General features: G+C 69.7%; 57 protein-coding genes and 2 pseudogenes (2 of these 59 cut by a window edge). 29 read left to right on the top strand and 30 right to left on the bottom strand.

Features of this window, described 5'->3' with window-relative positions:
• The 4 genes in view from G6N60_RS01125 to G6N60_RS01110 are tightly spaced (at most 51 nt apart) and all read right to left on the bottom strand, a layout consistent with a single transcriptional unit that may run on beyond the window.
• Window positions 1-55 carry the 5' end (the start) of an SDR family oxidoreductase gene (locus G6N60_RS01125; RefSeq protein ID WP_163731321.1) on the bottom strand. The gene continues 797 nt to the left of window position 1, outside the view, so 55 of the gene's 852 nt are visible here — the first part of the coding sequence; its start codon is at window positions 53-55; the stop codon falls past the left edge of the window.
• 51 nt (window positions 56-106) lie between these two features.
• Window positions 107-685 (bottom strand): TetR/AcrR family transcriptional regulator, encoded by a 579-nt coding sequence (locus tag G6N60_RS01120; protein WP_163743253.1) that lies wholly within the window; start codon window positions 683-685, stop codon window positions 107-109.
• 35 nt (window positions 686-720) lie between these two features.
• The gene (locus G6N60_RS01115) at window positions 721-1026 is read right to left on the bottom strand and encodes a MarR family winged helix-turn-helix transcriptional regulator (RefSeq protein WP_163731319.1); all 306 of its coding nucleotides are present in this window, start codon (window positions 1024-1026) and stop codon (window positions 721-723) included.
• Window positions 1023-1214, bottom strand: coding sequence for a hypothetical protein (locus tag G6N60_RS01110; RefSeq protein ID WP_163731316.1), 192 nt, complete (start codon window positions 1212-1214; stop codon window positions 1023-1025). The genes G6N60_RS01115 and G6N60_RS01110 overlap by 4 nt, the downstream gene beginning before the upstream one ends.
• A 199-nt stretch (window positions 1215-1413) precedes the next feature.
• On the opposite strand from G6N60_RS01110, the gene G6N60_RS01105 reads away from it, so the two are divergent.
• Entirely contained in the window at window positions 1414-2673 is a 1260-nt protein-coding gene (locus tag G6N60_RS01105) for a sensor domain-containing phosphodiesterase (RefSeq protein WP_163731313.1), read from the top strand.
• 49 nt (window positions 2674-2722) lie between these two features.
• On the opposite strand, the gene G6N60_RS01100 is transcribed toward G6N60_RS01105, so the two are convergent.
• The gene (locus G6N60_RS01100; RefSeq protein WP_163731310.1) at window positions 2723-5524 is read right to left on the bottom strand and encodes an aminotransferase class I/II-fold pyridoxal phosphate-dependent enzyme; all 2802 of its coding nucleotides are present in this window, start codon (window positions 5522-5524) and stop codon (window positions 2723-2725) included.
• A gap of 162 nt (window positions 5525-5686) precedes the next feature.
• On the bottom strand, window positions 5687-6658 hold the full coding sequence (locus tag G6N60_RS01095; RefSeq protein ID WP_163731308.1) for an aldo/keto reductase: 972 nt from the start codon (window positions 6656-6658) through the stop codon (window positions 5687-5689).
• 52 nt (window positions 6659-6710) lie between these two features.
• Between G6N60_RS01095 and G6N60_RS01090 the strand changes: the two genes are divergently transcribed.
• Entirely contained in the window at window positions 6711-7316 is a 606-nt protein-coding gene (locus G6N60_RS01090; protein WP_163731304.1) for a hypothetical protein, read from the top strand.
• A 10-nt stretch (window positions 7317-7326) separates the two neighbouring features.
• Here the strand turns inward: G6N60_RS01090 and G6N60_RS01085 are convergent, their stop codons facing one another.
• Entirely contained in the window at window positions 7327-7527 is a 201-nt protein-coding gene (locus G6N60_RS01085) for a three-helix bundle dimerization domain-containing protein (protein WP_163731301.1), read from the bottom strand.
• Between the two features lie 137 nt (window positions 7528-7664).
• On the opposite strand from G6N60_RS01085, the gene G6N60_RS01080 reads away from it, so the two are divergent.
• Window positions 7665-7946, top strand: a complete 282-nt coding sequence (locus G6N60_RS01080; RefSeq protein WP_163731298.1) for a hypothetical protein — start codon at window positions 7665-7667, stop codon at window positions 7944-7946.
• Window positions 7947-8027: 81 nt separating this feature from the next.
• A complete protein-coding gene (locus tag G6N60_RS01075; protein ID WP_163731295.1) occupies window positions 8028-8432 on the top strand; it encodes a tautomerase family protein in 405 nt (134 codons plus the stop codon).
• 4 nt (window positions 8433-8436) lie between these two features.
• Here the strand turns inward: G6N60_RS01075 and G6N60_RS01070 are convergent, their stop codons facing one another.
• Window positions 8437-8706: a hypothetical protein gene (locus tag G6N60_RS01070; RefSeq protein WP_163731293.1), complete on the bottom strand. Its 270-nt coding sequence runs from the start codon at window positions 8704-8706 to the stop codon at window positions 8437-8439.
• 74 nt (window positions 8707-8780) lie between these two features.
• Here G6N60_RS01070 and G6N60_RS28995 point away from each other — a divergent pair, with 74 nt between their 5' ends.
• Complete coding sequence (locus tag G6N60_RS28995) at window positions 8781-8897, top strand: Rv1535 domain-containing protein (RefSeq protein WP_263992746.1); 117 nt, start codon at window positions 8781-8783, stop codon at window positions 8895-8897.
• Window positions 8898-9037: 140 nt separating this feature from the next.
• On the opposite strand, the pseudogene G6N60_RS28990 reads toward G6N60_RS28995, so the two are convergent.
• Both G6N60_RS28990 and G6N60_RS28445 read right to left on the bottom strand, forming a co-directional pair.
• A pseudogene (locus G6N60_RS28990) lies at window positions 9038-11272 on the bottom strand (cation-translocating P-type ATPase); the annotation flags it as partial.
• Between the two features lie 2055 nt (window positions 11273-13327).
• Window positions 13328-13843: a hypothetical protein gene (locus G6N60_RS28445; RefSeq protein ID WP_246240155.1), complete on the bottom strand. Its 516-nt coding sequence runs from the start codon at window positions 13841-13843 to the stop codon at window positions 13328-13330.
• 341 nt (window positions 13844-14184) lie between these two features.
• Between G6N60_RS28445 and G6N60_RS01055 the strand changes: the two genes are divergently transcribed.
• Together G6N60_RS01055 and G6N60_RS01050 are read left to right on the top strand one after the other, a co-directional pair.
• A complete protein-coding gene (locus G6N60_RS01055) occupies window positions 14185-14538 on the top strand; it encodes an ANTAR domain-containing protein (RefSeq protein ID WP_163731288.1) in 354 nt (117 codons plus the stop codon).
• A 57-nt stretch (window positions 14539-14595) separates the two neighbouring features.
• Window positions 14596-14880, top strand: a complete 285-nt coding sequence (locus G6N60_RS01050; protein ID WP_163731286.1) for a hypothetical protein — start codon at window positions 14596-14598, stop codon at window positions 14878-14880.
• A gap of 21 nt (window positions 14881-14901) precedes the next feature.
• Here G6N60_RS01050 and G6N60_RS01045 read toward each other — a convergent pair whose 3' ends face one another.
• Together G6N60_RS01045 and G6N60_RS01040 are read right to left on the bottom strand one after the other, a co-directional pair.
• Window positions 14902-16167: an MFS transporter gene (locus tag G6N60_RS01045; protein WP_179969621.1), complete on the bottom strand. Its 1266-nt coding sequence runs from the start codon at window positions 16165-16167 to the stop codon at window positions 14902-14904.
• Complete coding sequence (locus G6N60_RS01040) at window positions 16164-16361, bottom strand: hypothetical protein (RefSeq protein WP_163731283.1); 198 nt, start codon at window positions 16359-16361, stop codon at window positions 16164-16166. The genes G6N60_RS01045 and G6N60_RS01040 overlap by 4 nt, the downstream gene beginning before the upstream one ends.
• Before the next feature lie 786 nt (window positions 16362-17147).
• On the opposite strand from G6N60_RS01040, the gene G6N60_RS01035 reads away from it, so the two are divergent.
• Both G6N60_RS01035 and G6N60_RS28350 read left to right on the top strand, forming a co-directional pair.
• Window positions 17148-17318: a CsbD family protein gene (locus G6N60_RS01035; protein ID WP_163731279.1), complete on the top strand. Its 171-nt coding sequence runs from the start codon at window positions 17148-17150 to the stop codon at window positions 17316-17318.
• Window positions 17319-17570: 252 nt separating this feature from the next.
• Window positions 17571-17837: pseudogene (locus G6N60_RS28350) on the top strand (hypothetical protein); the annotation flags it as partial.
• Between the two features lie 222 nt (window positions 17838-18059).
• Here the strand turns inward: G6N60_RS28350 and G6N60_RS01025 are convergent.
• The 3 genes from G6N60_RS01025 to G6N60_RS01015 all read right to left on the bottom strand — a co-directional run bounded on the left by G6N60_RS01025 (window position 18060) and on the right by G6N60_RS01015 (window position 20831).
• A complete protein-coding gene (locus G6N60_RS01025) occupies window positions 18060-19604 on the bottom strand; it encodes a sensor histidine kinase (RefSeq protein ID WP_246240153.1) in 1545 nt (514 codons plus the stop codon).
• The gene (locus G6N60_RS01020; protein ID WP_372511000.1) at window positions 19601-20380 is read right to left on the bottom strand and encodes a response regulator transcription factor; all 780 of its coding nucleotides are present in this window, start codon (window positions 20378-20380) and stop codon (window positions 19601-19603) included. Before G6N60_RS01020 ends, G6N60_RS01025 begins: the two co-directional genes overlap by 4 nt.
• Window positions 20381-20594: 214 nt before the next feature.
• Window positions 20595-20831 carry a hypothetical protein gene (locus G6N60_RS01015; protein WP_163731276.1) on the bottom strand — a complete coding sequence of 79 codons (237 nt, stop codon included), beginning with the start codon at window positions 20829-20831 and terminating at the stop codon, window positions 20595-20597.
• Between the two features lie 319 nt (window positions 20832-21150).
• Here G6N60_RS01015 and G6N60_RS01010 point away from each other — a divergent pair, with 319 nt between their 5' ends.
• Window positions 21151-21441, top strand: coding sequence for a hypothetical protein (locus G6N60_RS01010; protein ID WP_246240151.1), 291 nt, complete (start codon window positions 21151-21153; stop codon window positions 21439-21441).
• A 138-nt stretch (window positions 21442-21579) separates the two neighbouring features.
• On the opposite strand, the gene G6N60_RS01005 is transcribed toward G6N60_RS01010, so the two are convergent.
• The gene (locus tag G6N60_RS01005; RefSeq protein WP_163731273.1) at window positions 21580-22317 is read right to left on the bottom strand and encodes a YoaK family protein; all 738 of its coding nucleotides are present in this window, start codon (window positions 22315-22317) and stop codon (window positions 21580-21582) included.
• 357 nt (window positions 22318-22674) lie between these two features.
• Here G6N60_RS01005 and G6N60_RS01000 point away from each other — a divergent pair, with 357 nt between their 5' ends.
• On the top strand, window positions 22675-22908 hold the full coding sequence (locus tag G6N60_RS01000; RefSeq protein WP_163731269.1) for a hypothetical protein: 234 nt from the start codon (window positions 22675-22677) through the stop codon (window positions 22906-22908).
• 26 nt (window positions 22909-22934) lie between these two features.
• Here G6N60_RS01000 and G6N60_RS00995 read toward each other — a convergent pair whose 3' ends face one another.
• Both G6N60_RS00995 and G6N60_RS00990 read right to left on the bottom strand, forming a co-directional pair.
• On the bottom strand, window positions 22935-24113 hold the full coding sequence (locus G6N60_RS00995; RefSeq protein WP_163731266.1) for a M20 family metallopeptidase: 1179 nt from the start codon (window positions 24111-24113) through the stop codon (window positions 22935-22937).
• Between the two features lie 117 nt (window positions 24114-24230).
• Complete coding sequence (locus tag G6N60_RS00990; RefSeq protein ID WP_163730754.1) at window positions 24231-24530, bottom strand: hypothetical protein; 300 nt, start codon at window positions 24528-24530, stop codon at window positions 24231-24233.
• Window positions 24531-24782: 252 nt separating this feature from the next.
• On the opposite strand from G6N60_RS00990, the gene G6N60_RS00985 reads away from it, so the two are divergent.
• Complete coding sequence (locus G6N60_RS00985; protein WP_407665213.1) at window positions 24783-26909, top strand: DUF222 domain-containing protein; 2127 nt, start codon at window positions 24783-24785, stop codon at window positions 26907-26909.
• Between the two features lie 81 nt (window positions 26910-26990).
• Here G6N60_RS00985 and G6N60_RS00980 read toward each other — a convergent pair whose 3' ends face one another.
• Both G6N60_RS00980 and G6N60_RS00975 read right to left on the bottom strand, forming a co-directional pair.
• Entirely contained in the window at window positions 26991-28667 is a 1677-nt protein-coding gene (locus G6N60_RS00980; RefSeq protein ID WP_163731262.1) for a tetratricopeptide repeat protein, read from the bottom strand.
• A gap of 51 nt (window positions 28668-28718) precedes the next feature.
• Complete coding sequence (locus G6N60_RS00975) at window positions 28719-29204, bottom strand: ATP-binding protein (protein ID WP_163731259.1); 486 nt, start codon at window positions 29202-29204, stop codon at window positions 28719-28721.
• Window positions 29205-29386: 182 nt separating this feature from the next.
• On the opposite strand from G6N60_RS00975, the gene G6N60_RS00970 reads away from it, so the two are divergent.
• A complete protein-coding gene (locus tag G6N60_RS00970) occupies window positions 29387-29527 on the top strand; it encodes a DUF2256 domain-containing protein (RefSeq protein ID WP_163731256.1) in 141 nt (46 codons plus the stop codon).
• 28 nt (window positions 29528-29555) lie between these two features.
• Here the strand turns inward: G6N60_RS00970 and G6N60_RS00965 are convergent, their stop codons facing one another.
• Window positions 29556-30242, bottom strand: coding sequence for a sensor domain-containing protein (locus G6N60_RS00965; protein WP_163731253.1), 687 nt, complete (start codon window positions 30240-30242; stop codon window positions 29556-29558).
• A gap of 331 nt (window positions 30243-30573) precedes the next feature.
• On the opposite strand from G6N60_RS00965, the gene G6N60_RS00960 reads away from it, so the two are divergent.
• The 8 genes from G6N60_RS00960 (at window position 30574) to G6N60_RS00925 (ending at window position 37668) form a co-directional block, all read left to right on the top strand.
• Window positions 30574-32040, top strand: coding sequence for an APC family permease (locus G6N60_RS00960; protein WP_163731250.1), 1467 nt, complete (start codon window positions 30574-30576; stop codon window positions 32038-32040).
• Window positions 32037-33071 carry a carbohydrate kinase family protein gene (locus tag G6N60_RS00955; protein WP_197746907.1) on the top strand — a complete coding sequence of 345 codons (1035 nt, stop codon included), beginning with the start codon at window positions 32037-32039 and terminating at the stop codon, window positions 33069-33071. The genes G6N60_RS00960 and G6N60_RS00955 overlap by 4 nt, the downstream gene beginning before the upstream one ends.
• Window positions 33072-33103: 32 nt before the next feature.
• A complete protein-coding gene (locus G6N60_RS00950; RefSeq protein WP_246240149.1) occupies window positions 33104-34369 on the top strand; it encodes an aminotransferase class III-fold pyridoxal phosphate-dependent enzyme in 1266 nt (421 codons plus the stop codon).
• A gap of 33 nt (window positions 34370-34402) precedes the next feature.
• Window positions 34403-35065, top strand: a complete 663-nt coding sequence (locus tag G6N60_RS00945; RefSeq protein WP_163731247.1) for a class II aldolase/adducin family protein — start codon at window positions 34403-34405, stop codon at window positions 35063-35065.
• Window positions 35066-35139: 74 nt separating this feature from the next.
• Window positions 35140-35763 carry a TetR/AcrR family transcriptional regulator gene (locus G6N60_RS00940; RefSeq protein WP_163731244.1) on the top strand — a complete coding sequence of 208 codons (624 nt, stop codon included), beginning with the start codon at window positions 35140-35142 and terminating at the stop codon, window positions 35761-35763.
• 65 nt (window positions 35764-35828) lie between these two features.
• A complete protein-coding gene (locus G6N60_RS00935) occupies window positions 35829-36353 on the top strand; it encodes a nucleoside/nucleotide kinase family protein (protein ID WP_163731240.1) in 525 nt (174 codons plus the stop codon).
• Between the two features lie 122 nt (window positions 36354-36475).
• Window positions 36476-37144, top strand: coding sequence for an NADPH-dependent F420 reductase (locus G6N60_RS00930; protein WP_163731237.1), 669 nt, complete (start codon window positions 36476-36478; stop codon window positions 37142-37144).
• A gap of 173 nt (window positions 37145-37317) precedes the next feature.
• Window positions 37318-37668, top strand: coding sequence for a hypothetical protein (locus G6N60_RS00925; protein ID WP_163731234.1), 351 nt, complete (start codon window positions 37318-37320; stop codon window positions 37666-37668).
• Window positions 37669-37697: 29 nt separating this feature from the next.
• On the opposite strand, the gene G6N60_RS00920 is transcribed toward G6N60_RS00925, so the two are convergent.
• Window positions 37698-38330 carry a TetR/AcrR family transcriptional regulator gene (locus G6N60_RS00920; protein WP_163731231.1) on the bottom strand — a complete coding sequence of 211 codons (633 nt, stop codon included), beginning with the start codon at window positions 38328-38330 and terminating at the stop codon, window positions 37698-37700.
• Window positions 38331-38399: 69 nt separating this feature from the next.
• Window positions 38400-39212, bottom strand: coding sequence for a DUF1206 domain-containing protein (locus tag G6N60_RS00915; RefSeq protein WP_163731227.1), 813 nt, complete (start codon window positions 39210-39212; stop codon window positions 38400-38402).
• Between the two features lie 137 nt (window positions 39213-39349).
• Here G6N60_RS00915 and G6N60_RS00910 point away from each other — a divergent pair, with 137 nt between their 5' ends.
• Window positions 39350-40261, top strand: coding sequence for a serine hydrolase (locus G6N60_RS00910; protein WP_163731198.1), 912 nt, complete (start codon window positions 39350-39352; stop codon window positions 40259-40261).
• Between the two features lie 40 nt (window positions 40262-40301).
• Window positions 40302-42008: a GMC oxidoreductase gene (locus G6N60_RS00905; RefSeq protein WP_163731193.1), complete on the top strand. Its 1707-nt coding sequence runs from the start codon at window positions 40302-40304 to the stop codon at window positions 42006-42008.
• Window positions 42009-42014: 6 nt separating this feature from the next.
• Here the strand turns inward: G6N60_RS00905 and G6N60_RS00900 are convergent, their stop codons facing one another.
• Window positions 42015-42605 (bottom strand): class I SAM-dependent methyltransferase, encoded by a 591-nt coding sequence (locus tag G6N60_RS00900; protein ID WP_163731191.1) that lies wholly within the window; start codon window positions 42603-42605, stop codon window positions 42015-42017.
• Window positions 42606-42816: 211 nt separating this feature from the next.
• Here G6N60_RS00900 and G6N60_RS00895 point away from each other — a divergent pair, with 211 nt between their 5' ends.
• Genes G6N60_RS00895 through G6N60_RS00885 form a run of 3 tightly spaced genes read left to right on the top strand, consistent with a single transcriptional unit; the run spans window position 42817 to window position 49018 of the window.
• A complete protein-coding gene (locus tag G6N60_RS00895) occupies window positions 42817-44850 on the top strand; it encodes a toprim domain-containing protein (protein ID WP_163731188.1) in 2034 nt (677 codons plus the stop codon).
• A gap of 9 nt (window positions 44851-44859) precedes the next feature.
• Window positions 44860-47004, top strand: a complete 2145-nt coding sequence (locus G6N60_RS00890; RefSeq protein WP_163731184.1) for a DNA gyrase subunit A — start codon at window positions 44860-44862, stop codon at window positions 47002-47004.
• Between the two features lie 22 nt (window positions 47005-47026).
• A complete protein-coding gene (locus tag G6N60_RS00885) occupies window positions 47027-49018 on the top strand; it encodes an alpha/beta hydrolase family protein (protein ID WP_163731181.1) in 1992 nt (663 codons plus the stop codon).
• 15 nt (window positions 49019-49033) lie between these two features.
• On the opposite strand, the gene G6N60_RS00880 is transcribed toward G6N60_RS00885, so the two are convergent.
• From G6N60_RS00880 to G6N60_RS00860, 5 genes are read right to left on the bottom strand one after another with little or no spacing between them, the layout of a single operon-like run.
• Window positions 49034-49633, bottom strand: a complete 600-nt coding sequence (locus G6N60_RS00880; RefSeq protein ID WP_163731177.1) for a CGNR zinc finger domain-containing protein — start codon at window positions 49631-49633, stop codon at window positions 49034-49036.
• Entirely contained in the window at window positions 49630-51027 is a 1398-nt protein-coding gene (locus G6N60_RS00875; RefSeq protein WP_163731174.1) for a pyridoxal phosphate-dependent decarboxylase family protein, read from the bottom strand. Before G6N60_RS00875 ends, G6N60_RS00880 begins: the two co-directional genes overlap by 4 nt.
• Window positions 51024-52079 carry an aldo/keto reductase gene (locus tag G6N60_RS00870; protein WP_163731170.1) on the bottom strand — a complete coding sequence of 352 codons (1056 nt, stop codon included), beginning with the start codon at window positions 52077-52079 and terminating at the stop codon, window positions 51024-51026. The genes G6N60_RS00875 and G6N60_RS00870 overlap by 4 nt, the downstream gene beginning before the upstream one ends.
• Before the next feature lie 48 nt (window positions 52080-52127).
• Window positions 52128-52349: a zinc-binding dehydrogenase gene (locus G6N60_RS00865; protein ID WP_163731167.1), complete on the bottom strand. Its 222-nt coding sequence runs from the start codon at window positions 52347-52349 to the stop codon at window positions 52128-52130.
• Window positions 52346-53347: a zinc-dependent alcohol dehydrogenase family protein gene (locus G6N60_RS00860; RefSeq protein ID WP_163731165.1), complete on the bottom strand. Its 1002-nt coding sequence runs from the start codon at window positions 53345-53347 to the stop codon at window positions 52346-52348. Before G6N60_RS00860 ends, G6N60_RS00865 begins: the two co-directional genes overlap by 4 nt.
• A 191-nt stretch (window positions 53348-53538) precedes the next feature.
• Between G6N60_RS00860 and G6N60_RS00855 the strand changes: the two genes are divergently transcribed.
• Genes G6N60_RS00855 through G6N60_RS00845 form a run of 3 tightly spaced genes read left to right on the top strand, consistent with a single transcriptional unit; the run spans window position 53539 to window position 55855 of the window.
• Entirely contained in the window at window positions 53539-54414 is an 876-nt protein-coding gene (locus G6N60_RS00855; protein ID WP_163731162.1) for an NAD(P)H-binding protein, read from the top strand.
• Window positions 54411-55166: an organomercurial lyase gene (merB, locus tag G6N60_RS00850; RefSeq protein ID WP_197746906.1), complete on the top strand. Its 756-nt coding sequence runs from the start codon at window positions 54411-54413 to the stop codon at window positions 55164-55166. The genes G6N60_RS00855 and merB overlap by 4 nt, the downstream gene beginning before the upstream one ends.
• The gene (locus G6N60_RS00845) at window positions 55163-55855 is read left to right on the top strand and encodes an HAD-IA family hydrolase (RefSeq protein ID WP_163731159.1); all 693 of its coding nucleotides are present in this window, start codon (window positions 55163-55165) and stop codon (window positions 55853-55855) included. The genes merB and G6N60_RS00845 overlap by 4 nt, the downstream gene beginning before the upstream one ends.
• Window positions 55856-55886: 31 nt before the next feature.
• On the opposite strand, the gene G6N60_RS00840 is transcribed toward G6N60_RS00845, so the two are convergent.
• Window positions 55887-55917: the 3' portion of an MMPL/RND family transporter gene (locus G6N60_RS00840; protein WP_163731156.1), read on the bottom strand. Its footprint extends 2969 nt past the window's final position; 31 of the gene's 3000 nt are visible here — the last part of the coding sequence; its start codon lies off the right edge, out of view; the stop codon is at window positions 55887-55889.

The following is a 55917-nucleotide window of genomic DNA, read 5'->3' as shown; positions in this document are numbered from 1 at the left end:
TGCTGCCGCCCGTAACGAGCCAGCGTCGACTGTCCTTCTCGGTGATGCCGGGCATTGTCGTCTCCTCCTCGATGGTCGGTGCCGCGCGAAGCCTCGGCCCGCGCGTTCAGGTGGCCGCGGCGAACCGGGCGGCCAGCAAGTCGACCCGGTCGGAGTCGTACCCCGGTCGCAACCTGCCGTCGCGGGCGAGCGTCGTCACGCCGTGCAGCGCGGCCCAGAACACCTCGGTGAGCGTGTCGACGTCCGCACCCCCGGCGACCGCCGAAACCCCTTCGCGCACTTCGATGAACGCCTCGGTGAGCGGGGAAGAATCGTCCTCGGCGGCGAACCGGAGCTTGGTGGCCCTGGTGAACATCGCAACGTAGAGGGCCGGGTTGGCGCGGGCGAAGTCCACGTAGGCGTGCGCAATCCGGGTCAACGCATCGACCGCCGAGCCCGCTTCGCGCCGGGCCGCGCGCAGTGCCACGGCCAGTTCGCCGAATCCGTCGTAGGCGAGCGCCTCGACGATGTGGTCCATGCTGGCGAAGTGCTTGTAGAGCACCGGCTGGCTGTACTCGATCTCGGTCGACAGACGACGGGTCGTCACCGCCTCCCACCCCTCGGCTTCGGCGAGGCGGCGGGCGGTGCTGATGATCAGGCGTCGGCGCTCGGCGCGTTCCCGTTCTCGTCGATCCTCGATGGCCACACCGCAGGATAGCACCGCTACCCACGGTAGCGACGCTACTTCGACGGTAGCGTGGCGCGGTAGTCCCTCATGGATTGGACCAGCACCTGGAACGTGCGATGGGCGCGCTCCAACGCGTCGTCGGGCACGTCCGCCAAGGTCTCGTGCAGATGGGAAGAGATGCCCGCGGAGAAGTCCCTGACGACCTGCCCGCCGCGCTCGGTCAGGCGCAGGATGACCTTGCGGCGGTCCCGCGGGTCGGAACCGCGCCTCACGAAACCGGCCTCGGACAGGCGCTGCACGACGTAGGTGACCGCGGCGCCGGACAGGCCGATCTGGGTGCTCAGCGCGCTGGGCGTCACGTGTGGCACCCCGCCTCGGCAACGGCCATCACGACGAGGGCATGGAATTCGTTCATCGACAGCTGCTCGCTGTCGGAGAACGTGCGGGCGATCCAGTCCGCCGTCGACGTCAGCTCGGGCAGGTTCATCCCGACGCGGTGAAGAAGGTCGCGCCGGGGGCCGCCGACCGTCTCGACGTCGAGGTTCACCGATTCCTCCTGACCTGGCTGGCGTGACCGGACCGTAGCCTAGCCCGGTCCCCCGATCCGGTAGGTCGCCATCCGAGGGCGCCGCCGCTCCGAATGAAGAACAAGGCACGGCAAACACGGCGACGGATTACGTCGGACCATCCCACCGTGCCGCGGGGGCGCATCTCGCGACCCCACCGCCGGCGAGGGAAGGCTCCCGATGGTCGCACGGCAGTCAGCACGGCCCCCCGGCGCCGATCCGGGTCTCGATGCCGCGGCCACCGGCGTCGGCCTGGTGCCGGCCTTCCAGCCGATCGTGTCGCTTCCCGACGAGGTCACGGTCGGGTACGAGGCGCTCGCCCGGTGGCCGGGCACGACGGACTCGCCACCGGACCAGGTGCTCGCCCACGCCGAGGTCATCGGCACCTCCGACGTCCTGGACCGCCGCTGCGTCGAGACCGCGGTCGCGGCGGCACTGCGATCGGCGCTGCCGAAGGCCACCCTGCTCTGCGTCAACGCCGAACCGTCGACCGCGTACGTCGGCCGGGCCGACAACGAGGTGCTCGACCTCGGGCATCGGGAGCTGACGGTCGTCTTCGAGATCACCGAACGCACCCCGCTGGCCCACCCCCACCTGCTGCTGGACAAGGTGGCGGCGCTGCGGGCCGACGGCTTCGCCATCGCCCTGGACGACGTGGGTGGCCATCCCCAGTCGCTGGCACTCCTCGACGTCGTGCAACCCGAGGTGATCAAACTCGACCTCACCCTGATTCAGACCGAACCGACCTACGTGCAGGCCCGCACCCTGGCGGCCGTGCTCGCGCACCAGGAGCGCACCGGCGCCGTCATCCTCGCCGAGGGCATCGAAACCCACGAACACCTCGAACACGCGCTGGCAGTGGGGGCGACGCTGGGCCAGGGCTACCTCTTCGGTCGCCCGGGCCCCATTGATCGCGAGGTCTTCCCCACGTGGTCGCCGGTACCCCGGGCCGAGAGCGCCCGCCCGGCGACCCGATCGCCGTTCGACCTGGTGGCCGGAACCTCACCCATCCGCACGGCCCGCAAGCAGACGCTGGCGGGGTTCTCCCGGCACATCGAGAACCAGGCGAACCGCGCCGTCGACGCCCCGATGGTGTTCACCGCGATGCAGCGCCGCGACTACTTCGCCGGAGCCACCAGGGACCGCTACCGCAGACTCGGCAGTTCGTGCCCGCTGGTGGCCGTATTCGGCCGGGACATGCCCGCCGATCTGGGCTCCGACGTCCGCGGGGTCATGCTCCACCCGGCCGACCCGCTGTGCACCGAATGGACGGTGGTGGCGATCGGGCCCCATTACGCGGCCGCGCTCATCGCACGCGAGCACGACGACAACGCCGAGCTCCGGCGCAGCGATGACGACCGCCGTTTCGACTTCGTCATCACCCATGACCGCGGCCTCGTCGCCGAGGCGGCTCGCAACCTGCTGGAGCGGATGCCGTGACGGGCGCGGCCGAGTCGCTAGGCGCCGCGGCGTCGAAGCGGTGGGGTGATCACGCCAACCCCGACAGCACGTCCTCTCCGGACAGTTCCGCCCGGCCGTTCGACGTGACGTGGGTCAGCCGGGTCGTCGACGCCTGCTCGATGGCCTTGTCGGTGTAGACGCGGAAGCCGGCATCCGGTGTGTAGCCGTGGATTTCGGGTGTGTCGAGGTCGCGCAGGAACTGCAGGATGCCGCGACTGAAGACCTGGCCCGGCACCAGCACCGGGAACCCCGGCGGGTACGGCGTGACGAACGTCGCCGAGACCACGTCGGTGCCGGCGTCGAGCTTCTCCAAGACCTCGTCGCCCGTGAGGTATTCGCAGTTGGTGTCGTCGTAGGACAGGTAGAAGGCCCGCCGCACGTCGCCCTCCGGCGTCGGCTCGGCGCCCGAGCCGTCGCGGAACACGGCGTGGAAACCGCTGAAGTCGGGCAGGGGGACGGCGCGTTCGGTCAACCGGTACACGGCCTTCTCGAACCGACCGAGTTCACCAATGCTCATGTCCGCCACCGTGTCTCGTAGATTCTGCGCGATCGAGACGAGCACCTCCACCAGGAAGGCGACCGAGCTGCGCGTGGTGCCGATGTTGGTCATGAACAGCACCGTGTTGCGTGAGGTCTTGTTGATCTGCACGCCGTAGCGATCCATCAGCTGCTCGCGCTTGAACGTGTCGCCGTCGTATCCGGTTCGCCCGATCGACAACGTGATTCGCGACGGATCGAGCACGAACTCGTCGTCCTGCCACACCTTCGTCATGTCGCGCAACCCGGACCGCAGCGGCTGGTCGATGCGCGACGGGCGGAACTGCTCGGGAATGAGGTCCGCGGTCGACAGGCAGCGCATGTACGTCCGCAGGAGCGGATGGTTGTCGATCGCGTCGCGCAGCTGCATGGCGTTCTCGATCTGGCGCTGAACCAGTTCCACGCCTTCGAGCGCGACCTGACGACGGCCGAGGTCCAGTGACGCGAGGATCTGGTAGTTCGGCGAGGTGGAGGTGTGCCCCATGTACGCCTCGTGGAAGGCCTCCGAGACCTTCTGATCGAAGTCCTGGTCGTGGACGTGGATCATCGAGCCCTGCCGCAGCGCGGTGAGCGTCTTGTGGGTGGACTGGGTGGCGTAGACCCGCACCCGGGCGCGTGCCGGATCGGGGCGCAGCCGCCGGTTCAGCAGGTCCTCGTCGGTGGCGTCCTCCGGCACCGTCTGCAGCTCGGCTTCGTAGGCCGCCCGGTAGGCCGGGTCCTCGAGCCGATCGCGCAGTGCGCGCGCCGAGGCCATCGCCGTGCGATTGCGGTACACCGGATGGAAGCGCGCGAAGGCGAACCACGCCTCGTCCCAGAGGAACACCAGGTCGGGCTTGATCGCCAGGCATTCCTCCATCACGCGCTCGACGTCGTACACGATGCCGTCGAACGTGCAGTTGGTCAGCGACATCATCTTGACCCGGTCGAGCTTGCCAGCGTGCTTGAGCGCCAACAACTTCGACTTGATCTCGCGCAGCGGCACCGCACCGTACATGGTGTAGTCGGTGAGCGGATAGGCCTCCAGGTACACCACGTTGGCGCCCGCCATCATCATTCCGTAGTGGTGACTCTGGTGGCAGTTGCGGTCGAGCAGCACGATGTCACCGGGTGCCACCAGCGACTGGGTGACGATCTTGTTGGCCGTCGACGTGCCGTTGGTGACGAAGTACGTGTGCCGGGAGCCGTACGCCTTGGCGGCCAGCTGCTGGGCCTCGCGCAGCGGCCCGGTCGGCTCCAGCAGGGAGTCCAGCCCTCCGCAGGTGGCCGACGTCTCGGCCATGAACACGTCGAGCCCGTAGAAGCCGATCATGTCCTTGATCCAGTGCGAGTTGACGATCGACTTGCCCTGGCTGATCGGCAGCGCGTGGAACACCCCGGTCGGCCGATGGCTGTACTGCTTGAGCGCGCTGAAGAACGGCGTCCGGTACCGCTCGGCCACCCCGTAGAGGATCGACAGGTGCAACTCCAGGACGCCCTCCCTGGCATGGAACACCCGCCGGAAGTACTGGCCCAGTTGGCCCGCCACGCTCTCCACGTTGATCTCGGTCATCAGGTAGAGGTCCAATTCCGGTCGCAGCCTGGTCAACCAGGTGGCGAGGATCTGGGCGCGCTCGTCCGGTGAGACGTGGCCGCCCAGCTCGTCCGACAGCGCGGGGTCGACGAACTCCGACAGTGCCGAGAGGTCCCGCACCGACTGGTGCGAGAAGCGCCGACGGACCACCACCGCCTGCAGATTCGGGTTGAGCCGGGCCGCGACCAGGGCTTCGTCACCGCTGCCGACGACGACGAGCTCGTAGACGAACTCGTCGTCGGGGCGGCGCCAGCCGCGTACCTCGTTGCGCAGCGCCGCCTCCTGCGCCTCGGTCATCTGCGCGACGACGAGCACCTCGAAGTAGGGCCGCTCGCGCTCGTTCGCCGTGAGGTCCTCGAGTTGTCGCGGATCGGCGGGGAACATGTCGAGCTCGTCGCGTCCCGCCGCGTCGACGTCACCCGAGCGGTAGGACTCGGTGGTGAGCGCGCGGTTGATCCTCGAGACGGTACGCCCGAAGCGGTCGTAGTTCCCCGCCGCGAAAGCCCTTTGCACTCTGGCGAATTGGGCCGGCCCCGGGTAGGCCCAGTAGGGCTCGAAGGCGTTGATGGTCTCGAGCAGCTCACCGCAGATGCCGACGTAGCGGTCCTTCAGCTCACCGGTCGTGGTCTGGCGGATCAGCCGGTCGGCCGCCTCGTCGAGCTGGGACCAGGCGTCGCTGCGCGCCTGCCACACGCTGTTGTAGGCGTGGGATCCTTCAGCCATGGTCGGCCTCCTGGGAGTGTCGATGCGCCCGCCCCGCTGACGAGTACCGACAGCTCAATATTCCAGCTCGACCGCTCCCGCCGGGTGAGCGTCAGGCCAACCCTGCACGCCGAATGGGTTACTGATCAACGACATCCGCACGAGTGTCGACTGGGGGCGTCGTCAGCGCCTGCGCAGTCGCTCCCTGATCGCGTCGGCCGCGAACCTCGCGATGGACACCGGCCGGAACGCCCGGGCCGCAGCCGTCAGCGCGTTCTTGGCGTCCTCGTCGAGTTCGACGTCGGCCGCGGCGACGTTGAATTCGAGTTGCTCGACGCTGGACGCCCCGGGGATGGCCACCACTCCCGGCAGGCTGATCAACCACGCCAGCGCCACCTGGGCCGGCTTGGCGCCGACGCCTGCGGCGACCTCGCGCAGGGTGGTCAGCAGCGGTTCGATGCGACGCAGGTTCTCGGTGCCGAACAACGGGTTCGTCGCCCGTATGCCGGAGGGACGGTTGTCGAGGCCGTACTTGCCGCCCAGCAATCCCTGAGCGAGTGGGCTGTAGGCGATCACGATCCGGTTCTCGCGCTCGGCGAAGGGCACCAGGTCGGTGAGCGCATTCGGATGGGCCAGGGAGAAGTGAACCTGGTTGCTGATCACCGGCCTGCCCAGCGCGGCATCGGCCTTGCGCCAGCGCTGCAGTGAATAGTTCGACACGCCCGCGGCGCCGATGACGCCGTCGTCGAGCAGGCTGCGCATGCCCGGCATGATCACCGAATCGGGGACCAACGGATTCGCCTGGTGGATCTGGTAGAGCGGGATGCGATCGAGTTGCAATCGGCGGGCGCTCGCCCTGGCGCGCTGTCTGACCACGGGTGGGAACGGCGCGATGGGAAAGACCTTGCTCGCTACCACGACGTCGGCGCGCTCGGGGCCCAGCGCCTCACCGAGGATGCGTTCGCTCCTGCCCGTGCCGTACACCTCGGCGGTGTCGAAGAGCGTGACGCCCAGCGCCCGCGCCCGGGCAACGATGTCGCGGGCCGCGCCCGACGCGTACTCGTCGCCGTAACCCCACTCGCGGGCGCCGAACTGCCAGGTGCCGAGCCCGATTCGGCTCACCGGGCCCAGACCGTCGACCTCCACGAACTTCATGGCCCCACCGTAGGCGAAGGTGCGCGGCCGGTGTGCCGACTACGGTGCAGAGATGGACACCGCATCGCTGATCGCGAGTGCAGGCGCGACGCTGTCGGCCGTCGTTGGGGGCGTCGGCGGGCTCTTCGACGGCGAGGGCACCACGCACGCGGCAACACTGACCTTCGACGCCGACGCCACGCTGCCCCGCCGCACCCAGTTGCTGGTCCCGGGCCGCAGCCTGGCCGCCGTCGCACGGTTCTCCCAACCCGGCCCGCCGACCGGTTTCCGCACGATCTGCCTCAGGCTGCCCGACGCCTACGGTCCGGATCGTCCCCAGGACTTCCTGCTCGCGTCGTCGGCCGACGGGGTGCCGTTCCACCACGCCGTGCTTCCGTCGCCCGGCATCGACGACAGGTTGTACTCGTCGCTGTGGCTGTACCTGGCCGGGTGGGAACCCGTCGTGTTCGGGCTGCGCGCCGTCACCGTGGCCTCGCCCGCAGCGCCGACCCGCGGCGACGACTTCCACGTCCTCCTCAGCGGCGCGGTGGGACGCTTCCGGCGGATCGGCCTGCTCACCCTCGGCGACGAAACCGCTGCTGAGACAACGGCATTCGATGCCGGTAACACCGGAGGCGGGCTACGCGCCCTGCCGCCGGCCCGGCTGTACCGGGGCTGACGGGGACCGGCTAGCGGCTCAACTCCGCCAACCGCGTGCGGGCGCCGCGTTCGACGAACAACGGGACGAACTCCCGGATGGGCCGCCCCTCGAAGCGCGAGTAGCAGTCGTTGACGACGTGCGCCACCTGCTCACCGGGGACATCGGGGTACTTGGCGGAGAGTCTGTCGACCACCTGGTCGATGACCGTCCGTTCGCTCGACTCGATCACCCCCGATACGTTCCCCTGTGTTAAGACGCCCGTCAACTTCTGCGACGCGGCTCACCCCAACCCGGGCGGCGCGAGGACGGGCAATCGAATAATAACCATCCCCTGCGTAAATTAGAAAACGGTGAGACGATCCAAACGTGGCAGATGACGTGGGCACCGAGCAGGCAAGACGCCTGCTGAGCGAACTCTACGGTCACGTCGAGGACGTTTCTCGCAAGCTCGAGGCCGCCGACGAGCGCAACCAACGGTCGCGGGCCCGCGGGAACCCGCGCAAGGATCCGATCGCCAGCGTGCTGCGGCGCGACCTGTACGAAACGCACCGGCTGATCGACGGTCTCCACCGACGGTTCCCGGCCACCGCTCCGACACCGGCGAGGACCGGAACCCGAGACGGCCTGCGGCACCGTCGCGCCGGGTAATCGGAACCAGGCGACGGCCCGTGATGGCCAGGAGCTGAACCCCAACCGTCGCCCCAGCCCGTGGTGCTAACGTCCGACGACATGCCGCTCGTGAGAATCGACGTCCTGAACGGGTATTCGCCGGCGGAGCGCACGTCGATCGGTGACTGCGTGCAACGCGCGATGACCGAGACGCTCGCCGTACCCGAGCGCGATCGCTTCCAGCTCATCACGCAGCACGAACCGGGGAGCTTCGACTTCAACCGCTCCTATCTCGACATCGAGCGGTCCGATCGCTTCGTCCTCGTCCAGGTGACGCTGTCGGCGGGCCGCAGCGCCGACGCCAAGCAGGCCTTCTACGCCCGCCTCGCCGAGTTGCTCGGTGACGCCATTGGACTACGCGCCGAGGACCTCGCCGTCGTCCTGACCGAGAACGAACGGCATGACTGGTCGTTCGGACGCGGCGAGGCGAGTTACGTCGTCATCCCGCGCGAGCAGTGGCGCTGACCCATCAGGCCTCCTCGAGCGCCTCGCCGAGTTCCGCGACCAGCCGGTTGCGGTGCTGGCTGGCCAGCGCGTGCCCGGTCGCGATGATCAACGCAATGGGCCAATCGATGATCTCGACCGCGGCCAGCGCGGCCAATCCGCCGAAGTAGGCCAGCGATTCGGGCCGCGGGATGTTGACGCGGCCGACGACCGGCAACTGCACGGCGAACGACTCGGCGTCACGCACCCGGTCGACGGCACTGCGGTGCCCGGTGCGGGGTGATTCGTTGGCCATTGGTTGCCTCCTGGTCATGTCGTCTTCAGTTCCCGGGTGTGCGGGATCGTCATGCTCGCGGTGTGTCAAAGCCCATGAGCGGTGCCGGCGACGATCCGTTGACCGATGCACTGACCCGCATCTTGACGCTTCCGTTGCGCGAGCTGTACGCGGTGCTGTGGCGCGCAGGCGTCGTCGAGATCGTCGACTGATCGTCGGTCGCCTCCTCCTCGGCGCCGGCCGCCCGGTCCGTACCGAAGCGCTCGGCGAGCACGGGTACCACTGCGGCACCGGCGGTCGCGACCGCCGCCGCCGACAACGCCTGCGCCCAACCCACCGGACCCAGCGGAGTGCACCCCAGCAACTGGCTGAGCCCCGGCGTCATCACCGCACCCGCGAGCACCGTCATGGAGCCCGCGGCGGTCACCACCACCAACGGGCTGCGTGAGTCCAGCAGCGTCTGGCCCAGTTGCGCACCGACCAGCGCGACCAGCCCCACCGTCGAGGCCCGCCGCTGGCGTCCCGTCAGGCTGGCCGCCACCCATGCGCCGGTCGCCGCGGCCGCCGTCGCGCCACCGCGCACCGCGACGGTGCGCCACAGCGCAGCCTGATCGGGACCTCTTCCCGCCGAACGCATTCCGGCGTTGGGCGGGCTGACCGCCAACGCCGCCGCGGGCAGGGCGTCGGTCAGCATGTTGACCAGCAGTAGCTGCCGCGCATTCAGCGGCGACCGACCCGTCAACGCGCTGCCGACGATGGCGAACGCGACCTCACCGGCGTTGCCGCCCAGCAGCACCGCCACCGCGGCCTGCACCCGCCGCCACAGCTGACGACCTTCGTCCAACGCGTCGAGCAGGGCTTCGATGCGGCCGTCGAGCAACATGACGTCGGCGGCCAGTCGCGCCGGGTCACTGCCGCGCGACACCACGCCGACCCCGACGGTCGCGGCCCGCATCGCCGCCGCATCGTTGGCCCCGTCGCCAACCATGGCGCACACCAACCCGATGCGTTCCAGCGTCTGCACGACCTGCACCTTGTGTTGCGGTGACATCCGCGCGAAGACCACCCGCTCGGCGGCCGCACGCTCCTGCCCGCGGCGCGGCAGCGCGTCCCACTCCGCGCCCGTGATCACTTGGTGCGCAGCCACGTCGAGGCCCAGATCGGCGGCGATCGACACCGCGGTGATGGGGTGATCGCCGGTGATCAACCGCACTCCCAGCTGCTGCTCGGCCAGCGCGGTGAGCAGTCGCCGCGCTGCCGGGCGCGGCGTATCGGCCAACCCGAGCAGACCGACCAGCCGAAGACCGGTGCTACTTGCCGCGGCGAGGGCGTCGGGGTCGGACAGCGCGGCGGCCACCTGCTCGGCGGTCAGGGTGCGCTTGGCCACCGCGATCACGCGCAGGCCGTCGGCGGCCATCTCGGCCACCACCGGGCCCATCGAGCCGTCGCGTCCCGAGCACGCCGCCAACACGACTTCCGGGGCGCCCTTGACCGTCAGCTCCGCCCCGTGCAGCGATGCCGAGTAAGCGCGACCCGATCGGAAGGGCAAGTGCGCCAACCGCTCTCCGCGGTCCGGCGTCTCCGTCGAGTCCGCTGCGGCGGCGTCGATCACCGCTCGGTCGGTGGCGTGCAAGTGGCGCCCCCCGACCGGGTCGGCGGTGGCCCGCGAGGCGCATGCCAGGACCGCCGGCACCGACACCCCTGGCGCCGGACGCACCAGCGACACCCGCAGCCGGTTCTCGCTCAAGGTTCCCGTCTTGTCGAAGCAGACCACGTCGACGCGGCCGAGAGCCTCGACCGACCGGGGACTGCGCACCAGCGCACCCGCCCGGGTCAGCCGACGCGCCGACGCCTGCTGCGCCAGGGTGGCCACCAGTGGCAACCCCTCGGGGACCGCGGCCACGCTCACGGCGACGCCGCCCGCCACCGCCGAGCGCAACCCGGTGCGCCGCAGCAGCCCGAGTACGCCGACGACGGCACCGCCCGCCAGGCTGACCGGCCAGGCCCGGTTGGTCAGATCCGCCAGCTGCGCCTGCAGCCCGACCGCGGAGTCGTGACTCGCATCGGTGGGTAGCGCCCGCCTGGCCTGCGTCTGTTCTCCCACCGCGGTGACCACTGCCAGAGCGGTACCGGTGACGACGGTCGTCTGGGCGAACACCATGCAGGTCCGATCGCCCAGTGCCGCACCGGGAGTCGGCGCGAGCCCCTTGCCGACCGGCAGCGACTCGCCGGTCAGGACGGCCTCGTCGACCTCGAGATCGGTGACGGCGATCAATCGCGCGTCGGCGGGAACCACCTCGTTGGTGCGGATCTCGATGACGTCACCCGGCCGCAGGCCCGACGCCGGCACGTCCTCGTAACGCAGACCCGACCCATCCTCGAACGCTCGTCGGGCCGGGGGTACCTGCACCGCCAGCAGACGACGCAGCAGACGCTGGGCGTGCACCTGCTGGGTGGCCGCGAGCGCCGCGTTGCCTGCGAGGACCGATCCGACCAGCACCGCGTCGACGGGCGATCCCAGTGCCGCGCTGGCCGCCGCACCCGTCGCAAGCACGGGGGTCAACGGATCGGCCAACTCCGTGCGCATCGCCCCGACGAACTCCGACGCTAACCGCTGCGGTGGACCCGTCACCCGGCCGAGCAGCCGCCATGACGCGCCCGCGACGGCCACCGGGCGGGAGCGGCGCACGACGACACGGCCGCCACTGGCCGGCGGGGGCAGGATCTCGACGACGTCGGCGGCCGGCATCGCGTGCCAGTCCCTGACGTCGACCGGTGCGGGTACCTTCGCCCGTAACACGCTGTGCGCCAACCGATATCCGGTCCACACGCCGGCCGCCGCACCGGCGGTGACCGGTCCGGGACCGAGACCGCGCACGCCGGGCACCATCAGCAGCGTGCCCAGTGCTGACGCACCCACCGAGAGCTGCACCCCACTGCGGCTCGCGGCTCGCGCCGACGGCAGGCTGTGCAGCACCCGCCACACCCCGGCGAGGTCGGCCACCACCACGTGCGCGTGCCAGGTCGGCCGAATGCCCTCGTAGGTCAGCCCGATTCCCACGTCGGCGGCCGAGAGTGCTTGCGGCGCAGCAGCTGTCACCACCGCGACGGTGTAGCCCTCGTCCTGCAGTTCGTGCACCGCCACGGCGAGTGCGTCGTCCCACGGTCGGCCCGCCACGGGGCGCAGGTCGTCGAACGTCGAGCGCAGGTCTCCGAGGTCGTCCACGTCGAGCGACATCGCCTCGGCTCCGCCGTCGCGGGCGGCGTCGATGATGGCCGACGCCAACGGGTCTGGCGAGTGAGCGCACCGCACCTCGACGTGTTCCTCGCGATCCGGTGTGGCCCAGGGCGCGGGCAACCGGTGCCTGCCCGCGGCGAGACGGCCCTCGTCGAGTGCCGCCGCGGCGGCCCGCCAGGCTTCGGCGCGACGCGCGTCGGACACCCCGTCGACGGCTTGGACGCGCAGCGGTCCGGTGCACACCACCCGCGGATCGATCACGACGACGTCGACGCGATCCAAGCGGCGCAACGCTTCTGGCCGCAGCATCAGCACGTCGTGCCGATCGGCGAGCCCGCGGGCCAGCGTCCCCGCGAAGGACTCCCGAGCGCTGCGTGCCGCCTTGGGAGCGGCCACCGCCGCGGCCGTGGCGGCTGCGGGCAGGCTGCGCGTCACCGCGCCGATCGCGAGCGAGCCGACGACCTGCGCCAGCCCGCTGCGGTCGCCGTGGCGCTCGACCGGGCCCGGCGGGCGGGGCCGGGGTCGCGGTGCAGGCACGACGTCGTCGAGGCAGGCGGCCTGCGCCGCCAGGGTCGGTTCCCACCTCGCCCACGACCGCTGCCCGGAGCGGCCCTCCGCGGCGTGGACGAGCTGAATCAGGAGATCGACGGCCAACGAGGCTGGCGCCTGTGCTGCCGTGTGCGCGGCGGCCGCCGCCAGTCCCACGACGGTGTCCGCGGCCACCGTCCCCAGATGCTGCTCGACGAGCCGGCGCAGCCGCGGTTGGTAGTCGACGACCGTGACCGCCGCGGAGAACATCCCCGGCAGCCTCGGCACGCCCAGCGCACGGGTCGCGATCGCCACGCACAGCCCGGTCCCGTTGGCGGTGACCGCGGCGACGCGGCCCAGCAGCACGACGCCGTCACCGGGCAGGTCGGGCACGCGCTCCCGAGATGGCGCGCCCGCCGCTGCGGCCTCGGCGTCGGCGACCACGCCGCACAGCTGCGCCGCCGTCGGGCCGTCCGATCCGATCGACACCATCACGCGAGAGAGGGGCACGTTGACCTCGGCACCACGCACACCCGGGTGCGCGCGCACCGCGGCCAGGACGGCCTCGACCACGGCGCGGTCCGACGCCCCGCGCACCTCGATCCAGGCCCGGTCGTCACCCTGCCAGCAGCGCCGGCTCGGTGTGCCCCCGACCAGTTCGCGCACGACGCCGGTCACGGAGTCGACGGTGCCCGAACCCAGGATGAGGTCGGTGGTCGCGCGCATCGGCAGCGTCGCGATGTCGAAGCCCATCGATGCGGCGGCACCCGCCGCGCCCATCGACGCCGACGTGGCGTCCAGCCCCAACCGGGCGCAGCGTTTCGCTGCCTCCTTCAGGCCCATGAACGGGTCCCTGCCGTCGCTGCCGTCGCGGCGCTAGCCACGTGGTCGGGAGCGGGCGGTCTTGGCCGCCGCCTTGCGCGGGGCGGACTTCGTCGCGTTGGCCACCGAGGTCTTCGTCGTGGACGCGGACTTCGTCGGCGTACGCGCGGCCTTGGTCGGCTTCGGCGCCGTCTTCACCGGTGCGATCGAGTCGACCTTCGCCGGCGTGGACCGCGGCGGTGGCAGCGAGTCCCGCGGCGCCGACGCCGCCGGCGCCGAGGCGGACTCCTGCTGCGCCTGGGTGAGTCGGCGTACCGCCAGCGCCGTCCCGCCCACGACGAGCAGCACCGGCCACTCGACCAGTCCCACGGCGCCGAACGCGGCCAGGGTCAGCGCCGCGGCCGGCGTGGAATGACTGCCGCTGCTCAACCCGCTGCGCACGCCCTCGGCCGTGCCGCGCACTCCGCCGACCACACCGCTGACCGCCGCCCCCGACACGGCGCCTGCCGCAGCCGTGGTGGCGTTGAGGATTCCCGTGACGCCCCGCGTCACGCCGTGCACCACACCCATGACTGCTCCCTATCGATCGCCGAGCACCGCCGGTCCTTCGGCTGTCCACCTCGTCAATACCCGACATTTACCCGCCGGACACTCGAACCGCGACTTGACAGCAAGCCGACAGCCGACGACCGGCCCGCCCACCGGCACCTTGCGCTCACTCGTCAGCAAACTGGCGCGTGATCATCGTCACCCCGTCGACGCCATCCGAAAACCCTCCGGCGACGAATTTGACGTAGTTGACAAACATCGTCGACTTCACATACGTACATCGAGATGCCCCAGAAACCCGGCATGAGCCACACCCTTCCGTCTGAGGCAACACCGCACGCCCGCCTCAGGAGGACGCACCCATGACGAACAGCGGCTCGACGGGCGGTACCAGGCCGACCGAGCAAGAGCAGATCACCGAACGGGTCAACTTCATCACCGAGCAACGGTCGGTGATCGACCAGGCCAAGGGCATGATCATGTTCCTGTACGGAATTCGCTCCGACGACGCCTTCGAGATGCTGCGCCAGCAGTCCCAGCAGCACAACGTCAAGCTGGTGCTCCTCGCCGGGCAAATCGTCGAGGATCTCGTCGGACTGTCGCGGTCCAGCACGTCCCTCGACCGTCTCGACGCCCACGGTCTGCTCGTCACCGCCCACGAACGCATTGCCGGAGTGGCCGCGCGACAGCTCGACGGCGCGTCCTCGGCGGAGTGACCGCAGCGTCGATCGGTCGGGCGCCAGCCGCCCCCACCACGATGCGAGACTGACCTCATGTTTGCCGGTCTTCGCCGCTGGGCGCGGGATCGCGTAGGCCTGCGGTCCCGCCCCGGCGAGACGTCCACCGACCGAATACTGGCTCAGCTCGGCCCGACCGAGGAGTTCGACGTCACGATCGAGCATGACGGGCGTACCTGGGTGGTGGCCGTCCCGGATCTCGAGCTCGTCGCGCGGGTCGAGCGACGCGACGACGCCGAGCTCGCGGCCCGCACGGCGATCGCGTCGGAGCTCGGGTTGCGCCTCGACGAGGTGTCGGTGCACGTTCTCGACGGCGACTGAGGCCAGGGAATTGCTAGCCCGTCACGCCGAGGTCGCTTCGATCGCGTCGTCCGCACTCGGCGCCATCCTCGTCTCCGGCATGAACACGGTGTAGAGGATCAGCCCGAGCACGGCAATGGCCGCCAGCGTCCAGAACGCCACGTGATAGCCCGCGGCCACGATGATGGCGCCGGCCATGCCCGCGCTGAGCGCGGCCCCGAGCCCCTGTGCGGTCGCGACCGCCCCCTGCGAGACGTTGAACCGGCCCGTTCCCCTCGTCAGGTCGGCGATGACGACGGGGAAGAGCGCGCCGAAGATCCCGGCGCCGACGCCGTCGAGCGCCTGCACCGCCACCAGCCACACCGCGTCGTCGGACACCGTGTACAGGACGCCGCGCGCCGCCAGCACCGCGAACCCGGCCAGGAAGATGGGCTTGCGACCCCACGCGTCGGCCTTGCGGCCCACCACGATCGCCACCGGAATCATCACCAGCTGGGCCGCGAGCACGCACAGGGCGACCAGCGACGTCGCACTGTCCTTGCCGACGACGCGCGTCAGCAGCTGACTCACCGACGTCAGCATCGCGGCGTTGGACAGGTGGAACGTGAACGCGATCGCCGCGAAGACGAGCAGGCTCCGATTCTTGAGCAGCACCGTGAAGCCGCTGGCGCCGTCGCTCTGCCCGGTCGAGTCGGAGAGGCCGCGGGCCAACCGGTCGTCGATCTCGTCCGGCTTGATCCGTGCCGTCGCCACGACGCTGCACACCGCGAGGGCACCCATGAGCCAGAAGACGACGACGGGACCGAACAGCCAGGCCAGGCCCGCGGCCAACGCTGCCGACGCGGCGTTGCCGCCATGGTTGAAGGCCTCGTTGCGGCCGATCCGCCCGGCCAGCATCTTCGGGCCCACCAGACCGAGGGTGATGGCCGAGATCGCCGGTGCGAACACCGCTCCGGCGACCGACGCCACCGATTGCGTCGCCGTCACCAAGCCGTAGCCGTGCACGAACGGCAGGGCGATGCTGCTGACCGTGACCGCGATGGCCGCGCACGCAACAATGAGCCTGCGATGGCGGATGCGGTCGATGAGCCCGCCCATCGGGGTCTGCACGATCAGGCCCACGATGCCCGCGGTGGTGATGACCGCGCCGACGGTGGCCTCGTCCCAGCCGTGCGACGGTCCCCGCACGGCGAGCAGGTAGATCGCCAGGTACGGGCCGAGACCATCGCGCACGTCGGCGAGGAAGAAGTTGGCTGCGTCCAATCCCCGCAATGACTGCCGGGACGGCAGGCGCCCTGCGCCCGTCATGTGGCTCGGCCCTGCAGCGCCTCGAATGCCCGCCGACCGCGGTCGAACGTGACGGCGTCACCGCCCTGGTCGGGATGGTGTCGGGCGGCGAAACTGCGCCATGCGCGCCGCAACTGCGTCGTCGTGTACGGCGCCGTCAGGCCGAGGACTGCCAGCGGGTCACTCGCGGGGGCCGGCAGCGCGGGCCTGGCCATCGTGGGTCCGCTGGTACGCGTGGCGTTCCCGGATCGGGTCTGCCCGCTGGGCCGCTTGGGCGGGGACTGCTTCGTCGCCTTGGTGGCGGTTTTCTTCGCGGGGGCCTTCTTGGCGGGGGCCTTCTTGGCGGGGCCTTCTTGGCGGGGGCCTTCTTGGCGGGGGCCTTCTTCGCGGGGGCCTTGGCGGGGGCCTTCTTCGCGACCTTCTTCGTCGGGGCAGTCTTCGCGGGAGCCTTCTTGGCGACCTTCTTGGCGGGTGCTGCGCCGCCCGTCGTGACCAGATCGTTCATGCCAGGCCTCGGCGTCCTTTCTGGGGCATGGGGGCGAGCAGGGATGCGGCCCGCTCGGGGGGACGGCGGTCGTACCCCTGCTCGCCAGTAATTGAGTCGGCGCTCGCCGCGCAAAGCGCACGTCGGGCATGAGTGATGTGCGCCACATTCTGGAGGCGCCCCCCGCGACGGTGCTCCGGCGTCGAACGGTCGTCCACGGGCGTCCCCTCGAGTCGGGCCGGCGGCAGCGGCGGCGGGCGGGCGCACCACGTCGGCGGGTGCTCGGCCCGATCCTGGCGTATCAATCTGAAGCCAACGTGAAGAACGACGTCGCGGTCACCAAACTCGCTGCCCACCAATGACATTCGACGGTCTAGGCCTTGGCGCGTTGGTCGCGTTCGGGGTTGTGAGCGACGTCACGCGATTCGCGCATTCGGTTTTCCCGGCCTCCGCCGACTACCTCTACGTCTGCCTCGGAGCGGTTCCGAGGTGGTGTCCAACGAGAAGGGAGATTCACATGGGAATCGTCGACAAGGCCAAGAACGCCGCCGAGGACGCCATCGGCAAGGCCAAGGAGGTCGTTGGTGACGTCACCGGCAACGACGATCTGAAGGCCGAGGGCGAGAAGGATCAGGGTGTGTCCGGCGTGAAGAAGGTCGGGGAGAACATCAAGGACACCTTCAAGTAATCACCCCCGTTGACCGCTGCCGCGCCGTGCCGCAACGCACGGCGCGGCAGTGTCGTCGGTGGGTGCGGTCGGTCGGGGGTTTGCCGCCGCGGCGCAAGCACCGGGCCTCGCGGCGCAGCGGTGAACTGCTCGTGGCCGTCCTCGCAAACTGCTGTGGGGTTGCTGGTTCGCGTTTCAAAGAGGGTCGCACTGGCGAACCTCGGGGTGGCCCGGCCCCGGGTCACTCGACGACGAGACGAGGAGCGACTGTCGATGAGGACATCCCTTGCTGGACTGGGTGCCGCGGCGCTGCTGGCTGGCGCGGCAAGCTTTGGATTGATCACCGGCACTGCGCAGGCAGCCCCCGGCTTCATCCCCGAGTACCACTGGTGCCCCGGACAAGACTTCGATCCGGCCTGGGGCCCGAACTGGGATCCCGGCACCTGCCACGACGACTTCCACCGTGACCGTGATGGCGACTTCCACGGCGACGACTACCACGGTGGCCCGCCGGACTTCCGCGGTGGACCGCCGCCTCCGGACCACGCGGCGCCTGGCAACTACTACATTCCGCCGGGCTACACCGGTCCCCCGCCGCCTCCCGGTGGCTGGCAGGCGCCTCCGTTCTGCGTTCCGTTCGTGACCTGCCCGCCGACCTAGGCCAATCCCGCCGCCGACGCATCGGTGGCAACGCCGACCGCTGAGCCGCATGACGGCTTGGCGGTCGGCGTGTTTCTGCTAGCGGTGCGGTCGCGGTCGAGATCAACCCTGCTGAGCGTTCGACGCCAGCGGTTGCCTGGTCCGTGACGCATTGCCTACCGACGCGCCCGTCGGCAGCAGAACGCGAAATTCGGTCTTCCCCGCGCGCGACGTCACGCCGACCGTGCCGCCGTGCGCCTCGGTGATGGACGCCACGATGGCCAGCCCGAGACCATTGCTGGTGACCTCGCTGGACCGCGACCGATCCCCGCGGACGAAGCGGCCGAACAGCTCCGGCAGGAGTTTGGGATCGATGCCGGGCCCGTCGTCGGCGACGACGATCGACACATGCGGCCCCTCGTCGAGGTCCAGGACCCGCAGGGTGGTGGTGACGGTGACACCCGGCGGAGTGTGGTGGCGGGCATTGGCCAACAGGTTGCTGACCACCTGGTGCAGGCGCGCCTGGTCACCCATCACCCAGACGGCGTCGTCGGGCAGGTCGGTCAGCCACCGGTGATCGTCGTCGGACACCTCGGCATCGTTGACGGCGTCGAATACCAAGGCGCGCAAGTCGATTCGACGGACTTCGAGACCCTGTCCCTCGTCGAGACGGGATAGCAGCAGCATGTCGGTGACCAGATCGGTCATGCGTCGCGCCTCCGATTCGATACGGCCGAGCGCGTATTCGGTCATCGGCGGCAGGGAGTCACTCTCCTGGCGGGTCAGTTGCGCGTAGCCCTGAATCGCCGTCAGCGGCGTCCGCAGTTCGTGGCTGGCGTCGGTGAGGAACCGTCGCATCCGCCGATCGGATGCGGCGCGTGCGGCGAGCGCGGCATCGACGTTGGCCAAGAGTCGGTTGAGCGTCTCGCCGACGATGCCGACCTCGTTGTCCGGATCGGAATCCGCCCGCTTGACGCGCGCGGTGATCCGCTGATCGTCCTCGGCCAGGGGCATTCTCGCCGCCTTGGCCGCCGTCGCGGCGACGCGACGCAACGGGCGCAGAGCCCACCGCAGCAGGATGGCCGTGCCCAGCGCGGCCAACACCGCGGCGGCGATGGTGATCAGGATGACGAAGGCTGACTTCGTCGCCACCACCTTGTTCGCGCTCTCCATCGAGACCCCGGAGACGAGTCGCTGACCGTCACCGAGATCGTGGCTGGCCATTCGATAGTTCCCCAGGCCGTCGAGCTTGAGGGTGCGCGGCCCGCCGCTGCTCCAATCCTGATCGGCGATCGTTGCCACCGCGCTGGCCGGTGCCCGCGCGGAGCCGGCGTCGGAGAAGATCGCCGAATCCGCGACCGTGCTCCCCCGCAGCAGGGCGATGAGGGTCCCCGACGCCTGACCCGTGTAGTCGGTCAGCTTGTCGTCATCGGGAACCCCAAGTCCCGCAGCGTCTTTCGCCTTCGCCTTGTCGTAGAAGTGCTCGAAGGCCGCGAGGGAGTGCGTCAACTCGGCGTCGCTGTTGGCCGTGACGTAGGTGTGCAGGTTGTAGACCGAGAACACCCCGATGCCGAAGACCACCACCGTCACCAACGCGGACACCCCGTACATGAGCTGTCTGCTCAGGGTGCGCGGGCGCCACCATGGCGAGATGCGGACCGGCGTCATTCCGACTCTGGCGGCCGGAGCTGATATCCCTTGCCGCGAACGGTGTGGATGACGGGCTCCCGACCGTCGTGCAGCTTTCTCCGCAGATAGGAGATGTAGAGGTCGACGTTGCTGGTCCGCCCGCCGAAGCTGTAGTTCCAGACGGCTTCGAGGATCTGCTCGCGCGAGAGGACCCGGCGCGGATTGCGCATCAGGTACCGCAGCAGGTCGAACTCGGTGGTGGTCAGGTCGATCCGGTCGCCGTCCCTGGTGACCTCGTGGGTGCCGGCGTCGAGGACGAGGTCACCGACGCGCAGCACCTCGTCGCTCGGCGGCGGGGCGTCACCGTTGCGGCGGAGCAGTCCGCGCAGCCGCAACACCAACTCCTCCAGGTCGAACGGCTTCGTCAGGTAGTCGTCGGCGCCTGCGGTCAAACCGGTCACGCGGTCCCGCGGGGAGTCGCGGGCGGTCAGGAACAGCACCGGGGTGTGGGTTGCCGACGCCCGCACCCGCTGCAGGATCCGAAGCCCGTCGACGTCGGGCAGCATGATGTCCAGCACCAGGATGTCGGGATCGATGGCAGCGAACTTCGCCAGGGCCTCGCGCCCGTCGTGGGCGGTCTCGATTTCCCACCCCTCGTAGCGCAACGCCAGGGTGACGAGGTTCGTCAGGGCGCGTTCGTCGTCGACCAGCAACACCTTGATCGGCGAGCCGTCGGGGCGGCGAATGGGCGGCAGTTGGCCGAGCACGGCCGACTTGGACCGCTGTGCTGGCCGGTTCATCGGCGTCATGGTCATGCTTCGATTCTGCGGAAGAACGTCGCCGCTGTCATGGTGCTCAAATACTCCTCCTATGTTCGCCGGCTCGTCGCCGAGCAGCGAACCCAGTGCGCGCGGTCCTCTCCACTATCCCCGTCGACGGCCCAACGACGACCGTGGCGCCGATCGTTTCCGATCGGCGCCACGGTTCGTTGCTCACTGCCGGCGATGACGTGCGGCCCGCCACCGGCCGTCAGTCGAAGAGGGCCAACGGCCAGGGCGAGCTGAACGGCCCGTAGACGTTCGGGGCGGACACCGGCGCCGGGCGCACCACGATGGCCGTGTGACCGTTCTTGTCCGTGATCGTCGTCCTGCCGTTGTCGGTCACGGTGGTCGGATTGGCAGCCGCAGCGGCCACCGGGGCGGCCGCGATCGCCAGGCCGGCGAAGGCGGTGACGAACAGTGCTGCGACGTTGCGGGACTTCATCATTTCATTCTCCTTCTCGAGGGGTCTCATCGAAGAGCGTTGGTGAATGGCCTTTTTCGTTCTTCGCTTACGAGGACCAATCTACCGGGCCGTCGCCGATTGTCACGCGCCTCATAGACGACGCAAATGTTGAACGGTGTTGCACCGCAATGGTTTCTAGGTGTTCGCTATGAGCGTGTGGGCGGGTTCTATACGACTCTCGTTGAAATATACTGGTTAGCAACCTGTTTCCGTCTCGCAGACGAATTACGCTTCACATCAACCTTCTTCGACGCCGGTAGCGTCGATGGTGCAGTCACCACTCGAACGAAGGAGAACGATCATGCGCACGATGACCACCGCAGCCGCCTGTGCCGGCCTGCTCCTCACCATGGGGATCGGGACGGCCGCCACCGCGTCCGCCTCGTCCAGGCCGGCACCCGACACCATCGCCCAGCTCGAGGCGGAGGGCTACCACGTTCAGGTCAACGGCCCACGGGCCAGCCCGCTCTCGTACTGCAGCGTGACCGACGTGCACGGTCTCAGGAACTCCAACGTGGACGACGACGGCAAGATCATCGACCAGAACCTGCACACCACGGTCTACGTCGACATCGCCTGCCAGAACCACTGAGTCACGCACGCAAACCACCGGGTGGGCATCGCCTACCCGGTGGTTTCGTCTGTGGGGACCTGCGCCCCGCAGACCAAAGAGGCGCCGCCGGTATGCGATACCGGCGGCGCCTCTGATCGGACTAGCTCATCGACGACGTCACACCAGGGCGGTCGGCTTCGCCGAGGGGTGCGCGTCGGGCTGCGGTGCGTACACGCTGGTGATCTGGTCGCTGTAGGGCTGTCGAATGGCCTTGACCAAGGCCCACACGGCCAGCGCCGCCAGCATGGCCGCGGGCACCAGGAAGGCGATCTCGCCGAATTCGTGTTGCAGCACACCGCCGAATACGGCGCCCGCGGTCAGACCGGCCCACAGCGGGCCCTGGATCCAGAACGACGGCGCCGGCTTGTGCAGGAGGAGATTGGCCAGGCCGGTACCGAATCGGACGACGGTGCCCGTGACGTAGGTGAGCGCCATGCTTCGACCGGCGTCGTCCTGCAGCGTCGCGTTCTGCAGGCCCAGCGCCAGCACGACGGGATAGACGTGCCACGGAATGCCTTCGGAGCCCAGAGGGAGGAAGGGCGCCACCGCGATCAACGGAGCCTGAATGCTCAGCAGGGACACCATGCGCCAGCGGCCCGACCACGCCGCGATCAGCGTGCCGAGGAAGGCGCCGAAGCAGAACATGGCGATGACCCCGCCGAAGCGGGCCACCCCCACCCAGTTGCCGGCGCTGGTCGCCTCGCCGAACCGAGTCGTGTTGCCGCTCATGAAGGACATAAACAGCTGGGAGTACTCCATGAAGCCAATGGCGTCCGCGGTGCCCGCCACTGCCGCCAAGATCACGGCGAAGCGGTTACGCGTCTTGGGGTCTGCGGGAAATCCTCTGTCCGGCATGATTTTTCCTTCGGGCATGGGTGATGGGACGTCGATCGGATGCGCCCATGGCCGACGCTGGCCATGGCGGTGACGGGAGCGATCTCCACGATGAGAACAGCCCGCTGTGTGCTTCCACTTCTACCCAAGGGTCCAGGGCGGCGAAAGCCGGCGAAAGCTCCTCATAGACAACCCAAATCTTGTTTCACCGGTGTTTCCACGAGCGCGGAGGTCAACGACGTTGTGCCGCAGCACACGTGGCGAAGATTTGAGTCTTCCATGAAAGCCGGCCGCGGCGCGTTCCGCCCATGACGCGAGGGTAATCGAGGCGTGAACGCATGAAGCGTATCGAGAAGAACCCCATCGAAGGAGACAAGAATGTCGTTCACGACGATCGTCGTCACACCCGTTCTGGCCGCTGCCGGAATCGCCCTTGGACTGAGTGTTGCGCCTGCCGCCTTCGCCGACGACCCCTGTGACATGGCCGTGTCGACGTCGCGCTGCCTGGGCCCGCAGGGCGTCGAGGGCGGCACCGCACCGAACGTGAACCCGGGTTCGGGGGTCCAGAACGGCCCGTACGGACCGTGGGGCAACCTGCCGCCGCTCGGCTGATCACCGATGCCGCAATGCCTTTGGGGTCAGTGCGGTGATTCCATCAGGCGCGCGATGGCCGACGCGTACATCCGCATCGCGCGACCGACGTCCGCCACGGCGACCTTCTCCCGCGAGGTGTGAGCCAGGCCCGGGTCGCCCGGCCCCCACACGATGGTCGGGACTCCCGCCGCGCTGAGGAACGACGCGTCGTTGCAGGCCTCGTCGAAGCCAAATTCGGGATCGGCCGTGTCGGCGGCCGCCGCTGCTTGGGCGGCCAGGGCCAGCGGGCTGTCTGCCGGGAGCAGACACGGCGGCCACTGCTTGGTCTTCGAGACGGCGACCGAGAACTCGTCGTAGGAGCGGGCAGTGCGCCGCACCGCGCGGTCGATCTCGTCGAAGACCGCCTCTGCCGACTCGCCCGGAACGAGCCGACGGTCGATCGTGAACACGGCCTCGTCGGGAATGGAGTTGACCACGGTCCCCGAGTGCAACGTCGTCACCGTCAACGACGACGGTGGGCAGCCGTGAGGCCCCGGCTCCCCGACGTGAGTCGGTAGGTCGGCGATGATCTTGGCGGCCAACGGTATGGGGTTGTGTCCGGCCGAGGGTATGCCGGCGTGGGCGGCCTTGCCGGTCACCGTGACGGTGATCCAGAGCAGGCCGCGATTGCCGAGATAGGGCTGCAGCGCCGTCGGTTCGGCACAGATGGCCCAGTCGTACTCGGCGAGACCGCGCTCACCAATGTACGGGATGAGCCCCTGGTCGCTGCCGGTCTCCTCGTCCGCGTCGATGAGCAGGGTGACGCTGCCCCGGGCGAGTGACCCCGTCGACCGCAGCGCCGAGAGGACCCCCGCGAAACTCGCGATTCCGGCCTTCATGTCGCATGCGCCGCGGCCGTGGAGGTAACCGCCGTCAACCGTCGCGTCGAAGGGGTCGCGCTCCCAGTTGACGTCGACCGGCACGACGTCCATGTGTCCCTGCAGCAGGACGTTCGGCCCGGGCGACCCGGAGTCGATTTGGGCGAGCAGAGTTGCTACGCCCGTGGAAGATTCGTGCACGGTGACGTCGACGTCAGCGCTGCGCAGGTACTGGGCCAGCACGTCCATCGCCTCGCGCGTCGCAGCGGCGTGCGGGCCGAGCGAGGGCCGACGGACCAGCTGTCGCAGCAATTCCACCGCCGAGGGTTCCGCCTCGGTGAGCGCCCGTTCCACGAGGCTCATCATCACAGCGATTCCACGCGGGCGCAGTGGACGGCCGACCCGATCACGACAGAGCGGCGGCCCGCGTGGACCGCCGCTCGATCGCGTTCGTCGTCAGACCCGGGTCGCCGCTGCACGCGGTCAGACGCAGAAGGGGCCTAGGCAGAACCCGCCATTGGGCTCCCAACCACCGTTCCAACCTCCGGGGATCGGGCCGCCGCCGTAGTAGCCGCCGCCGTTGTAGTACCCGCCGCCGTTGTAGTAACCCGGTCCACCCCACCGATCGTGGTGCGGTGGGGGTGGAGGTCCCCAGCGCGTTGCCACCGGGCCGCCGTGGCCGGGGCCCGTGTCTGCGTTCGCAACGCCGGCGCCCAATCCGAACGCACCGGCGGCAAGCCCGCCGGCCACCGCGACGCTGGCGATGATGTTCTTGGCCTTCATGTTCGATGCCGTCCTTCCTCGTACCGAACGGCAGCCCACCTGCTCGTGAAAGCTCCTGGGCTCTCGGGTGGGTTGAACCGTGTCGGTCGAAAGCTGCAACACAGCGAACCGCCCAGATTATTTCTTAGCCTGGGTAAGGATTAACTGGCAGAGTCGAACACGTTGCACGCCAACGTCTTTCGGTGATGCTTCCTTGGAAGTTTCTCACGGTTGGTGACGTGAACCCTTAGTCTTCGAATGTATGTTCGAGTCATGTCGATGTCCGCTGCCCGTGACGCGCTCACCGCGCTGCGCGCCGCCCACGACGCGTTGGCCGCCATCGACGTCGAGGCCCTCACGGCCACCGACCTGCTCGAGGTCCTCGACGAGGTGCAGACCCTGAACTGCCAGTTGCCCACCCAGCGCCACCGCCTGCTGGCCCAGCTGCGCCGCATCGCCACCGCCGGCGAGGTCGGCGCCAAGTCCTGGCGCGAGGTGGTGATGACCCGCTGGCGACTATCGAGTCAGGCGGCCCACCAGTGGCTCACCGACGCCGACCTGCTGGGCCCGCGGCACTCCTTCACCGGGGCACCCATGGCCCCCGAGATGCCCGCCACCGCCGCCGCCACCGCTTTGGGACTGCTCACCAGCGAGCACGTCACCGTGATCCGCCTGGCCCTCACACGCCTACCCGCCTGGGTGGACACCCCCACCCGCACCCAGATCGAAGTGGACTGGGTCCGCCACGGCCTGGGCTGCGGACCCAAGGAACTGCGCGACCAGACCGAACGCACCCTGTTCCTGCTCGATCAGGACGGCCCCGCCCCCGACGACGCCGAACGCCGCCGCCGCCGCGAACTGAAGAAGGGCAAGCAGGACCCGGTCGGGATGACCGACCTCAAGGCCACCCTCACCCCCCAAGCGTGGGCGGTGTGGGAAGTCCTGTTCGCCCGCTACGCCGCCCCCGGCATGTGCAACCCCGCCGACGAGCACCCCTGCACCCGTGGCACCCCCAGCCAAGCCCAGATCGACGCCGATGACCGCCCCTACGCCCAACGCTGCCACGACGCGTTCGAATACATCGGTCGTCACGCCCTGGACAAGGGCGAACTCGGCACCCTCAACGGACTGCCCACCACCATCCTGGTCCGCACCACCCTGCAGGAACTGCACGCCCGCGCCGGGATCGGCGTCACCGGCGGCGGCAGCATCATCCCCCTCTCCGAGGTGCTGGCCATGGCCGCCCGCGCCGATGCCACCCACTACCTGGCCGTGTTCGACGGGGCCACCGGCTCGGCGTTGAATCTCTACCGTTCCCGGCGCACCGCCAGCCCCGCCCAACGCCTGGCCCTGATCGCCCGCGACGGCGGCTGCACCAAACCCGGCTGCACCGTCCCCGCCTACGGCGCCCAAGCCCACCACGCCCGCCACGACTGGACCCACGGCGGCAACACCAACGTCGATGACCTCGGCCTGGCCTGTGGACCCGACAATCGCTCGGTGGCCCCCGACGGCTGGAGCACCACCCTCAACGAGCACCACGACGTCGAATGGACACCCCCACCCGGTCTGGACACCGGCCAACACCGCATCAATCACTACCACCACCCCCAACGCCTCCACCCACCCACCACCACCTGGCACCCGCCCAACACGGACAGTGCGGTGTCCGAAAGTGTTGGGGCGCAAAGTGGGAGCGAGGGTACGGGTCCCGCCGAGGGTGCAGGTTCCGCCGAGGGTGCGGGTTCGGCCGAGAGCGAGGGTCCCGCCGAGAGCGAGGGTCCCGCCGAGAGCGAGGGTCCCGCCGAGGCCGTCACCGACGGAGACGCCACCACCCAGAACGGTGCACCCGAGACCGTCACGAATCGTGACGACCCCCAAGGCGACGACGCCCACGCTGTCACCGACGCCATGCCCCACACCGACCAGACCCGCGTCGAGGCCCGCGCCGACCAGACCCGCGCCGAGGCCCGCGCCACCAACAGCGAGACGTCCACCGTCACGAATCGTGACGACCCCCAGAGCGCCGACGCCCACGCTGACACCGACGCCGTGCCCCACACCGACCAGACCCGCGCCGAGGCCCGCGACACCAACAGCGAAACGTCCACCGTCACGAATCGTGACGACTCCCATGACGGACCGGCCGGAGCCGACACCGGACACGCAGACCCCGACGCCACCGAAACCGTCACGAATCGTGACGGCTCCGAGAGCGACGACTCCGAAGACCTCGACTACTGGTGGCCCGTCGACACCGCTCCCGACACCACGCCCGACGCCCCGGCCCCACAGGACGCCGACCCGCCGCCCACCACGCCGTACCGACCAGAACCCCACGGCGACAGCCACACTCGCGAACCTGGCGGGCCAGCACCACCACGTAGCACGGCGGCGTGACCGCTCGAAGGACGACATGCGGACCCCGCGGGCATCGGCCAGCTGGGTGACTCGGCGCGCGGCAAGGGGTTTCGCGACGACCTAGTCGCAGCAGGACCGGTCGGCTCCGGTGCGGCACGCGCACGATGCGCGCACGGTGACGTCGGCACGCGCGGAGGCGAACTCGAGCTGCTTGGCGACGAGGGCCGCCTCCGCGGATCGGCCCTGACGCTCGAGGCATTCCAGGTATCCGTGCAGGCTCCACACGTTGCCGGGATGCTGGTGCGACCTGCCCAGAGTCCCGTTCACACCGAGGTCGGCGGCGTAGACGTCACACGCTTCGTCGACGCGGCCCTGCTCGAGCAGCAGCGCCCCGAGGGCATGGCGCGTCGGCTGCATCCACCCCCACGGTTCGTCATAGGGCAGCGAGTCGTCCAGGTCGACGGCCCGCCGCAGGTGATCGAATGCCTGCTCGTAATCGGCTGCACGATAAGCGATCTCACCGTCCAGCATCGCGTCGGCGATCGCCATCGTGTGGTGGCAGGCCACCTTGAACAGCGCCCGCGACGACGGGATCCGCTTAACGGCCGCGCGGAACTCCTCGCGGGTGGATCGAGCCGTGTCGACGTGTCCGGTCGCGGCCAGCGCGACACCACGCCCGTAGAGCACCGTCGCCGCGGTCACGCAGTACAGGTCGGGGTCGGCGGGCAGCGGCTCGGCCACCAGTTCCGCCCACCGACCGAACCGGATCAGAACGTGCACCCGCAGTGGCACGAACGCCTCCAGCCAATCCGCCATCGGCAGACCCGGCGCGTCCAGCAGTTCGGGTGTCAACTCGGCGGCGAGTTCGTCGGCGGCGTCGATCGCCGTCTGAAACTGCCCGAGGAACATCGCGGCGTACACCACGAAGTGCAGGTTGTGAGCCCGGTATCGCGAATAGGCGTTGTCTCGGCCGCGAGCGGCGACGAACCTGCGGTCGGCGCGCACCGCGGCCTCGTTCGCGCGGACCGCACTGTAATAGTCCCCGCACAGCACGTCGATGTGCGACGGCATGTGCAGCAGGTGACCACAGTCGGGCACCAGCTGGCGGAGCAGATCCGCGGCGGGCAACGCCGCCTCGGGCTCGCCGGACATCTCCATCGCGTGCAGATACAGGTGCAGGACGCCGGGGTGCCGACGACCAGCCGGGGTGGCCATCGCCGCTTCCAGGAGCCGACGGGCCTCGAGCACCCTGGACCCGCGGGCCGGCTCGCCGGTCTCGACGTCCCACAGCGCCCACACCGTGAGGTTCATCAGGGCGTCGGCGGCCAGCATCTGCACCTCGACGTGGTCGGGATGCGCCTGCGCGAGGTGCGACATGGCGTCGGCGTACGCGGCGTGGCCGGTCTCCAGCGTGTCGATGTCGTTCGCGTCGCCGGTCGGGTAGCGCAGCCGCAACGCGGCGATCAGTTGCCTGGTCACGGGGTCGTCGCTGACCGCGGCGGCCAGTTCGGTGCGGGCTCGGGTCAGGGCCTCTGCTCTTCCGGCGTCGTCGTACGACGTCCAGTTCCGGTTGTAGTTGGGTCCGACGGCGTACGCGATCGCCCACCGCGCCAGGCCGAAATCCGGATCGGCATGCAGTGCGCGCTCGAAGCAGTGAACCGCCTCATCGTGGTTGAACCCGAAGGTCCACACCATGCCCCTGTCGAACCAGCGACGCGCGAGCAACGGTGCGGCGACGTCGTGCGGCCACGCATACCCGCCGAGGTCGAAGTAGGCGGAGTCGTCGTCGAGGTCCATTTACTGAACAACTTATCCGGTAGCGGACAGTGCGTCCAACATGGCCTCTGGTCAGGCGGTGTCCTGCAGCGCGTCGGTGCGACCGTGGCTGGCGCCCTGGGGTGGGCAATCACGGAAGACGAGACGGACCGTCGTCCCATTGTCATGCCCGTCGACGGAGCACTCGTCGGCCAAGGCCGTCATCAGCAGGACCCCACGCCCGCGAAAGTCGCTGACTCGCATGGACTTTGGCTCCTGCCAGCTGCCTTCGTCGGTGACCTGAATCTGGACCACGGCATGGTTCTCGTCGTAGCTCAGCTCGAGGACCATCGTGCCGGCCGAGCGATCGCGGTAGGCGTGGTCGACGCAATTCGACAACGCTTCGTCGACGGCCAGCGTGATGTCGGCGAACCGTTCCTCGCCCACGGCGACCGTGGCGTTCAGCCAGTCCTGAGCGAACCGGCGCCACTGGGCAACGGTGACCGGGCTGGCGTCACCCTCCAGCCGACGCCGCGCGTGCTCACGCGGGTCGGATGATGGCTGGCTGGCCGGGGTCATGCTGGCGAGTACCCGCTAAGCAGCTTGCCGATACCTCGTGCGCCCACCCGCTTCGCTGCACGCGCTGGGAACGACCTTCAGCCGCCCGTCAACGCGTAGGAATCCGTCGCGGCGCCGAGCTCGAATGGTGACGTCGTCAACCGGCATGGCTAACCGAACCGCGTCGCGGGTACGCCACTCGGGTGAACGCGAAAGCTCAGTCGAAGACGTGCCCGGCCTGCGGTCGACCGTTCACCAACCGGAAGAAGTGGAGTTCGCGGGGGCAGTGGGATCAGGTGATCTACTGCTCCAAGCGCTGCCAGAGCGCGGCGAAGTCGAAGTAGCCCACACGACGGCGCCCACCGCCGGGCGCTACCACCGCGCCGACACGTTGGCCGCGATCTGGCTGGCGATCTTCGGCGCGGAGTCTCCCGGGCTCGCGCTGCAGGTATTGACGTCGGCGATGACGTTGTTTCGCAAAGCCAGCGCGCGGCCACATCCCCAGCCGGGCGCGGCGGCATCGTGTTCGGTCGAGGTGGTGCTCAGCACCCCGTTGGCGTTGACCGGCGGAGCGGCCGACCATATGGTGCCGCTCTGCAGATGGGTGTACTGCTGACAGGCCGACCACTGCTGAGCCGAGGTGTCGAAGAAGGCCGCCGCCTTCTCGGGCGTGGGAAAGAGCACGACGGCCTGCTTGAGGTAATGGGCGAACTTGTCGCCGTCGTTGAGGCTCTGATCGCGCTCGGCCCACGACCCGCTGTCGGCGTACACCGTGGCCTCGGCCGCGCCGTCGATGGCCAGGCATTCGGGGGGCGCCATCGTCGTGCTGTTGTCCGACATCGCCGCTTGCTGGTGGATCACCGTCATGGCCGTGGCGCCCATCGCGGCGTTCACCTGGTCGGTGGTCAGGAGCAAACCGGTCAACTCACGCTCGACGAGCGGACGCGGGATCATGGTCTCGGTGCTCGCGGTCTGGGCGTTGACCTCCGCGCCGTCGCAGCCAGCAATGGTCAGCACGGAGGTGATCCCCAGTGCGAGTGTCGCGATGGCCTGACGCATTCCTACCTCCCGTTGCGGTGCCGGACCGGGACCAGCCACGAGTCACGTGAATGCCCATGATGCGATACCGCAACGGTCACCCGGCTGAGGCTGGGCGGTATCGGGTGGTCACGATGAACCCCCCTTTCCGATAACGGTTTTGGCTCGGGGATGGGCCGGGGTGACGAGCCGGGGGCGGGTTTCGTTTCTGTTAACGTCTCCCGCACGGGTTGTTTTATTTCGGGCGCCCGTCTAATTTCCCATGTGAGTGCGACCCGGCCACCATGGCGCGTGTCCCGGGCGCACCCGAACCACGCCGCCCGATCCTGCGAGATCCCCTGGAGACGCCTCGATGTCATCACATACGCCGGAAGCCCCCGCTGGGGAGGCTCTGCGAGGACCCGACGCGGACCAGCCGCGATTCAAGGCGAACCTCGGCACCGGCCGGGTCGCACTGCTCGTCATCGCATGCGCCGCCCCGCTCGGATCGGTCATCGGCAACACGCCCATCGGCTTCACGCTCGGCAATGGGGCCGGGTTGCCGATCGTCTTCCTGGTCGCGGGGGCGGTGCTCGGATGCTTCGCCGTCGGGTACGTGGCCATCAACCGGGCGGTTCCCGGCGGTGGCGGGTTCGCGCGGTACGTCCACGCCGGCTTCGGCCCGGGGGCCGGCCTCGGCGCCGCCTATGCGACGACGATGGCCTACGGCGCGGGCACCATCGGAATCACCGCCGCCTCAGGGTATTTCGCGGACGTCATCGCCAAGGCCCATGGGCTGCACCTGCCCTGGTGGATCTACTCCGTCATCGCGTTGATCATCGTCGGCATCCTCGGCCGCCACGCCGCCGACCTGAGTGCCACCGTGCTGCTCGTCATGATCGTGGCCGAATTCGCGATGCTGGTGGTCCTCGACGTCCTCATCCTCGCCCACAGCGGGCTGGCCGCACTGCCGCTGGACGTCTTCTCCCCCGACCGCGTGTTCTCGGGCAGCATCGGGCCCGCGCTGATGATCGCGTTCACGTCCTTCATCGGCATCGAGTCGGCGGTCATCTACGCCAACGAGGCGCGCAATCCCGGCAAGACGGTGCCGAGGGCGATCTACGTCTGCGTCGCCGCGATCTCGGTGTTCTACTTCCTCACGATCTGGCTCATCGTCGGGTCCGTCGGCGTCGACCAGATCGTGCCGCGGGCCAACGAGGCGCAGGGCGATCTGCTGTTCGTGCTGTCCGGTGAGCAGGGCGGCAGCGTGCTGACGGCGCTGATGCAGATCTTCTTCCTGACGAGCGTGCTGGCCTCACTGGTGGCCCTGCACAACGCGACGACGCGCTACCTGCAGACGATGGGCACGCAACGCACGATGCCCGCATTCCTCGGCGCCCTTCATCCTCGGTATCAGGGACCTGCTCGCGCCAGCGAGGCACTGACGATTCTGACGGCCATTCTGGTGGCGGTCTTCGTCGTGGTCGGCGCCGATCCGTATCTCGGCGTCTACACCAGCCTCGGCGGTCTGTTCACCGTCGGCATCGTCGCGATGCAGGGTGCGGTGGCCGTCACCGTCGTGGTGTTCTTCCGGCGCATGAAGGACAAGCGGACGTGGAAGACGTTGGTGGCGCCGGCAATTGGTGCGCTGGGGCTGCTCGTCGCAACCGGGTTGATCATCGCGAACTATGCGCTGCTGACGGGCACCGACGCCACGCTCCCCAATCTGCTGCCGTGGCTGATTCCGTTGGCCTTCGTCGTCGGCTTCGTCGTCCACCGGCTTCGGCGGGACGTCGTCATCGACTTCGATCCGGCCTCGGCGGAACTGGGGCCGCAGTGACGGCAGTCCTCGGCCCGCGGGTGGGCACCGTTGCGGTGCTCGGCCCGCACATCATCGACGTCCTCGGCCGCCCGGTCACCGAGATCCCCGCCGGACAGGGCAGCGCGCGACTCGACGAGATCCGCGTGACGGTCGCGGGCACCGGCGGCGGTGCGGCGGTCGACCTGGCGAAGCTCGGCATGTCGGTGGCGTCGTTCGCCGCCGTCGGTGACGACCTGCTCGGACAGCTCCTCGACTCGCAGCTGCGGGCCCACGGGGTGGACACCGGGGGGCTGGTGTGGCGTCGCGGTGGGGTGACCTCGTCGACGATCCTGCCGATCCGGCCGAACGGTGAGCGGCCGGCGCTGCACGTGCCCGGCGCCACCCCGTCGCTGCGGGCCGCCGACGTGGACGGTGCCGCGCTGCTCACCGCGGATGCGCTGCTCTTCGGCGGGCCGGAAACCATGCCGCAGCTACTGAATTCGGACGGCGTCGCGCTGATCGCCGCGGTGCACGCCGCGGGCAAGCCCGTCTTCGTCGACCTGCTGCACCCGGCCACGACCGCCACTCTCGACCTGCTCACCCCGTTCCTCCCGTCGATCGACTGGTTCCTGCCCAACGACGACCAGCTGCGCGGGCTGACCGGGATCGACGACCTCGCCGCGGCGGGTCGGGCGCTGCTCGCAAGGGGAGTCGGCGCGGTAGCCGTGACGGTCGGCGCGCAGGGCGCACTGCTGGTGCAACCCGACCGCGACCCCGTCTCGGTGCCCGCGCTGCCCACGACCGTCGTCGACACCACCGGCTGCGGGGACTCGTTCAACGCGGGCATGATCACGGGGCTGCTCAGTGGCTGCACACCCGAGGACGCCGCGCTGCTCGGTTGCGCCTGTGGCGCGCTGGTAGCGTCCGGGCTCGGGTCCGACGCCGGAATCGTCGACCGCGCAGGCGTTTTGGCGCTCATTGCCGGGTCCGATCCCGCGGCCGCCCACCGCATCGGCGACACCGTCGACGCCCATCTGGCGGGACGCGCGCGCGTCGCGCTCGACGCCTGACACCATCCAGCATTCGACGAGGGAGAAACACCGTGACCACCGATTTCGGCCTGACCGTCGACCGTCGCCAGCGCGACGTCGACACCGATCTGCGCCGCCGCGCCGCCGCCGTCGTCCCGAACGGCATGTACGGGCACCTGAACATGACTGCGCTACCGGCAATTCCGCAGTTCATCTCGCGGTCGCGCGGCGCGCGGCTGTGGGACGTCGACGGCAACGAGTACGTGGACCTCATGTGCAGCTGGGGCCCGGTCATCCTCGGCCACGACGATCCGGTCGTCGAGGGGGCCGCCGAGCGTCAGCGGCGGCAGGGCGACTGCCTCAACGGCCCCGCGCCGGTCATGGTCGAGCTCGCGGAGACCATGGTCGCCACGATCGCGGATGCGGACTGGGCGATGTTCGCCAAGAACGGTACCGACGCAACGACCATGTGCTGCACCATCGCTCGGGCCGAGACCGCGCGGACGATGATCCTGGTGGCCAAGGGCGCCTACCATGGCGCCGCCCCGTGGTGCACGCCGTCGCCCGTAGGTGTCACGCCTGCCGACCGGGCCAACTTCCTGCAGTACGAATACAACGACATCGCCTCGATCCGGGCTGCCGTCGGTGAGCACGCGGACGACGTCGCCGCGATCATCGTCAGCCCCTTCCGGCACGACGCCGGTTTCGACCAGGAACTCGTCGACCCGACCTTCGCGCGCGAGGTGCGGGCCTACTGCGACGAGCTCGGCGCGGCGTTGATCCTCGACGACGTGCGCGCCGGCTTCCGCCTGCATCACGGTGGCAGCTGGGAGCCGTTGGGCGTGCGGGTCGACCTGACCCCGTGGAGCAAGTCGATCGCCAATGGCTACGCGCTGGCCGCCGTCACCGGTACCGACCGCTTCCGGGAGGCCGCGGGCAGCATCTTCGTGACCGGGTCGTTCTGGATGGGCGCCGTGGCGATGGCGGCCGGTGTGGCCACCATCGACGAGCTCGGCCGACGCGACGCCGTGGCCCGAATGCGGGAGACCGGAACGCAATTGCACTCCGGCGTCCTCGCCAGCGCCGAGGCGTGGGGGTTCGACGTCAGCTACACCGGCCCCGCCCAGATGCCGAACCTGCTGTTCCGCAGCGACGTGGACTACGAGCTCGCCATCGCGTTCAGCGCCGAGGCGCAGGCCCGTGGCGTCTACGTCCACCCCAAGCACAACTGGTTCGTGTCGGCGGCCCTGAGTGCCGACGATCTCGACATGGCGCTCACCGGTCTCGACGGCGCGTTCGGCGCGCTGCGCGCCCGATATCCGCGCACCGCAGCCTGATTCACCGATGCACCGAGGACAAGGAGCCGCCCCATGGCGCAGTCCCCCATTCGTGCAATGGCGGACCTGAACGAACTGCGGGTCGACGTGGCGGCCCGGTGTCGCGAATTGGCCTGTCATGGAATGGCATTGGCCGGTGCCGGTAACGTCAGCGTGCGCACCGACGAGCACGTGCTCGTCACCCGTTCCGGACTGCGCCTGGATTCCGCTGCGCCCGAGGACATCACGGTCGTCACGCTAGCGGGGAGAGTCATCGAGGGCGCTCGGCCGTCGTCGGAGGTCGGACTCCACCTGGGCATCTACGAGCGCTCCGCTGCCCGGGCGGTCGTGCACACCCACGGCCGCAGCTCGGTGGCCGTCGGGCTCGTCTGCGATGCCATGCCGCTGGTGCACTACAACCTGCTGCGGCTGGGCGGCCGACTTCCGACGGTGCCCTATCACCTGTTCGGCTCCGAGGAGCTGGCCGACGCGGTGGGCACCGCCGTCGCCGCCGGCTTCGGCACCGTCCTCATGCGCAACCACGGCGCCGTCAGCAGTGCCCGCTCCCTCGCCGAGGCCGTGGAGCACGCCTGTCTGCTCGAATGGCTTTGCGACGTATACCTGGCCGCCAGCAGTCTCGGTCCGCCCGCGCTGCTCGACGACGACGACCTGGCGGCCGTGGCCGCTCAGTCGCAGCGCCTGACGTACGGCGGCTGAGCCGGAAACGGTGGGCCAGGCGGCTCGCGACGGGGGCTTACACTCGGTGCGCAGCAGCTATCCGAGGGGACGCAATGCCGAAGATCGTCGACCATGACGAGCGTCGTGAAGAGATCTTGAGCGCGGCGGTCCGGGTCATCGACAGCGTCGGCCTCGACAACACGACCACGCGGGCCATCGCGCTCGAATCGGGATACTCCAACGGCGTCCTGAGCCACTACTTCCAGGACAAGGACGACATCCTCCGGTCGATCCTCGTCAAGACCCACCGCGAGTTCATGGACCGGGTCGCGGCCAGCATGCACGGCAAGGACGAGTTCGGCCGGCTGTGGGCGATGCTGATGCAGAACCTTCCGCTGGACCGCGAGCGCCACGTCGAGACGCTGATGGAGATCACCTTCTGGCCGCGCGCCCTGTCCAACCCCGCGCTGCGCGAGTTCCAGCGCGACGCCGCCAGTGAGCTGCTCACCCAGCTGCGCGGCCTGATCGGTGACGTGCGAGTGGCCGGGGGCCTCGACACCGACCTGACCGACGCGGACGTCGCCGAGCTGCTGATCGCCGTGATCGACGGATTGTCGGTGCACGCCGAGCTGTTCCCCAAACGACTGCCCACGGCCTACCAGAAGCGTTTGATGCGAGCGCAGTTGACGGCGATCGGCTTCCGCGTCGACGAAAAGGCCTCGGCCACGTCAAGATAGCCTTCCCGCGGGGGCGCGCACTGAGAGGACGGCTGGACCGGTGACCACCGGGTACGGGAATTGCGTTGGACGTCAATGACATCGGCCGTCGGCTCGCTGCCGACGGGGCCATGACGGTGTTGCTCGACGGACGGTCGGGGGCGGGCAAGACGACGTTCGCCGCCGCATTGCGGGCGGCGTGGGGTGTCGGCACGGTCGTCCACCTCGACGACGTCTATCCCGGCTGGGACGGACTGCGGGCGGCCTCGGAGCACGTCGAGCGGGAGCTGCTCGTCCCGCGTCGCGCAGGTCGCCCGGGTCGTTGGCGACGCTGGGACTGGACGGCCGCGGCGTCCGCCGAATGGCATCTCGTCGCACCCGATGAGCCCCTGCTCGTCGAGGGATGCGGCGCGCTCACCGTCGAGAACCGGGCGCTGGCCGACTACGGGATCTGGCTCGACTGCGCCGAGTCGCTCCGCAGACACCGCGCCCTGGCGCGCGACGGCGCCACCTTCGCCGCGAACTGGGATCGCTGGGCGGCCCAGGAGTCCGAGCACATCGCCCGCAACGACCCCAGGGCACTGGCCGACGTCGCGCTGACCGCTGCGTGAACGGTGCTGCGAGCGTGAACGGTGCTGCGAGACGGGATGGGAACGGGCCGACCGCCTGTTGCAGGTGATCGTGGGCAGCGCTGACACCAGCAGCGGTGACGTCCCACCGGACGGAGGCAATCGTGAGGATCGGCATCATCGGGGCGGGGCAGATCGGCGGCACGCTGACGCGGCGACTGCGCGAACTGGGACACGAGGTGAACGTGGCGAATTCGCGTTCCCCCGAGACGCTCGCCGAGCTCGCGCACGAGACGGGCGCGACCGCGGTGTGGGCCAGGGACGCCGCGACCGACGCCGACCTCGTCATCGTGAGCATTCCGCAGAAGAACGTTCCCGACCTCGCGGACGGCATCGTCGATGGCCGCAAGCCGGGTGCCCCCGTGATCGAGACCAACAACTACTACCCGCAGCAGCGCGACGGTGAGATCGCCGAAATCGAGGACGGTCAGGTCGAGAGCGCCTGGGTCGCCGAGCAGATCGGCGCCCCCGTGTACAAGGTCTTCAACGGAATCTGGTGGAAGCACCTGTTCGAGAAGGGCTTGCCGAGCGGCTCGGCGCATCGCATCGCGCTCCCCGTCGCCGGGGAGGACGGGCCGGGTCGGGACGTGGTGCACGGCATCGTCGACGCACTCGGGTTCGAGCCGGTCCATGCCGGGTCGATCGCCGACTCGTGGCGCCAACAGCCCGGAACCCCGGTGTACGGGAAGGACTTCGACGCAGACGCCACGCGTGCGGCGCTCGCGGAGGCCTCGCCCGAGCGCACGGCCGAATGGAGTGCCCGCACCCCGTAGGCCGTCACTCCCGGCCGTCGCCCCCGTCAAACTACCTGGGTGAAGGAAATTCCTTCACTTGAGAATGTTATTGCGTTAGGGTCGGGCCATGACGACCGCCGCAGCCCAGCGCCCGCCGACGTCGCGTGACGGGGACGCGCCCGGATCCTGGTCGATCGTCTGACATGCGCCTCGTGAAGCTCCTGCGAGACCCCGTCACCATCGCCCTCGTCGCCGGCGGGCTGGTCGTCTTCGGCATCCTGGCCATGAACTGGCCGGTGCAACTCGGCGACTACGACCGGTGGGGCTTTCGCATCGGCTGCGGAACCGGATTCGCGTCGTCCTACGACCAGGCGACCCTGGCCGATCAGCAGCCTCCGACGCCCCCGCAACCCCAGGGCGGCTACGCCGACCGCTGCGAGTCGGCCGTGGTCTGGCGCCGCACCTGGGCGTCGACGGTCATCGTCCTCGGCGGTGGCGCGCTCGTCCTGCTGCTCGGCCGGGACCGTCGACCGGTCGAGGCAGACCGCATCGTCGACGAATGACACTGCGCCGCAACGGGATCGCGATGCGCTCAGGCGGCGCCGAAGGCCGTCGACACCATCCGCCCGTAGAGCTCCCCAAGGTCGTCGGCGCCCCATGGATTGGCGTCGTCGAGCAGTGAGCGGACCGCCGCCTCGCAGGTCGACATGAAGAACTCGACCAGGATGGGCAACTTGGCCTCGGCGTCGTCGATGCCCCACCACCGGCTCAGCACGGGGCCAATCGACGCGGACGTCGCCTCGCCCAGCTGGGCCCGGACCTTGGCGAACCGACCGGCAACCGCCGGATCGGGACTGGCGGAGAACACCACCCGCCAGGAGTTGGGCCGTTCGGCGACCGCGCGCAGCAGCAGCTGGTAGCCGGTGACGAACGCCGACTGCGGATCCGCACCGCGGGCGGACTGCAGCGCGACCATCAATGACTCTGTGAGAGCGGCAGTTTCGCGTTCCAGCAGCGCGGTGATGAGCGCGACCCGATCCTCGAAGCAGGCGTAGACGACGGGCCGGGTGACGCCCATGCGTTCGGCGATCGAGCCGATCGTCACCTGGGCGACGCCCTGCTCGACGGTGATCTCCAGGGCCGCGTCCAGCACCTGCGGTCGGCGCCGTTCCGGGCCGAGGTGGGCCGCCCGGCCACGGGCCTTGGCAGTGCGGGCGCTGGGCATGGACACGAACTTACCCGCGGGGCTTCTCACCTGTGGGAAAACGCTGCCCCGCAAGGGAAGGAGCCCGCATCACATCTTCATGGAGCGGGCCATCACGAAGCTGTAGAGCCCGTAGACGATGAGCCCGACCGCGGCGAGCATCAGCAGAGCGACGCCGTAGGGCTGGGCACCCAGGGTCTTGAGCGCGCCGTCCAGACCGGTGGCCTCCTGCGGTTTCGCGCGCACCGCCGCGACGACGATCAGGACCCCGGCACCGGCGATCGTGAGACCCTTTGCGGCATAACCCAATACGCCGAGCCAGACGACCAGCCGTCCCGGCTCGCCCTTGAGGTCGTCCAGGAAGCTGCGGCTCGCGCCCTTGTAGACGTGATAACCGCCCACCGCGACGACGACCACGCCCGCGACGATCAATGCGACCGTGCCAGGACCCGACTGCATCAGACGCGCGCTGACCGTCGACGTCTGCGCGGCCGACGACGTGCCCGCCCCGCGAGCGAAGCCGACCGCCGAGTAGGCGAACCCGAAGTACACCACGGCGAGCGACAGGGCCTTGCCCCGATCGGAGGCCTCGGCCACCTCGCTCTGCTGCTTGGGATCGGTGGAGCGGCCCAGTGCCGTCTCGACCAGCCGCCACGCCCCCATCAGACCGAACGCGACGGCCGCCAGCCACAGCGCGGCGGCACCGCCCCGCTGTCCCGCGATCGTCGCCAACGCGCCGGACGCATCGGCGTCACCGCGGCCGCTCCCCAGCCCGATCCGGATGGCGAGATAGCCGATGATCAGGTGCAACAGGCCGCTCGTCACGTACCCGGCGCGAGCCAGGCGCTCGAACACGCCGTTCTGAGCGACCCGCGTCACCTCGGAGGAAGAGTCCTTCACCACGTCCGCTCCACGGTACCCGGGCAGGCGGCCCGCAGCCTCGGTCGCGCCTCGGCGGCGTTTGTTATTTAAGCTCTGGTGAACGGCGGACGACGCGACGTCGTCGCTCCCCAGATTCCACACCTGCTCGAAGGAGACACATGCAACGGCGGCGCGCGACGACCGGGCTGGCCATCGTCTGCATGGCGTTGCTCGTGAACGGTTGCGAGGCCAAGGGGTGGAGCGCCCCGCCGTCCGCCGAGGGCACCCAGCAGGCCGCCCCGGCCGCCCCCATCGGGCCGCCTCCGGCAGGTCCACCCGCCCCGTCGTCGGCGCCGTTCGACGGGCTCGAGGCGCGCGTGCAGCAGGCGACGGCCGACGCGGCCAAGGCCGGTGCCGACGTGGAGATCGACGTGATGGACCGCACGACCGGCCAGACCGTCTCCAACGGGGTCACCAAGCCCTACCCCATCGCGTCGGTGGTGAAGCTGTTCATCGCCGACGACCTGCTGCTGCAGGAGTCGAAGGGTCAGACGCAACTCACCCCCGCCGACCATCAGCAACTCGACCTCATGCTGCGCTCGTCCGACGACGGCGCGGCGCAGACCTTCTGGGATCGCAGCGGCCAGGACGCCATCATCGAGCGCGTCAAGGCTCGCTACGGGCTGACGAACACGACGGCGCCCGACAACGGGCACTGGGACGTCACGCTCAGCACCGCAAGCGATCTCGTGCGCTACTACGACATGCTGCTCGACGGCACCGGAGGGTTGCCACCCCAGCAGGCCAACGTGATCATCGGCGACCTGGCGCAGTCCACGCCGACCGGGACCGACGGCTATCCGCAGCGGTTCGGCATCCCCGACGGGCTCTACGCCGAGCAGGTCGCGGTCAAGCAGGGGTGGTTCTGCTGCTGGAACGGGCCCGACCAACTGCATCTGTCGACCGGTGTGATCGGACCCGAGCACCGCTACGTGATGGCCATCGGATCCCTGGGGCCCGACGACGCCGCCACTGCGAGGGCTACCGTGACTCAGGCCGTCAAGACGATGTTCCCCGGCGGCGCGATCTGACGGCGGTCCGCCCGCCGCGCCACGTCGAGGAGGTCGACGCGTGACCGAGGACTTCGACTACGACGTGCTGGTGATCGGATCCGGCTTCGGCGGGAGCGTGACCGCACTTCGCCTCAGTGAGAAGGGCTATCGCGTCGGCGTGCTCGAAGCGGGCCGGCGATTCCGCGACGAGGACTTCGCCACCAACAGCTGGCACGTGCGGGACTACCTCTTCAAGCCCGCCCTCGGCTGTTACGGCATCCAGCGCATCGACGTGCTCTCGAACGCGGTCGTGCTCAGCGGCGCGGGCGTCGGCGGCGGCTCGCTGGTCTATGCGAACACCCTCTACGAACCCGGCGACGGCTTCTTCGCCGATCCTCGCTGGAGCGGGATCACCGACTGGCGGGACGAGCTGACGCCGTGGTACGACCAGGCCAAGCGCATGCTCGGCGTCGCGACCTATCCGCGGACGACGCCGTCGGACGAGGTGATGCTGAAGGTGGCGGCCGACCTCGGCATCTCGGACACGTTCCGCGCCACCCCGGTCGGGGTGTGCTTCGGCGACGCCGACGGCACCCCCGCCGCCCCCGGTGCCCCGGTCGGCGACCCCTACTTCGGCGGAGCGGGCCCCGACCGCAACGCGTGCCGGCACTGCGGCGAATGCATGACCGGTTGCCGCCACAACGCCAAGAACACCCTGGTGAAGAACTACCTCTACCTCGCCGAGCAGATCGGCGCCACGGTGCACCCGTCGACGACGGTGATCGACGTGTCACCCCGGGCCGACGGAGGATACGACGTGCTCACGCGTCGGACCGAGGGCAAGCTCCGCCGCGGCCGCCGGACCTTCACCGCCCGGCAGGTGGTCTTCTCGGCCGCCGCCCTGGGCACCCAGCGCCTGCTGCACCGGCTGCGCGACGGCGGCAGCCTGCCGCGCATCTCGCCCCGGCTCGGCGAGCTGTCGCGCACCAACTCCGAGTCGATCCTGGCCGTGCGGGCCCGCGGCGACGACGTGGACTACTCCGAGGGCGTCGCCATCACGTCCTCGATCCACCCCGACGAGCACACGCATGTGGAGCCGTGCCGCTACGGCCACGACTCCAATCTGATGGGGCTGCTCGGCACCATCCTCGTCGACGGCGTCGACGGCGGGCGGCGCTGGCGCACGGGGATGAAGGGTTTCGTCCGCCAGCGGCAGGATCTGTCGCGTCTGCTCAACCCGAAGAACTGGTCCGAGCAGACCATCCCGCTGCTCGTCATGCAGACCCACGACAACTCGATCACCACCTTCACCCGCCGCTGGTTGTTCGGCAGGCGGCTGGCGTCGCGCCAGGGCGTGGGCGATCCGAACCCGACGTGGATCCCGGTCGGGCACGACGTCGCAAGGCGCGCAGCCGAACACATGGACGGCATCGCCGGCGGCGCGTGGGCCGACCTGGCCGACATCCCAATGACGGGTCACTTCATCGGCGGCTGCGTCATCGGCGAGACCGCCGACGACGGCGTCGTCGACCCCTATCACCGCCTGCACGGGCACCCGGGCCTGCACGTGATCGACGGTTCGACCATCACCGCCAACCTCGGCGTGAATCCGTCGCTGACGATCACCGCGCTCGCCGAACGGGCGACCGCGCTGTGGCCGAACGCGGGCGAGCCCGATCAGCGCCCACCACTGGGCTCGCCGTACGTCCGGGTCGACCCCGTGCCGCCCCGCGAGCCCGCCGTGCCCCACGGTGCGCCCGCCGCTCTGCGCCTCACCCCCCGGTGACGTCCGTCAGCGCGGCGGGGCCGGCGGCTTGACCCAGCGCCACTGCCGGGTCGAGCACTCCTGGGCGTCGGGCAGCCGCTCGCGCACCGCCCCGACCACACCCGGCCACCACTGCTCGTCGTAGTCGTCGCCGGATAGCCAGCCGCCCGGCGCCACCTTCGGCAGCCAGCCGTCGATGTCGGCCAGCACGCTGTCGTACTCGTGGCGGGCGTCGAGGTGCACCCAGGCCAGAGATTCGTCGGCGAACAGCGCGGCGGCCGCCGGTGACGGGCTGACCACGAGGTGCACCCGATCGGCGGCACCGCAGGCGATGAGGTTGCGGTGCAGTTGCCCGGCGAAGGTGCCGCCACCGTCGGCGACGGCGGCGGCGTGGGAGTCCTTGTCCGCGGTGCCCTCCCGCCCGCTGCCGCGGCAGTAGTCGACGCCGACCACCGTGAACCGCCGCCCGGACTGTTGGACCACCTCGGCCAGCGAGCACAGGCTGCGGCCGAGGTAGGAGCCCACCTCGACGAAGGTGCTGCCCTCGGCGAAGGTCGCGACGGCCTCCTCCTGCAGATCGCGCCAGCCGAACCAGCCGTGAATCTGCGACCAGTGCACGTGTCACGTTCCTTCCGCCTCGATTGAGGCGCAGTATGGCACCCGACGTGACACTCGACTCGTGGCCGGGCACCGCCGCCGCGGCTGCGCGGAGATGTCCGACGAGGCGTCTACCATGTGCGCGGCACCCCGGTGCCCGCCGAGTGGATCGACGGCAGGAGTCCGTGAATTTCGGTCTCCTTCTCCTCGGCCTGGAAGGAGAGGACGAGCAGTGAGCTACACCGCCGCCGACATCACCGAGCTCGACGACGTCCAGCACACCCGCCTGCGCCCAGCGGTGAATCTCGGTCTCGACGTGCTCAACACCGCGCTGCGCGAGATCGTCGACAACGCCATCGAGGAGGTGGCCGACCCCGCTCACGGCGGATCGCGCGTCACCATCACGCTGCACGCCGACGGTTCGGTCAGCGTCGCCGACGACGGCCGCGGGCTGCCCGTCGACTCCGACCCCGTGAACGGGAAGAACGGCATCGTCAAGACGCTGGGCACCGCCCGGGCGGGCGGCAAGTTCTCCACCCACGCCGACGCCGCGAGCACGGGCGCCGGACTCAACGGAATCGGTGCTGCCGCAGCCGTTTTCATCTCTGCTAGAACCGACGTGACGGTCCGCCGGGCGGGGAAGACCTACCTGCAGAGCTTCGGCGGCGGCTACCCGGGAACCTTCGAGGGCAAGGACTTCGACCCGCACGCGACGTTCACCCGCGCCGACACCCAGAAGCTGCGCGGCGTCGGCAACCGCAAGCCGGACGTACATGGCACCGAGGTGCGCATCCTGTTCGACGTCGCGGTCGTGCCGGACGCCAGCTTGGACGTCAACGAGGTACTGCTGCGGGCGCACGCCGCGGCGCGGATGTCCCCCGGGGTGCACCTGATGGTCGTCGACGAGGGCTGGCCCGGGGACGTCGTCCGGCCCGAGCTGCTCGAACCGTTCGACGGCCCGTGGGGCACCGACACCCTCCTGGACCTCGTCTGCGTCGCCGCCGGCGCGCCCGTGCCATCGGTGCGCGCGGTCGTCGAGGGCCGCGGCGAGTACACCACCGGCCGTGGCCCGACGCCCTTTCGCTGGTCGCTGACGGCGGGCCCCGCCGAACCGGCCACCGTCGCCGCGTTCTGCAACACCGTGCGCACGCCGGGCGGCGGCTCCCATCTGACGGCCGCGGTGAAGGGGCTGTCGGAGGCGCTGGCCGACCGCGCGTCCCGCATTCGCGACCTCGGCCTGGCCAAGGGTGAGGACGGCCCCGAGCCGCAGGACTTCGCCGCGGTGACCGCGCTCGCCGTGGACACCCGGGCGCCCGACGTGGCCTGGGACTCCCAGGCCAAGACCGCGGTGTCGTCGCGGTCGCTGAACGTGGCGATGGCTCCCGACGTCGCCCGCAGCGTCACGATCTGGGCCGCGAACCCCGGCAACGGCGACACGGTGTCGCTCTGGACGAAGCTGGCGCTCGAGGCGGCCAGGGCACGGCGCAGCGCGGAGGGCGCCAAGGCCCGGTCCCGCGCCGCGTCGAAGGCCAAGGGCCTCGGGACGAATCTGTCGCTGCCGCCGAAATTGCTGCCCAGCCGCGAGACCGGACGCGGCTCCGGCGCCGAGCTGTTCCTGTGCGAGGGCGACTCGGCGCTCGGCACCATCAAGGCGGCCAGGGACGCCACGTTCCAGGCGGCCTTCCCACTGAAGGGCAAGCCGCCCAACGTCTATGGCTTCACCCTGAACAAGGCGCGCGTCAAGGACGAGTTCGACTCGATCGAGCGCATCCTCGGCTGCGGGGTCCGCGACAACTGCGATCCGGAGTCGTGCCGCTATGACCGCATCCTGTTCGCCTCCGACGCCGACCCCGACGGCGGCAACATCAACTCGAGCCTCATCTCGATGTTCCTGGACTTCTACCGCCCGCTCGTCAAGGCCGGGATGGTCTACGTGACGCTGCCGCCGCTGTTCGTGGTCAAGGACGGTCAGCAGCGCATCTACTGCCAGGACGAGGTCGAGCGGGACGCGGCCGTCACCCAGCTGAAGGCCACGTCCAAACGCAAGGTGGAGGTCCAGCGGAACAAGGGCCTCGGCGAGATGGACGCCGACGACTTCTGGAACACCGTGCTGGATCCTCAGCGGCGCACCGTGATTCGCGTCAACCTCGACGACGGTGACCCGAAACTGCACCACACCCTGTTCGGCGGGCCCCCGGAGGGCAGACGCACGTGGATGGCCGACGTCGCCTCCCGCGTCGACACCTCCGCCCTCGACCTCGACTAGGAGTACGACGTGACCGCCACCCTCGACGTTCCCGAACAGAATCCCGACCTGGTGCTCGACCAGAGCGCCGACGACTACTGGAACCACTACCAGCTGACGTTCGCGCTCTACAGCGTCAGCGATCGCGCCATCCCGTCGGCGTTCGACGGGCTCAAGCCCGGCCAGCGGCGCCTGCTCTATCAGATGCACGACTCGCGGCTGCTGCCGGGAAACAAGCCGCAGAAGTCCTCCAAGGTGTGCTCCGCCGTCACCGGCAACCTGCATCCCCACGGCGGTGCGTCGATGTACGGGGCCGCCGCGCTGATGGCCGCGGACTTCCAGCGCGTCAAGGTCATCGACGGGCAGGGCGCGTTCCCGCGCATCCAGGGCGACATCCCCGCGGCCGATCGCTACACCGAGATGCGGCTCTCGGCACCCGGCGCCGCACTGACCGCCGAGCTCAACGACCATGCCGTGCCCATGGTCTCGACGTTCGACGGCGAATGGATCGAGCCGACGGTGCTGCCCGCACAGTGGCCGGTGCTGCTCTGCAACGGCGCGGTCGGCATCGCCGAGGGCTGGGCCACCAAGGTGCCCGCGCACAACCCGCGCGAGATCATGGCTGCGTGCCGGGCGCTGTTGAAGACCCCGAACATGACCGACGACCGGCTCATGAAGCTCATCCCCGGCCCCGACTGGGGCTGCGGTGCCAGCGTGATCGGCACGGCCGGGCTGCGCGAGTACGTCACCACGGGGCGAGGGCAGCTGACGGTGCGCGGCACGGTTTCGGTCGACGGGAAGAACGTCATCGTGACCGAGCTGCCGCCCGGCGTCGCGAGCAACACGGTGCAGGAGCGGATCCGGGCGCTGGTCGAGTCCGGGGAGCTGTCGGGCGTGGCCGACATGTCCGACCTCACCGACCGCCGCAACGGGTTGCGCATCGTCGTCTCCGCCAAGCGCGGGCACAGCGCCGAGACGATCCGTGACCAGCTGCTGGCACTCACGCCGCTGGAGTCGACGTTCGCCGCCAGCCTGGTCGCGCTCGACGAGGACCGCGTGCCGCGCTGGTGGACGGTGCGCGAACTGATCGGCGCCTTCCTGCACCTGCGCGACTCGGTGGTGTTGCGCCGCAGCGAGTATCGACTGGAGAAGGTCACCGCGCGGCGGCACCTGGTCGCCGGCCTGATGACCATTCACCTCGACATCGACGCCGCGGTCGCGGTGATCCGAGGCTCCGACACCGTCGACGACGCCCGCCAGGGGCTGCAGGAGCGGTTCTCGATCGACACCGAACAGGCGGATTACGTTCTGGGACTTCAGCTTCGGCGGTTGACCAAGCTCGACGTCATCGAGTTGCAGGCCGAAGCGGAGAAGCTGGACGCCGAGTTCCTCGAGCTGACCGAGCTGGTGTCGAACCCCGATGCGCGTCGCGTGGTGATCGACCAGGAGTTGGTGGAGACGGCAAAACTGTTCAAGGGCAAGGAGTTCAACCGTCGCACGGTGCTCGACCTCGAGGCCACGCCCGTGTCGGCAGGCACCGACGAGGACGGGTCGCGGGAGCGGAAGGTCAACGCCGCGTGGCGACTCGACGATCGCGGCGTGTTCTCAGACAGCCATGGCGAGTTGCTCACCTCCGGTCTGGGGTGGGCGGTGTGGACCGACGGGCGGGTCAAGTTCACCACCGGCAGCGGTCTGCCCTACAAGATCCGCGACATCCCGGTCGCACCGGACATCACCGGTCTGGTGCGCTCGGGGGTGCTCGCCCCGGGCATGCATCTGGCACTGGTGACGCGACGCGGGAAGGTGTTGCGCATCGACCCTGCCGTCGTGAATCCGCAGGGCGCGGCCGGCAACGGGGTCGCCGGGGTGAAGCTGGCGGCCGACGGCGACGAGGTCGTCGCCGCCCTACCGCTCACGTGCGCCAACGGCGAGGCCATCCTGTCGCTGTCCGAAAAGGCGTGGAAGGTCACCGAAGTCGCCGACATCCCGGTGAAGGGCCGCGGCGGCGTCGGGGTCGGTTTCCACCCGTTCGTCAACGGCGAGGACGCGTTGCTCGCGGCCGCGGTGTCGGCGACCGGATTCGTGCGCGGCACGCGGGCGGTGCGGGCCGAGAAGCGCGCGAAGGCATCGATCAAGGGGTCCGGCAGCGACGTCACCCCGGCGGCGACGGAGTGACCCCGGATTAGGCTGGGGCGCCATGGCGAACTTCGGCTCGTGGACCACCCCCATCACCTCCGAACTCGTGGTGCGCGCCGCGGCCGGCCTCGGCGGGGTGAGCATTCACGGTGACACCGTGACCTGGGCCGAACAGCGGCCGGAGGAGGGCGGCCGCACGCAACTCGTCCGGCGCACCGGTGGGGGACCTGCCGTCGACCTGTTGCCCGCAGGCGCCAACGCCCGCACCGCCGCCCACGAATACGGCGGTGGCGCGTGGTGGGTCGCGGGTGACACGCTGTGGTTCACCGACTGGGCCGACCAGCGCCTCTACACCCTCACCGGGTCGGAGCCGCCCGTCCCCATGACCCCGGAGCCCGAGATGCCCCGCGGTGACCGTTGGGCCGATGGCTGCGTCACCGCGGACGGGCGGTGGGCGCTGCTGGTGCGCGAGCACCATCCCGCGGGCGGCGGTCCCGCCGCGGTGGTGAACGAGATCGTGGTGCTCGACGTCTCGGGTCGCCTGGCGCCGCGGGTGCTGGTCTCGGGTACCGACTTCGTGTCCGATCCCAGGCTCTCGCCGGACGGCGCGCGGCTCTGCTGGCTGCAGTGGTCGCATCCCGACATGCCCTGGGACGGCACCGAATTGTGCGTCGCCGGTCTGGCGGCCGACGACACCGGTCCGGTGCTGGGTTCCGTCACGGTGGTGGCGGGCCGACCCGACTCGGCCCCGGGCGGCACCGGCGCCGGCGAGTCGGTGAGCGAACCCCGCTGGGCCGACGACGGCGCGCTGTGGTTCATCTCCGACCGGACGAACTGGTGGAACCTGTATCGGTGGCTGCCCGCAGTCGACCGGGTCGAGGCGATGGTGACGCTCGACGCCGAAATCGGCGGGCCGCAATGGGTTTTTGGACAGTCCAGCTATGCGTTCCTGTCGGGCGGCCGCATCGCGTTCGTCTCGTCACGCGACGGGCTCGGGTACCTGGCGGTGCGTCTCGCCGACGGGCGCATCGTCGACCTCGACGTGCCCTACACGTCGTTCGCCTCGATCCGGGCCGACGGTGACCGCATCGTCTTCATCGGCGCGTCCGCCACCACCGAACCGGCCGTGGTGGCGGTGTCCGTCGACGACGCGGGATCGGTCACCTCCAGCGAGATGCTTCGCGCGCCAAGGGATCTCGGCCTCGGAACGGAGTGGTTCTCCACGCCCGAGCCCATCTCGTTCCCCACCAGCGGTGGCCGTACCGCCCACGCGCTGTTCTACCCACCCACCAATCCCGACGCCACCGGTGACCCCGGCGAGCTGCCACCACTGCTGGTGCTGATCCACGGCGGTCCGACCGGCGCGGCCCGTCCGATGCTGCAACTGGGCACGCAGTACTGGACCAGCCGAGGCTTCGCCGTCGTGGACGTCAACTACGGCGGGTCCACCGGGTACGGCCGTGCCTACCGCAATCAGCTGCGCCGGCAGTGGGGCGTCGTCGACCTCGACGACTGCGAGGCGGCCGCCCGCTGGCTGGCCGAGCAGGGCCGGGTCGACCCGGCCAGGCTCTGCATTCGAGGCGGCTCGGCGGGGGGTTACACGACGCTCGCCGTCCTCGCGTTCCGCGACACCTTCGCCGCGGGCGCCAGCCACTACGGCGTGGCGGACCTGGAGGCGCTGGCCACCGAGACCCACAAGTTCGAGAGCCGTTATCTCGACGGTCTGATCGGGCCCTACCCCGAGCGTCGCGATCTGTACGTCGAGCGCTCGCCGATCCACCACGTCGACGGCTTCGACCGGCCGCTCATCGTCCTGCAGGGTCTCGAGGACGAGGTCGTGCCGCCCAACCAGGCCGAGATGATCGTCGATGCACTGCGCGCCAAGGGCGTGCCCGTCGCCTACGTGGCGTTCGAGGGCGAGCAGCACGGCTTCCGTCAGGCGCCCAACATCCGCCGTGCGCTGGAGTCCGAATTGTCTTTCTACGCACAGGTCTTCGGGTTCCCGCTACCCGAGGGCGAGCACGTCGCACCCGTGTCCGTGCACAATCTGTGACGGGCCCCCAGCGGGTTACGCGCGCTTCGCCTCCGCCTGACGGCGGGCCCGGGAGGCCCGCAGGTTGACCGCGTTACCGCAAACGCGCACGTCGTGCCAGACGCCACTGTTGTTGCGTGAGCGATCGTAGAAGACCGCGGCGCACTTGGGGTTTCGGCACGGTTTGATTCGTCGCCACGTATCGGCGAGCTGCGCGCGATAGATCACCGACAGCACCAGCGAGGTAAGCTGGCGGGCGCCGGTGCCGCGCGGCCGCAGGGCGACTATTCCGTCGGAATCCAGTTGCAGCGCAGCGGTAGCCGACTGCAGGGGAACGCCGGAGCGGGTGTCGGCTCCGTCGTGACGCACTGCGATCACGTGGCGCAGGTCGGCCCGCAGTGCGCGCAGGCCATCCAGGTCGTCGGCGACGAGCTCGACGTCCCACCGCGGCGACCCCGTCACGGCCGCCAGGCTGTCCAGGCACGTGTCGAGCCAGACCCGCGCCGAGGCGAGGTCGGCGAGCAGGTCGGCGCGGTGGGGCTTGCCGCCGGACACCGTGTTCATGAGGTCCTGCACGAAGGCCAATTCCTCGGCCGCGGCGTCCATTCCGAAGTCGCTCGTCGCCGGCCAGCTCATGGCGCGAGCCTACCCGTCGCCGGTACGCCTCTGTCGGAGGCGGCCTTGAGCCCTCGGAGCAGGTCGAGGAGGTCGTCGACGTCGGCGGCCGTCGTCCGCCATGACGAGACGGAGATGCGCATGACCGGCTCGCCTCGCCACACGCTGGTCCCGAACCATGTCCGGCCCGAGGCCTGGGCCGCCGCCGCGATGCGGGCCGTCTCCTCCGGGGTATCGGCCGTGGCGATGATCTGGTTGATCACCACGCGATTCAGCACGGTGTAGCCCGAATCGTCGAGGCCCCTGGCGATCTCGGCAGCCAAGCCGGTGGTGCGCTCGACCAGGTCGGCGACGCCGTCGCGGCCGAGGGTGCGCAGCGCCGCCCAGATGGCGATGCCGCGCGGTCGCCGGGAGAACTCGAGTGTCAGGTTCTTCTGCGAGTCGGCCGAGGTGCTTGAATACGCCGCGTCGCTGTTCATGGTCTCGGCCAGCTGAGCGCGGTCGGCCAGGATCACCATCGCGCTGTCGTAGGGCGTGTTGAGCCACTTGTGGCCGTCGACCGTCCAGCTGTCGGCGGCATCGATCCCCTCGGTCAGGTGGCGGTGCTCGGCGGAGGCGCGGGCCCACAGGCCGAACGCGCCGTCGACGTGCACCCAGGCGCCGGCGTCACGCGCGGCCGGGATGATCTCGGCGAACGGGTCGAACTCGCCGGTGTTCACCTCCCCGGCCTGCAGCACGACGATGGTCCTGTCGTCGATGGGCGGCAGCGCAGCGGGGTCGACCCGTCCGAACTCGTCGGTGCGCGCCAGCGCGATCTGGGCCGTCCCGAACCCCAGCACCCGCAGCGCCTTGGTGATGACCACGTGCCCCAGTTCGGAGACCACCACCCGGATCTGCGGGGCGCCGGTGAGACCGTGCTCGTCGACGTCCCAGCCGTGTCGTCGCAGCAGCGCGCGCCGCGCAGCGGCCACCGCGATCAGCGTGCCTGCTCCCGCGCTCGTGGTGAAGCCGACCCCGGCCGTCGAGGGAAGGTGCAGCGCGTCCAGCACCCAGCGGGCGGCGACGGCCTCCACCTTGGCCGCCGCCGGCGACGTCACGTGCGCGAGCCCCGCGTTGTCCCACGCCAACACCAGTCGCTCGGCGGCGGCGGCGACGGGAAATGTTGCGCCGGTGACGAATCCGAAGTACCGGCCGCCGTTGGTCTCCACCGTCGCGGGGGTGCCGTAGTCGTCGAGCAAGCCCAGCGTCTCGGCGGCGTCCCGGCCGCGGTCGGGCAGCGGCTCGTCGAAGGTGACGAGGTTGCGCACCGCGTCGGCGGTGGGAAACACCGGCCGTGCGCCGATGCCCGCGGTGTACGCCCGGGCGCGCCGGTCGGCGTCTTCCATCAGCAGCACTTCGTCGGCAGTCTGGCTCATGGCACCGGGTATCCGAGGACGAAACGATCGCCCACCCCGCCGCGGACGGAGTCGGCCTGGGCTGCCGCGTCGTCGTGGGGCGCTCCCAGTTCCGGCGCGCTGACGTCGGTCAGCAGTCGATGCTGCGCCTCGTCGAGAGTGACGTCCAGGGCGCCGAGGTACTCGTCGAGCTGCGCCGGGGTGCGCGGCCCGATGATCGGCACGACGGCGGTGCTCGAGCGACGACCACGCTCCAGCTCCCATGCCAGTGCGACTTGGCCTGGGGTACAACCGATGTCGCTGGCCACCCGCAGCACCGCATCGACGACGGCGGTCTTCTGATCGGTGTCCTCGCGCTGAATGACCGCACCCAGGGTGGTCAACCGGCCCTCGTCGCTGGCGCGGTACTTGCCCGTGAGCAGGCCACCGCCCAGCGGCGAGTACAGCACCGCGCCCAAGCCGAGCCCCTCGGCCATCGGCAGGATTTCCCGGTCGGCACTGCGTTCGACGAGGCTGTACTCGCCCTGTACGCCAATGACATTGGCCGACAGGCCGCGCTCGCGGGCCACACCGACGGCGTACGCCGTCCGCCACGCGGGGAAGTTGGATAGTCCGGCATGCAGGATCTTGCCCGAGTCCACCAGCAGCGCAATGGTTTCGACGATCTCGTCGATGGGGGTGACGAAGTCGGGCCAGTGCACCCAGTACAGGTCGAGATAGTCGGTACGCAATCGGCGCAGCGAGTCCTCCAGCGCCCGGGTCATGGCCTTGCGGCTGTTCCCCGTGCGCGACACCCCCGACGCGGCGGCGGCTCCCTGGGTGAACTTGCTGGCCAGCACGAACTGGTCGCGGTCGCTGCCGATCAGATCGGCGAGAAAGGTCTCGGACTGGCCGAACTGATAGACGTCGGCGGTGTCGAGGAAGATCCCGCCCGCGTCGACGTACGTCGTGAACATCTTCTTGGCGTCGTCGAACTCGGCACCCGACCCCCAATTGGTGCCGAAGTTGGCCGTGCCCAGGGCCAGTTCGGAGACGCGCAGTCCGGTGTGCGCGCCGAAAGTCTGGTAACGCATGTGTGGCTCCTTCTCAGATGTGATCGTCGGTGGTCGGCCGTTGGGTGATCACCATGACAGCGTGACCTTGCCGACATGCTGGGCCGACCGGAAATAGTCGACAGCCGTTGGTAATTCGGCCAGTTCGAAGGTGCGGTCGACGACCGGGCGGACGACGTTCTCCTGCAGGGCGCGCACCATGTCCCGCTGGTGGCGCCGACTACCGACCACGACGCCCTGCAGCCTGAGCTGCTTCATGGTGAGCGCCCCGGTGGGAATGGCGACCCTCATCGGATCGTTCCGTCACCCGCCGCGGCGAAGAGCACCTTGCCCGAACGCCCGTAGGTGCGGGCGCGATCGATGGCCGCGGTGTGGTCGCTGAGTGGGTAGGCGGCTTCTACCGGGGTGGTGAGCACGCCGTCGGCCACCAGGTCGACGAGCTCGGTATAGACGCGGTCGATCTCTTCGGCAGGAGCCGACGACAGCCAGTTGTGCAGCCAAAAGCCGTGCACATGCAGCCCCTTGAAGTTGAGCACGCGGCCGGGAACGACGACCGGCTGGCCGCTCAGTGAACCGAAGCTGACGATCTGTCCGTCGTTGGCGAGATGGGGCAGCAGGCCGTCGATGATCGGCCCGCCCACCCCATCCAATGCGAGCGACAGCTGCTCGTCGCCGAGGACGCCGTCGAGTTGGACGCCCAATGTGTCGTTGGCGACCACGACGTACTGTGCACCGGTCGCCCGCAGGGCTTGGGCCGCTCCGTCGCTGCGCACCACGTCGACCAGGCGCAGACCCGCGCGGGCCGCCAGTACCCGCACGAAGGCCCCCAACCCGGAATTGGCCGCGGTCTGCAGGATCCAGGACCCGGCGGGGCTGGACGCGGCGAAGTCGACGAGCAGATATGCGGTGGCGGCGTTGATCGGCACGGTGGCCAGCTGCAAGGGATCGGCGTCACGGTGCACCGCGACGACGTAGCGCTCGTCGACGACGATCTCGTCCTGCCAGGTCCCCAACGTGTGCGAGGGAAGTATCAGGACCCGCTGTCCCACCGCGGCGCGGGTCACCCCGTCGCCGACCTCGAGTACGACGCCCACACCCTCGGCGCCGAGGGGTGAGGGCAATTCGGGCCGAATGCCGTAGCGCCCGTCGAGGAGCAGGAAGTCCGACGGATTGAGCGGCGCTGCCTCCACCGCGATCCGTACCTCGGCGGAGGTGATCGCACGGGGCGGCTCGTCGACGAGGGTCACCGAGCTGGGGTCTCCGAAGGCGCTGAACTGGATGGACTGCACGGCAGTGTCTCTTTCTTCCGATGATGCTCGTCAACATAGTCAATATGATTACGACTATGTCTTACGACTCAGGCTGTGACGTTGTCAAGTGTTTGAACAGTCCAATACGGACATATTCGATGTTTGTTGACCTATGTCACGTCGAGTGCCATAGTCGAACTACCCGACAACATCTGGAAGAGGGGAATGCCATGATCGTCATCACCGGTGCCAACGGCCAGTTGGCCACCGCTGTCGCACGCCACATCCAGCGCCTCGACCCAAACCAGCACGTCGTCGGCGCCGCCCGACGACCCAGTGCCGTTCCATCAGACGTCTTCGACGACGTGCGCTACGCCGACTACGATCGCCCCGACTCGGTGGTCTCGGCCCTCGGCGGCGCCCACGCCGTTCTCCTGGTGTCCGGCACCGAATTCGGCCGTCGCGTGGCGCAACACGGCGCAGTCGTGGCCGCCGCCCGCGAGGGTGGCGCGAGCTTCCTGGCCTATACCAGCGCACCGCGCGTCGATAGCGCCCAACTCGCCTTCGGCCCAGAGCATTTGGCGACCGAGCAACTCATCCGTACCTCCGGGCTGAGCTACACGCTGCTACGCAACAACTGGTACCACGAGAACTACGTCCCCACGATCATCGAGGCCGCGGCCACCGGAGCCTTCACCGGCAACGCCGCCAACGGTCGCATCGCCAGCGCCGCCCGCGAGGACTATGCGGAAGCCACCGCACGCATCCTGATCGACCCTCGGGCCCACCACGACCGGACCTACGAACTCGCCGGCGATACCGCGTGGACCTACGCCGACCTCGCCGAGCTGATCGCGGACGTCCTCGGCTCACCTGTCGGCTACCGTGACGTCAGCACCGCGGCTCGGCGGGCCGAACTCGCCGCCGCCGGCCACACCGCCGCCGAGATCACGGCCGCCGCCGACATCGACCGTGACATCGCCGCTGGCGCACTGGAATTGATCGACCACACGCTCAGCCGCCTCCTTGGTCGACCCACCACACCGCTGAGGACCACCGTCGAAGCGGCCGTTGCGTCCGCAATACGTGCGAGGTCGCATCGATGACACACGACGGACCTGCGGCCGCGATGGTCGAAGACCTGCGGCTGCTCGTCTACACCCAGCTGGCCACCACGGGGCGCATCGAGACCGTCGAACACCTCGCCGCCTCGTTGCAGCTGAGCACCGCCGACGTCGTTGCGGGACTGGATGCCCTGCACGCGAGCCGCGATCTGGTCCTCGACGAGGTCGGTCAGGTCGTGCTGGCGCATCCGTTCGCCACCATCAACGTCGGGTTCTCGGTCATGGGCGAGGCGACCATGTGGTGGGGCGGCTGCGCCTGGGACGCGTTCGCGATCCCCCACCTCGTCGACGCCGAACCCGACACCCTCGTCGCCACCCGGTGTCCCGAATGCCGAACCCCGCACGCCTGGAACGTCACTCGCGCGGCCGCGCCCGCCGGGGAGCAAATCGTGCACTTCGCCACCCCGATGGCCCGCGTCTGGGACGACGTCGTCCACGCCTGCCGGCACCAACGCATCTTCTGCGACGACGCCTGCCTGGACCGCCACCTCGACGCACACTCCCCCACCGATCGCGGGTTCCGCTTCGACGTCCGCACCCTGTGGAACCTTGCGGCACACTGGTACGACGGTCGACTCGACCGCGGATATCGACGCCGCGAACCCGCCTCTGCCGCAGCCTACTTCGACTCCGTCGGACTCACCGGTCCCTTCTGGGGCACCGCGCGCCACGACGACGTCGAGGACGGACCGCCGGGCGTCGGGACACGAGCCTGCCTAGAATCTGGGGCATGACGTATGACGTCGTCGTATTCGACGTGCTCGGCACGGTCGTGGACGAGGACGAGGCGCGGAAGCGCGCGACGGCAACGCTATTCGCGTCGGCCGGCCGCAGCGCCGATGCCGTCGACGCCTTCGCCCTGGCGTGGGACGAGGCGGAGAGCGAACTGATCGGTGCGGTGGCCGGTGCTCGCGCCGGGTGGGAGACGCATGATGCGATCTGCCTGAAGGCGTTGCGCGACATCGTTCGTCGGGACGAAGCGGGCGCGTCGTTCTCGGCCGAGGCGATGTCGACGGCGGCGCTGTTCGGCCGCGACATCGAACCGTGGCCCGAGTCGGTTCGGGCGATCGACGCCCTGCGCGCCGAGCGCCCGGTGATCGCCCTGACCAATGGGTCCGCTCCCACCATGGCGGAGATGTCGCGCCGGACCGGTCTGCGGTGGACCGAATTGATCAGTGCCGACGACGTCGAGACCTTCAAGCCGAACCCGCGCATGTACGAACGGCTGACATCCCGCGGCATCGCAGAACCCCGCACCACGCTGTTCGTCGCGGCGCACCCGTGGGATCTCGACACGGCCGCCCAGCACTGCTACCGGACGGCCCTGGTCCTTCGACCCGGCGTCCCGGCCGAGGCGGGGTATGACCATCTCGTCGACGACCTCGACGGCATCGTGGCGCTCTTCTCGGCCACCGCGGGCTGACGCGGCCCGCGCGGCCGGCGTTATCCGGCCGTCAGGACCGGTGTTTCGGCCACCAGCTCGCC

This window comes from Mycolicibacterium madagascariense, from assembly GCF_010729665.1.
Classification (GTDB): domain Bacteria; phylum Actinomycetota; class Actinomycetes; order Mycobacteriales; family Mycobacteriaceae; genus Mycobacterium; species Mycobacterium madagascariense.
The sequence above is the reverse complement of the archived record's forward strand: the minus strand, read 5'-3'. Positions and strand labels throughout refer to the sequence as shown.

Bases quoted from the DNA above. Each gene is read 5' to 3' on its own strand.
- G6N60_RS01095 (WP_163731308.1), bottom strand. From the start codon at position 6,658: ATGAAGTTCGTGGAGGTCGACGGTCTGGGCCCGGTGAGCCGAATCGGG.
- G6N60_RS01050 (WP_163731286.1), top strand. From the start codon at position 14,596: ATGTTTGCCGGTCTTCGCCGCTGGGCGCGGGATCGCGTAGGCCTGCGG.
- G6N60_RS00975 (WP_163731259.1), bottom strand. From the start codon at position 29,204: ATGACCCCGGCCAGCCAGCCATCATCCGACCCGCGTGAGCACGCGCGG.
- G6N60_RS00940 (WP_163731244.1), top strand. From the start codon at position 35,140: ATGCCGAAGATCGTCGACCATGACGAGCGTCGTGAAGAGATCTTGAGC.
- G6N60_RS00960 (WP_163731250.1), top strand. From the start codon at position 30,574: ATGTCATCACATACGCCGGAAGCCCCCGCTGGGGAGGCTCTGCGAGGA.
- G6N60_RS01040 (WP_163731283.1), bottom strand. From the start codon at position 16,361: ATGGCCAGGCCCGCGCTGCCGGCCCCCGCGAGTGACCCGCTGGCAGTC.
- G6N60_RS01035 (WP_163731279.1), top strand. From the start codon at position 17,148: ATGGGAATCGTCGACAAGGCCAAGAACGCCGCCGAGGACGCCATCGGC.
- G6N60_RS00885 (WP_163731181.1), top strand. From the start codon at position 47,027: ATGGCGAACTTCGGCTCGTGGACCACCCCCATCACCTCCGAACTCGTG.
- G6N60_RS00980 (WP_163731262.1), bottom strand. From the start codon at position 28,667: ATGGACCTCGACGACGACTCCGCCTACTTCGACCTCGGCGGGTATGCG.
- G6N60_RS01020 (WP_372511000.1), bottom strand. From the start codon at position 20,380: ATGACCATGACGCCGATGAACCGGCCAGCACAGCGGTCCAAGTCGGCC.
- G6N60_RS01045 (WP_179969621.1), bottom strand. From the start codon at position 16,167: ATGACGGGCGCAGGGCGCCTGCCGTCCCGGCAGTCATTGCGGGGATTG.
- G6N60_RS01005 (WP_163731273.1), bottom strand. From the start codon at position 22,317: ATGCCGGACAGAGGATTTCCCGCAGACCCCAAGACGCGTAACCGCTTC.
- G6N60_RS01055 (WP_163731288.1), top strand. From the start codon at position 14,185: ATGACGAACAGCGGCTCGACGGGCGGTACCAGGCCGACCGAGCAAGAG.
- G6N60_RS00875 (WP_163731174.1), bottom strand. From the start codon at position 51,027: ATGAGCCAGACTGCCGACGAAGTGCTGCTGATGGAAGACGCCGACCGG.
- G6N60_RS01105 (WP_163731313.1), top strand. From the start codon at position 1,414: ATGGTCGCACGGCAGTCAGCACGGCCCCCCGGCGCCGATCCGGGTCTC.
- G6N60_RS00985 (WP_407665213.1), top strand. From the start codon at position 24,783: ATGTCGATGTCCGCTGCCCGTGACGCGCTCACCGCGCTGCGCGCCGCC.
- G6N60_RS00845 (WP_163731159.1), top strand. From the start codon at position 55,163: ATGACGTATGACGTCGTCGTATTCGACGTGCTCGGCACGGTCGTGGAC.
- G6N60_RS01025 (WP_246240153.1), bottom strand. From the start codon at position 19,604: ATGACGCCGGTCCGCATCTCGCCATGGTGGCGCCCGCGCACCCTGAGC.
- G6N60_RS00855 (WP_163731162.1), top strand. From the start codon at position 53,539: ATGATCGTCATCACCGGTGCCAACGGCCAGTTGGCCACCGCTGTCGCA.
- G6N60_RS00870 (WP_163731170.1), bottom strand. From the start codon at position 52,079: ATGCGTTACCAGACTTTCGGCGCGCACACCGGACTGCGCGTCTCCGAA.
- G6N60_RS00880 (WP_163731177.1), bottom strand. From the start codon at position 49,633: ATGAGCTGGCCGGCGACGAGCGACTTCGGAATGGACGCCGCGGCCGAG.
- merB (WP_197746906.1), top strand. From the start codon at position 54,411: ATGACACACGACGGACCTGCGGCCGCGATGGTCGAAGACCTGCGGCTG.
- G6N60_RS01015 (WP_163731276.1), bottom strand. From the start codon at position 20,831: ATGATGAAGTCCCGCAACGTCGCAGCACTGTTCGTCACCGCCTTCGCC.
- G6N60_RS01070 (WP_163731293.1), bottom strand. From the start codon at position 8,706: ATGGCCAACGAATCACCCCGCACCGGGCACCGCAGTGCCGTCGACCGG.
- G6N60_RS00990 (WP_163730754.1), bottom strand. From the start codon at position 24,530: ATGAAGGCCAAGAACATCATCGCCAGCGTCGCGGTGGCCGGCGGGCTT.
- G6N60_RS01000 (WP_163731269.1), top strand. From the start codon at position 22,675: ATGTCGTTCACGACGATCGTCGTCACACCCGTTCTGGCCGCTGCCGGA.
- G6N60_RS28995 (WP_263992746.1), top strand. From the start codon at position 8,781: ATGAGCGGTGCCGGCGACGATCCGTTGACCGATGCACTGACCCGCATC.
- G6N60_RS00920 (WP_163731231.1), bottom strand. From the start codon at position 38,330: ATGCCCAGCGCCCGCACTGCCAAGGCCCGTGGCCGGGCGGCCCACCTC.
- G6N60_RS28445 (WP_246240155.1), bottom strand. From the start codon at position 13,843: ATGGGTGTGGTGCACGGCGTGACGCGGGGCGTCACGGGAATCCTCAAC.
- G6N60_RS00945 (WP_163731247.1), top strand. From the start codon at position 34,403: ATGGCGCAGTCCCCCATTCGTGCAATGGCGGACCTGAACGAACTGCGG.
- G6N60_RS01100 (WP_163731310.1), bottom strand. From the start codon at position 5,524: ATGGCTGAAGGATCCCACGCCTACAACAGCGTGTGGCAGGCGCGCAGC.
- G6N60_RS00995 (WP_163731266.1), bottom strand. From the start codon at position 24,113: ATGATGAGCCTCGTGGAACGGGCGCTCACCGAGGCGGAACCCTCGGCG.
- G6N60_RS00910 (WP_163731198.1), top strand. From the start codon at position 39,350: ATGCAACGGCGGCGCGCGACGACCGGGCTGGCCATCGTCTGCATGGCG.
- G6N60_RS00965 (WP_163731253.1), bottom strand. From the start codon at position 30,242: ATGCGTCAGGCCATCGCGACACTCGCACTGGGGATCACCTCCGTGCTG.
- G6N60_RS01010 (WP_246240151.1), top strand. From the start codon at position 21,151: ATGCGCACGATGACCACCGCAGCCGCCTGTGCCGGCCTGCTCCTCACC.
- G6N60_RS01090 (WP_163731304.1), top strand. From the start codon at position 6,711: ATGGACACCGCATCGCTGATCGCGAGTGCAGGCGCGACGCTGTCGGCC.
- G6N60_RS00865 (WP_163731167.1), bottom strand. From the start codon at position 52,349: ATGAGGGTCGCCATTCCCACCGGGGCGCTCACCATGAAGCAGCTCAGG.
- G6N60_RS01075 (WP_163731295.1), top strand. From the start codon at position 8,028: ATGCCGCTCGTGAGAATCGACGTCCTGAACGGGTATTCGCCGGCGGAG.